A 40,733-nucleotide genomic window follows, 5' to 3' on the forward strand; every position below is an offset into this window, starting at 1 on the left:
TGATTTATTAAATTTAATGACTAATATTAATAGATTTTTAACCCTCCAAAACTGACAACCAAAAAACGTACAAGACCTTTTGTAAACAATTTCTCGGAGGTAAATACTGAACTGATTGAAGAAATGGAACTTGAGCTTGATAAGGGCGGCATAAGCGAAGTGCGTTCCTTGACAAGCGACATCAAGGCCAATCAGCAGAAAATCAGTCAGCATGGCAAACGCGCCGATTTCATTGTAAAGGGTATGCTGCAGCATAGCCGCGCCAGTAGCGGCGAAAAACAGCCAACTAATATAAATGTGTTAGCGGATGAATTTTTCAAGCTATCCTTCCACGGTTTAAGAGCAAAAGACAAATCCTTCAACGCAGAAATGGTAACGCATTTTGATCCTGATCTGCCCAAAGTGAACGTAGTGCAGCAGGACATTGGCCGTGTATTACTCAACCTGATCAATAACGCTTTTTATGCCGTCAACCAGAAAGCAAAAACAGCCGGGGTTGATTATAAGCCTACCGTAGAGTTGAGAACATCGCATAACAATGGTTTCATCGAAATCAAAGTAAAAGACAACGGCAACGGTATTCCTGAAAGCATAAAGGAGAAGATCATGCAGCCCTTCTTTACCACCAAGCCTACAGGCGAAGGGACGGGGTTGGGACTATCGTTAAGCTATGATATTGTAGTAAAAGGGCATGACGGTATCATTCAAGTTGATAGTACAGAGGGAAATGGCTCGGAATTTATTATTAACTTACCTCTCAAATCCTGAATTGCAATATCACGATGAAAAAAACAATCATCTTTCTTACACTGATCACATGTTTCACCGGGCTTCACGCCCAGGAACAACGTGTTAAAAAAGTAGAACAGGATTTAAAAACCCACAAACAACAGGATACACTGCGGGTCAATCGGTTGAACGAATTACAAAATTTAATCGTTTTGCCTCTTGACAAAGCAGATAGCATGGCCAATGAGGCATTGTTAATTTCGCGTAAGCTTAATTATAAAGAAGGCGAGGTTGAATCATTGATCGTACTATCAAGAGTAATATACCGGAAAAACGATCAGCGCCAGGCAAGATCTCTGCTAGACCAATCTATCGCTCTGGCAGAAAAACTGGATGACAAAGAACACCTCGCAAACGCCTACGCTACCATGAGCTCATTTAATAATCTGACAGGTGAAAGCAAACAAGCATTAGAGTACGACTTCAAATCGGAAGCGGCCGCACAAAAAACGCAGAATAAGGCATTGATTTCTCGTCGCCAGGCTGGGATTTCCGGTTTATATGCCACGTCAGTAGGCGATTATACCAAAGCAATGGAATGGGCGCTAAAAGCTGAAAAGAATGCGGAAGAGGCGAATGATCTTAATGCAATGGCAGGGTCGTGGTCAGCCATGGCCACCATCTTTACCAATATCGGCGATCAGCCAAACGCCATAGCTTACTATCAAAAAGCATTAGATGCCAATAAAAAATTAGGCAACCAGGCTTTGGAGTTTAATTTACTTAACAGGATCGGTGAAATGTATAGGCTTACAGACAAGTATCCTGAAGCTATAAAAGCCTATGAAGAGGGCCTTTCCAAAACGCAACTACCTTACAATATAGAATTGACCCAGAGTAATATGGCAGACGTATATGTACGACTAAATAACCTTCCGATGGCGTTTAAATATGCATTTATCTCGCTCAATTCTGCAAAGAAAATTAACGATACCGAAGGCGAAGAATGGATAGATGGCATATTAGCCAGGGCCTATCTAAAACTCAACAAACCCGATAGTGCCATCTATTACGCCACCAACGGGTATCAAAAAGCTATTCATACCGGCACCATCGAATTTAAACGTGATAACAGCGCAGCGTTGGCAAACGCCTACAATATTAAAAAGGACTATAATAATGCGTATAAGTATTATAGGCTCTTTATTAGTTATCGTGATAGCATGTCGAATGCCGAAGTGAGCAATCATACCAATCTACTTCAATATAACTACTCACTGGCCAAAAAACAGGCGCAGATTACCTCGCTTAACCAGGAGAAAAAAATGCAATATTATTTTCTCGCAGGCTCGGCAGGTATCCTGATACTTATTGGGGCTACCGGTATTGTATTATATCGCAGCAACCGGCAAAAGCAAAAAGCCAATACTTTATTAAGCAAGCAGAAACGCGAGATCGAGGAACAGCGCGATCAAACCAATAAAGTTTTGGCCGATTTGAAGCTAACCCAGAACCAGCTGATCCAATCAGAAAAAATGGCCTCGCTAGGTGAGTTAACAGCAGGTATCGCCCATGAAATACAAAACCCGCTCAATTTCATTAACAACTTCGCCGAAGTAAATAAGGAAATGATAGAAGAGCTGGAGGATGAATTAAAGAATGGCAATACGGATGCAGCTCTTGCTATTGCAAATGATATAAAAGCGAATGAAGAAAAGATAAACCATCATGGCAAACGGGCAGATGGTATTGTTAAAGGAATGTTGCAGCATAGCCGTGCCAGCAGTAATGTGAAAGAGCCTACTGATATTAATAAACTGGCTGATGAATATCTGCGCCTGGCTTATCATGGTTTGCGGGCAAAGGACAAATCATTCAATGCAGAGATGGTCACGAATTTTGACCCTAAGCTTCCTCAAGTTGAAGTGGTACCTCAGGATATCGGACGTGTTTTGCTGAATTTGATTACCAATGCTTTTTATGCAACGCAACAAAAGAAGAAAATAATTAATTCAGATTACAAACCTACGCTGACCGTTAGTACTGCTCTAAATGGTAAATCCATCCGAATAAAAGTAAAGGATAATGGCATCGGGATACCTGATAATATCAAAGACAAAATATTGCAGCCATTTTTCACCACCAAACCAACAGGCGAAGGCACTGGCCTGGGATTATCCTTAAGTTACGATACCATAGTAAAGGGCCACAATGGCAAAATAAATATTGAGAGCAAAGAAGGTGAAGGCTCAGAATTTATAATAGATTTGCCATTGGCATAATTTTCAACCAGCATTATTGATATAAGGAATGGATTTTTTTTATTTTCTGGCTGCTTTTCTGATCATAAGGCGAATAAACAAATCGCTTAAATTTTCTATCCTCTACCCCAAATGGAAAACCATGTTGTCAACCGCAACATGGATAATTATAGTAGGCTTTATAGCTTCTTTCGCCCTGGAAGATTATGCTAAGGATTTCATTGGAGCGGCGGTCTTGTTTGGATTGATTTATTACGCCAGTAAAGAACAGGACTTTACATCACAGCATTCTTATCTCCTGGCAAATATTCCGCTGGCGGCAATGGGACTCGTCAATTGTTTTTCTGAACTCTTTTTCGATGGATTTCATGAAAAATATAATGAATATTTTAGTTGGGCAACTCTTATAGCCTTTGCCTGGATATTCGGTAAATGGGCGACCTCTAAAAAGCAGGAAGAAGAACTACGCATCAGCGCCGAACGCCGCGCCGAGTTGGAAGTTCTGGTACAGGAACGCACGGTTGAACTTCAAAAACAGAAAGACGAACTGCAAGAAACCCTGCAAGAACTAAAAACCACTCAGGCACAGCTCATACAGTCTGAAAAGATGGCGTCGCTCGGTGAGCTGACCGCAGGTATAGCCCACGAGATTCAGAACCCACTGAACTTCGTCAACAATTTCTCGGAAGTAACTGCCGAACTAATTGAAGAAATGGAGCTGGAGTTGGACAAAGGAGACAAAGATGAAGCTATCGCTATTGCATCGGATATAAAACAAAATCTGCAAAAAATAATGCACCATGGCAAACGCGCCGATGGTATAGTAAAAGGTATGCTGCAGCACAGTCGCGCCAGCAGTAATGTAAAAGAGCCGACAGATATTAATAAACTGGCTGATGAATATTTGCGCCTGGCGTATCATGGGCTACGAGCAAAAGATAAATCATTCAATGCTGATCTGATCACCCATTTTGCGGAAGGACTTCCCGAGGTGAGTATGGTACCACAGGATATTGGCAGAGTATTGCTCAATCTGTTCAACAATGCCTTTTATGCCACCAAAGAAAAGCAAAAAACAGCCGGGACAGATTATAAACCAGCTGTTGAAATAACCACACACACAAAAGGGAAATCATTGGAAATAATTGTAAAGGATAATGGTACGGGTATTCCTGATGAGATAAAAGAGAAAATATTACAGCCATTTTTTACGACAAAACCGACAGGTGAAGGAACAGGCTTAGGTCTGTCGTTAAGCTATGATATAGTGGTAAAGGCTCACTCTGGTAAAATTGATGTAAAAAGTAAGGCCGGAGAGGGTTCTGAGTTCAGAATAAGCATACCTGTATAAGTTTATATAACTATATTTAGCCGTAATATGAAAATACTTGTCGTTGATGACGAAGCTGATGTTCAGCCGCTTTTTTTGCAAAGATTCCGCAGGGAAATACGTGAACATGAATTTGAATTCGACTTTGCCTTATCCGGAGAAGATGCACTTCATTATCTGCATGATAAACATAGCGAGGTAGTGCTTATTTTATCAGATATCAACATGCCGGGTATGAGCGGCCTTGAGCTCTTATCGCGCATCAGGCACGAGTATGACGCGCCACCCCCTATGGTGATGATGATAACTGCCTACGGCGATGAAGAAAACCATCGCCAGGCAATGGAGCGGGGCGCCAATGACTTTTTAACCAAACCGCTTGATTTTACCCTATTGAAAGAAAAACTTAAAACCTTGAGCGAATAATGGCCAAGATACTTGTTGTAGACGACGAGGCTGATCTGGAAGCACTGGTAAAGCAAAAGTTCAGGAGAAAGATACGTGAAAACGTATATGAATTTGTTTTTGCGCAAAATGGTGAAGAAGCTCTTCAAAAAGTCAGCGAACACCCCGATCTCGACATCGTTCTATCAGATATCAATATGCCGGTAATGGACGGTCTTACCCTGCTGAGCCGTTTGCCGGAAGCTAACCCTATAATAAAAGCCGTAGTTGTATCTGCCTATGGCGATATGCAAAATATTAGAACCGCAATGAACCGCGGGGCATTCGATTTTGTATGCAAGCCGGTTGATTTTGATGATCTGGACTTAACGATGGAAAAAACCATCAACTACGTAAAGCAGCTTCAGGACACCATGCAGGCTATTAAGGAGAATAATATCCTTAAGATGTATGTAGATGACAATGTACTGAATTTCATGTCGCACAAGGAGTTTGAAAGCAGCCTGCTCAAAAACGAGCTGATGGACGCGACGGTAATGTTCATTGATGTCTGCGGTTTTACGGCGATAACAGAACATGTGCCGGCGAATACCGTGGTGAATTTGTTAAATGGTTTGTTTGATAAAATTGTAAAAGAGGTTATTGCACAGGGTGGACATGTCGACAAATTTATGGGTGATGCCGTTATGGCCGTTTACCGTGGCGATTATAACCTTGACAGGGCCATTGATACTGCGCTTGCCATAAAAACCGAGCTGGCAAAAATGGACCCCATTGCCGCTGGCGAGAAGGAATTTAAACCCGATGTCTCGATCGGCATCAACTCGGGCGAAATGGTATCTGGCAATATTGGATCAGCATCGCTTAGAAGATTAGACTATACCGTTATAGGCGACTCTGTGAATGTGGCGCAACGACTCCAATCTGTAGCTAAAGCCGGTCAGGTTTTAATTACAGAACAGGTTTACCAAAAGATAAAGGAATCCTTTCACTGCCAGATCAATGGAGAGTTTACTCTTAAGAACAAAGAAAAACCTGTTATTACTTACTCGGTTATTGAATAAATACCCCCGAAATTACTCTAACGATATCCCTGCAAGGCCAACACTAATACGTATAGCATTACTAAACTATTGGCTGTTAGTCCCAGCACGTGAACGCGTATTTTCTCAAACGTCGCGGTCTTGTGCTTTGCAAAGTCGGCAGCAAAAAGGACAGCCCCTATCATCAACGTAAAAAACTCAATTGCAAATGGAATAGGCGGCGTATGGCTGTCTGTAAATCCACTTACTATACCCGACCAGATAGATAATACAAAAAATAAAATATAAAAAATTGAATAGATAATTTCTTTACAGGACATTCAGGAATAATATGTTGGTAGTGCAAAATAGAAAAATAGACTGTTAATTAAATAATCCGAGCAAAATTATTTAATTAACACTATTATTTATCCCACTATCAACAAGTTATTTTATTTCATATATATTATTACTGCGGTCTGTGTCCGGCAGTTGATTATCAGGATCCAAGACTATCTGTTTAATTTTAGAGGTCGAATTATACTTGAAGACCCACTTTGAGCCATGCTGCCAAATTTCTACAGGCAATTTAATGGTTTGCACTTTGCCATTCTCTTCGGTGATCTTTGCTATGACAGGTAAAGCCATCTCGCGCAGGTTCTCAATCGTGATAAAAGCTCCCGATGCCGAATCATTCTTTATATATCTCACATGGGTAACCGTCTGATCAATGTTCCATGTAGTATAAAACCATTCTTTCCAGAACCAGTTCAGGTCCTCTCCTGCTGCATTGTTCATCGTGCGAAAGAAATCATAAGGTTGCGGATGTTTGTAAGCCCAGCGATTGATGTATGTTTTAAAAGCATAATCGAAGCGATCGGGTTCCAACACTACATTTCGAAGGATATTTAATGCCAGAGCTGTTTTATAATAAAACATACCGCCATCATCATTGGCATCCGGTGCAATCATCAATGGATCATGTTCTTTTTGCATCCCTTTTGTTAATCCAAGTGCCGGACTTTTCTTTTCGGCATATTCACCGTTGTTAAAATTTGTCCAGACATACCCGTTGATAAAGGTATTAAAGCCCTCGTCCATCCAGCCATACCGCCGCTCATCACTCCCTACGATCATTGGGAACCAGTTATGCCCAATCTCGTGTGCTATATCCCTAAACAGGTCATCATTCACAATTTTGTGGCTACAAAATACGATGCCCGGATACTCCATTCCCAATGCCACGCCGGCTACTACAAAGGCATTGTGGTATGGATATTCATAGTAAGTATTTGAGTAAAACTCCATGCTGGATTTCAGGTATTCAACTGCACGGCTATAATGCTGACGACCTACACTTTCAACCGGATACACCGCCATTGCCATACCCTTTTTGCCTGATGGCAGATTTACACGCGCTGCATCCCACAAAAACGCTCTCGATGCTGCCCATGCCACATCGCGTGTATTATTCATTTTATAGTGCCAGGTTAATGTGCCGGATGATTTCCGGCCAGATGAATTCAACTCATCTTTACCAACAATGCTAACCGTACTATCGCTTTTCGCCGCTTTAGCAAGACGATTTATTTTGGTAGACGTCAACACCTGCTGTGGATTCTGCAAGTCCCCTGAGCCGGCAACGATCATATCGGCACAGGCTGTGATATAATAGTCGATGTCGCCATACTCGCAATAAAACTCACCATTCCCAAGATACGGCAAAGTGTTCCATCCGTTCAGATCATCAAATACACACATACGAGGGAACCATTGCGCCAATTGATAGATCATTCCGTTTTGGGTAGATAAACGTCCCATACGATCGGCGCCATGTTCAGGTATGGCAAAAGAGTAATCTATGTTGATGGTGATCTTATCGCCCTGTTGTTTAACTGCAAATGGCAACCGTATCTGCATCCGGGTATCGGCGAAATACGGCGTTATTGCATAAGTCTTCCCGGCATAAACAACAGATACCTTACCTATGTTATAACCACCCTTAAAACCGTTGGAGTCAAAACGGTCTCCAGCGGGCGTTACAGCAGTACCGCGCGAATCATTTCTGAATAAATTTTGATCCAACTGCAGCCACAAGTAATTCATTGTATCGGGACTATTATTGGTATAATTGATGCTTACATCGCCTTTCACCATCGTATCTTTTTCCAGCAACGTGGCATGAATAACATAATCGGCCCTGTTTTGCCAGTATTTAGGGCCAGGTGCGCCATTTCCACTGCGCATCTCGTTGCCGTTATTGGTAAAAAACTGTGGGTCGAAAACCTGCTTTTTATCATAAGTTGATTTTACCTGGGCGTACAAGCCAAACGGTGCAAAAAACACCAGGGCAATCCATATTTTGAGTTGCTTATTCATTAGTGATCTTGATTAAGATTATATGTTATTAATCGCCTTTATGCGGGCGCGATATTCATCAAGGATTTTCTCCGAAGGCTTTTTATGTTCTGCTTCTTTTATCAGAGCGGTCATATCGTTCTCCAAACTGCTGTCGACCATATCCGGATAAGGCGAGCCCACACCCAGGTTTTCAGGCCATAGCCGGGCTTCATCCACCTTCTTGATCGCCTTCTGCAACTGCCCGGCTTTCATCAGTTCTATGGCCAGCATTAGTTTGGTTTGTTCATATAATTTATGCCCGTCCTTTGCGCCTTCATATGGAAGTACCTGTAATTGATCGAGGGTCTTTTCAGCAGCCGAATACCGGTTGTTCAGCATAAGGCAACGTGCATACAGCATACCTGCTATATAATTGTCTTTGTGCGCATTGTAAAATGGTTCGATTGTCTTTAGAGCCGGTGCATTCTGCGTTTGTGCGATCAAAAACTCGGTCAGGTATTTGATATAACGCAAATCGTCAGGCGCAATTTTTGCAGCTTTTGTCAGATAATGCAATTGACTTTGCTTATCGCTCGAATCGCACAGGCGAGCGCGGACTACATAATACGGCGCAAAATCGGGTGCAACAGTTATCCTATTGATAACCTGTTGAGCTTTTGAACGATCTTTTGTTGTCTCGTATATCAAGGCCAGATAGTAATCAGGTTTCCAATCATTCGTATTCTTTGCAGCCCATTGCATCACCGTAATGCTTTGTGGCCTAAAAGGGAATACCAATAAGGCGTTACCGTTTTGTGCTTCAGCCAGACGCTGCTTCGCATCAGTATCATTCCGGTGCAGCCATGCCATCCAATACAATAGCTCATCATCCTTTTGAGGAGCGGTTTTTAAAATTGTCGCACTTTCATTGTCCAGATTCAGATCGTGGTACCAAACCGCCAGATCAAGATAGGTTTGCTGCGGCATTTCGTTGCGAATAAATCCCGTAAATGCAGCTTTGCTTTCAGTTGATTTATTAGCCAGGTATTCTTCGAAGCGAATGAAATGGTTCAATGGATCAATAGACAGAATTCTCTCTTTTGCTGCTATCGCTTGAGTTTTATTTTGCAATAATCGCGCTGCCAAATACTGCAATTGCAATGCCGTAATGTTCTCGCTGTTATAAACCAGGCTTTTCGAAGCATAGCTCAAAGCTTCATCAAACTTTTGCTGTCTGATCTTGATCTTGCTTAGCTCAGTCAAAGCTGCGGCACGATAATCATCAGTTAAGGTCGCTACTTCAAAACCGTCTTCGGCATCATACACTTTATCCAGTTTTAATGCTGATAAAGCATAATAGTAATTAGCCATACCATGATAAGTATCCAGGCTGATGGCTTTGCTGGCGTATTCAAATGCAGATTTATAATCCATCTTGCGGTATTGAAGCATCGCCATTTCGGCAAGTGCCGGGATCAGTGCAGGATCAAGCTTAAGGGCTTTGGCGATGCTGACCTCAGCATCCGCATAATAACGGGTATCAGCCTGGTATTTGCCTTTTATATAGAGCCCATAAGCCGAATCATAATCTAATTTTTCAAGTGGTTTTGTTGGCCGGCTTAATACTTTAACTGTGCTGTCTTTCGAGCTCCATTCGCAGCTGCCTAACATTATACTACCTATCTGCTGACCATTATTCAGATGAATAGTTTCCTCTAAATTCTGCAAGGGGTCTAAACTAACAGGCTTATTCAAAATTGATTTGCCTTCGCTATCTGTGACTTTCAGTGTGTCTTTGATGTACCTTATCGATGAAAAATAAACGGTAGCAGAGCGTTCTCCCCATTTGATATTCAGCACTCCACTCGTATCGGCCATAGCTACACCACTGGTTTTGCCATACGGATACCAATACTCAGTCCAGCTATCGGTTTGATAAGGCGAAAAGCTGAATTGCTTATAAGGCGTGTAAATACTTTCCTGCGCATTCTGGATATATAACCGGCCACTTTGCAATTCGGTATATTGCCCAACATTGTCATTCAGCAATTTGTCCCAGATGGCTCCGCTGCGGGCTTTTCCCCATATCCAAATCTTCTTGCCTACCTTATCCTCACGATTGGCATAATGGATCATTCCATAATTATCGTTCTGCCAAAATGCGCCCCAATATTTACTATAGGTTCCGGTAATGTGGTACGACTGGCTCCCTCCAAAATCGTTTTGCTTATAAAAAGAAATATCCCGGTTATGCTCTTTGTCATAAGGCCATTCATAAGACTTACCATCATGAAACAGGTGATTCGTTCCCGGCTCGATGTACTCCAGGTCGTCATCAGCTTTTAACGCAAGATTCATCCAGCTATAATATGGCTGATCGAGACTGGTTTGATTATGCCAGAAAACATGGGTAGTAAAATAAGCTTTATTTTTTGGCAACCTTATCTCCATGTTCCACCGGGTCTGTGTAAGCAAGTCGAGCAAGCTAATTATACAACTTACACTGCCATCGTCATTCTTTTTCGTGATGTAATCTACTGCATTTGATACGCCGGGCGTATGACCAATTATTCCAAAGTTGGCTTCAAGGCCTCCACTTGTCCATGGGCCGCGCATGGCGATATCGCGGAACTTGATCACATCATTTTGGTAAATAAATGGCCGGTTATTTTTCTTGTCGATGGCGGTCCATATTTTGCCACCGATCTTGGGCATCACCCACAGTTTGATGAAATCATTTTCCAGTTCAACCACTTTCCATTTTTGCTGAACTGGTTTGTTGGTAAAACCATCAAAACGATAATAAGGATAAACATTAGTAGGATTGGCAACCGGGTTAGGGTCTGAAAAAGGATAGGTTTTAAATTCCTTTTCAAATTCCTTTATAGTAGCATGGTTTTGCGCAATAGCTCGCGTTTGCAACTGCAGAAGCAGGTACAGGCATGCTCCTATCCAATAAAATCTTTTCATCGTCCGTGATATTTATCGTTCAGATCATTTTAAAATCAGCAACCAACCTTTGCCTTTTGAAACCGGTATTTCCTCATTCGGGCTAAATTGGCTACCCGCCTGGAAGTTGGTAATTTCAGGTGCCGCCAGTTTTGCCTTCGTTGGATCTATTCCCAAAGCCTTCCAGTCGATATTAAGCTTAAACTTCGTATCGTCCCCAGCCCAGCTTGCGATTGCGATCATCACTTTCTTATCTTTTACATAAGCAGTAGCCAGTACATCCTTATTATTGGTCTTGACTGGATTATGACTCACCCAGTAACCGATCATCCTGCTGCTTTTGATACCGAAATCATCCCATGCTTTCCATATCGGACGAGGGTCAGCATGGTCTGACCATGGCATACGGTTGGTCATACCATATACTATACCACGCCATGGGTTACCACCACCTTGCAGCATTTCGCCCATCAGACCATAAGGTATGCCTGATACTTCCACCAGGAAGAAATTAGGGTCATTTTTCTCATAGTCAAAATACTCACCAAACCAAAGACGGTTCAGGTATGGGAAGTGCTCTAAATACAGGTTCGCGCTGTTATTAAAGCCGTCGCTTTTGTTGTATTGATTAGCCGAGTGCAAATCGATGATCCCAGGATGACCATTTTGAGTCAGTACGCGTTTAACACGCTTCATGGTGGTGCGGTCAAATGCCACGTCATCCAGGTAAATCCCGTCGATGCCCACATTATTCACCAGCCAGTTCATTCCTTCAACGTAGTAATTATGCCAACGGTTTACGCCGCTGTTGATAATGGCTGCGTCTTTTTGTTCAGGCACATACCATGCGGCAATGTAATCGCCGCCCAAATGCTCCTGCAACCATGAATAACCACCACCTTTGCCCGGCGAGAATATCTCATGCCCAAGGCTCCGCATCGGTTGGATTTCATAGGCGCTGTTAGACAATTCACGTACTGTGTTATATATCTTCACCTTTAAACCAGTTTGATGCGCTGAATCGATATAGTTCTTCATCTTTTGCCACGCAATGAACGGATAGTTGATATATGGGTTAATAGCCGTTCCGTGGTGAATATTAATCACGGTAGCACCGGTCTGTTTGATGCTATCGATAGGGCTGTATTTATGATAAAAACGCATATCCCACTGCTGCTCAGTATTAATAGGATGGAACGGCGTGATCATCAAGGTGAAGTTATAGTACAGCACCTCTCCCTTTTTCATACTGCGCCCGCCGCTGTAATTAGTCACAGAGGCACCGCCTGCATTAGAGCTGATATTGATGCCACCTTTACCATCGTTGCCCCATGATGTAGGAAGTACCAACGGTTTTGAAAGATAGAAGTTGGTATTCAATGGACGAATATATTTATCATCCCTTAGCGAAAACTGCAAACCTGCATTCACATTGCCTATCCATGCGCCATCCTGGTTTTTGTGGGCCACATCCCAGTGCCATTCATAGTTGTCCGGGCGTTTTGATCCCTTTTCATTCAGACCCATCATATATTCCGATGCCTGTTTGCTGAAAGGAATTACCATTTGAATATCATTCAGATCGGCATTGTTCAATGCGGTTACTTTTATCTGGTAGTTGATAAAACCGTCAAACTCCACACGTGCCGATACACTCAGGCTTACGTCCTTATTGCTGCTGGTGCTTGTCCAGGTTACCGTTCCGGGCTCAGTTTGTTTTATTTTAAGCTGACCGGCTTTCCATTTCTCAATATTCCCGACCTTATCCTTTACATTGAACTGGAAAGGCTGGGCCAACACATGATTAGGTGTTGTGCCAATGCTGGTCATTTCCTCGGTAAAGTAGGTATTGATCTGGCTCGGGAAACCATTCTGACCCAAGGTCAGTTTTCGACCAAGCAGGCTAATGGTATTGCCCTCAACCTTTAGCGGCAGATAAGGTTTAATCACCACATTTTGCTGAGCCATTGTCGAATTCAGCCACGCAAGGCGGGTTTGCTTCCATGGCTCGCTGATACCTTTATCGTTTAATACCCTGTCTCCAATATTCAGGGTGATCTTTACCTCGCGGGATGGCAAGCCGGCAACTGTAATAGTTGCAGTACCGGTATATTTTCCGGATTTTATACCTGCCGGGATGTTAACCAGGCACCACATCGCCTGGATATGCCCTTGCTCTACGTCTACCGTTTTCTTAAAAGTCTTTCCTTCGGCAGTGATTCCATCGGTATTTAAACAACTCATTGCTGAGGCTGGTATTACACCGCCCTGCCCTTTCAGGTCGCTAAATGAGATTTTAATATCATTCAAATTTTTTGCAAAAGCATAAATGCCTAGCTGATAGCTGAAGTTCTCGCCACGTGCCGCCGTATCACTAAAGCTCGACTCGCTGGTTTTAACTACCCATCGTTGTGGCAGGCTGGTATCCATACTGATCGGATATATCCTGTTCTCAGGGAAGATCAAATATGGCTGTTGACTGGCATTACTGATCAGCTTTTCGGTTTCTGCTTTAGTGGCGATCACCTCCATCGGGTACAGATTATTCAGCGAGTTGTATGATTCGAAGTAATCGATTTTGGCTCCAGCTTTTACGCCATCTACCAACTTCAGCCATTCATCCGATGCAGTGCTGTTTCCTTTTCTATAGACCGCATTTGGATAGTTTAACGATTGTTTCAGATCATAAGGAAGAAAATAAATATAATAATTACCCATGCCAGAAACAGGTTCAAAGTCAACCGTTCCTTCTTCCGGACCTACATTTTTTGTTTTCACATTGGCAATCTGCTGCCCGGTTTTGGCATCAACCACGATGATCAGCTGATCGGGCTTAACCGTGCGGCAACGCCATGGCACCACCACTTCGGCCACTTTACCTTCACCGGTAACAGTAACTACTGCTCGTTGATTTCCCAGTTTATCCGGGTCCCAGGTTTTATTACCTGTTTTATAAGGAACAGTTTGAGCTTTTGATATACCTGCTGTCAACATGAGCAAACAGGTAGTTAGCAATACGTAAGTTTTGCGCATCATTATTCTTTTATAGATGAGTGGTTAGTCAACTGAATTTTTTCTTCGATTTTTATTAATTGATTGAGTAAGGTTAGCTGGTTATTTGCCCGATTCAGATTTTGCCCGGCGTAGGTAGTATGGTAATACACATCGCCATTCAGATAATCTGATAGGAAACGGATCGCCTGCATATAGATCATGAATTTGCCTGCATAAATAAAATGTTCTTTTTCAAACGAGGTCAGCTCGTTACTCATTTCTGAAAGGTACCCCTTGTAGATCGCATCAAAACACTGTTCATCTACCACTATTTTTGACAGATCAATTTCATCCTCGTTAGCCGGTGATAAATAAGTGCGCAGCATATCACCCACATCGCTGATAAAATAACCCGGCATTACTGTATCCAGGTCGATCAGGCATATGCCGTTCCAGTGGCTATCAAATAATACATTGTTGATCTTAGCATCGTGGTGAATCACCCTTACCGGGAATTTACCACTGTATTTTAATTCTTCATAGGTTGACAGAATATCTTTGTGCTTATTAACCTCGGAAATAGGCCATTTAGCCTGATCTAATTTGGCAGTGGACGCATTCAGGCATGCTTTCTCAAATTCTTTATAACGAAGGGCAAGGTCATGAAACGATGGTATCGTATCTCTCAATTCAGAGGCATTAAAGTCCCTAAGCAGAAAAGTAAATTTTCCGAACTGTTTTGCCGCCTCATAAGCTTGTTTATAGTCAGTCACCGAATTAATGCTTGTTGAATTATCTATAAAAGGGAATAACCTGAAAATTCCATCTTTATTAACCGCCAGCGACAATCCATTTAATGTCAGCAAAGGGGCCACAAAAAGATAATCGGGGTATCGGGTATTCAGATAAGATTGCAACTTCGACAAGTTTTCTGCAATTGCCTCAGGCTGCTTAAACACATCAGTATTTATCCGTTGCAGAATATAACTCTTGTTTCCGCTTATTTTCCACGTGCTATTGATCAGACCAGAACCATATTCTTCTATTTGGTAGTTAAGCACATTTATGCCGAACTGTTCAAGTATTTGATTGAGCATTATTGGGGTTTATTTCAATCAAACCTATATAAATGGATGCTAATAAAATTACGCAAACGTTTGATTGATTTTAAGCGATTCTTGCCTGGCTGTTAATTCATTGCTTACGGTTTTCAATCAGCTGCGATTCAATGATACTTTTATAGTAAGCGCTTTGTTCGTCGGGTGCGTTTTCTTTGCGGGCGAGCAGGTCGAGCAAAATTTCAGCAGCTTTTTGCCCCTGCAGATAAGGGAATTGTTCAACAGAAGCGATTGGTATATGCTCGATATAATTCACCAGGGGTAAATTAGAATAGCTTACAAACTCAATGTCCCTATTTATCTCAAGATTTAAGCTGCGCGAATGCTTTATGGCGAATAGTGCCACGTAATCATTAAAGGTGACGATCGCCGTAGGTTTTCTTTTATTGTTGAGCAGATCATTCAGAGCGGCAAGGGTTCCCTCTTCAGTCAGATCACAATTGACTACCAGCGACGGGTCGAATTTCAGCCTATTTTTCACCATGGCCTTGATATAACCTTCTTTGCGTTCGTTAGTGGCAAATAATGTTGCCGGTCCGTTGATCATACCTATTGCCCGATGCCCCCTTTTTAGCAAGTAATTGACAGCCTCAATGGTACCGGTTTCCATGTTGCAAGCTACATAGTGGATATTAGGAATAGCCGGGATTCGATCAAAAAACACGATAGGGATATCGTATTTTTTCATAAGCTCAAAGTGATCATACTTCGAAGTATTTTTCGCCACCGACACCAAAAGGCCATCAACCCTGTTGTTCTTCATCTTTTCGACCAGCTGCCGTTCCCGTTGCTCGTTATCATGCGATTGACCTAACAATACAGTGTAATTCTTATGGTAAGCGGTATCTTCGATCGCGCTGATTGCAACAGAGAAAAAAGTCTCCGTCAGCTCAGGCAGTATGACGCCGATGGTAAAAGTCTTGCCTTTTTGGAAGGATATTGCATTCTGATTGGGCTCGTAACTCATCTCACGTGCCAGCTTTTTGATCTTTTCGCGTGTGACCGCCCCAATACTGGGATGATCATGCAAGGCCCGGGACACTGTTGATATCGAAAGGTTCAACAAACGTGCGATCTCTTTTATGGTTACCGGCCTCGACATAGAAACAATCTACTTAATTAGTCTTCCAAGGTAACAATTTCGAATTGAATTCACACTCATACAACCAAAGAACCACTAGCATAAATGCACTGCAAACGTTTGCGCATAGTTACAAGAACGGATAACAGCCTGTTCCGCCGCTTAATGTATAATTTCATCTGTTATTTAAAAAGGATGAAAGATAAAATACTGGTTATTGGTGCTAACGGACAAATAGGCACTGCTCTTATCCCATTTTTGGAGGAAATTTATGGAGAAGGAAATGTAATCGCATCAGATATCAATAACCCGGTTAATTATACAGGAGTATTTGAGCACTTGGATGCAACAAAAGCCGACAACCTTTCGGCCGTGATCAAAAAACACGATATCACACAGATCTATCACCTGGCAGCCATTCTATCGGCCCGTGGTGAGGCTGATCCGGTTTGGGCATGGAACATCAATATGCAAACCTCGCTGAGTGTGTTGCAAGCAGCGCGTGAACATAAATTGAACAAACTATTTATCCCAAGCTCAATTGCAGTCTTTGGGCCGTCATCGGGTAAGGAGATGACGCAGCAGAATGCATGTCTTGAACCCTCGACCGTATATGGAGTAAGTAAAGTAGCGACGGAGAACTGGTGTTCTTACTATTATCACAAATACGGCATCGACGTGCGGTCGCTAAGATATCCGGGAGTGGTCAGTCACCAATCAATGCCGGGCGGCGGTACTACCGACTATGCAGTCGATATTTTCCACAAAGCCATCAATGGCGAGAAATACACCTGCTACCTTAAACCTGATACTGCTTTACCAATGATCTATATCGATGACGCCTTAAGGGCAACGATCAAGTTGATGGAAGCTCCGAAAAAGAAAATTACTGTAAGAACCTCCTACAACCTGGCGGGCTTAAGTTTTACACCGGATGGGTTATATCAAAATATAAAGAACATTACCTCATCATTTGAGATGGAGTACCAACCGGACTTCAGGCAGGCTATCGCCGATTCATGGCCGGGAAGCATTGATGACTCTATTGCGAGAAATGATTGGGAATGGCAACCGGAATTTGACCTGTCCAGGATGAGCCGCGATATGTTTTTTCATTTGGCAAAGCATAAAGCCTTCGCATCCCAGCCATAAAAACTCTATTAAAAAGGGAGCTATTTCTTATCGAAATGCTCCCTGCATTAACTAATCAACCAATCCCAATAAGGGTTCTTTAATACGTTTTAATAAGTCGGCTCAACGCCCCTTCCTTTCCAATAATCAGCGATAGGTTTATATGGGCCATATTTATGTTGTTGTTCTGTGAACGGATCTTTGAATGGTCCCCTGTCATAGTCTATTGCTTTTTCTTCAGGGTTAGGATATTGATACTCCTTCACAAAGGGCCGCTGATGTATCTTATCATCATTGATAAAAGCGGCCAAGTCAAGTGCCTGCGCCGAAGTAAGAAATGGTTTATCGTGTGTAGCCTTATCATACGGCATGTTCGAAACAAGCCATTGTGCCATTTTAACAATACGGTGCATGCTCGATCCGGGTTGATAAGCTTTCATTCCCCACAATGGCGGATATTTATAGGTGCTATTATCAAGCCTCATTTCACCCTGACCGGATGTGCCATGGCAACGGGCGCAATCATTGGCATATAATACAGCACCTGCAGTCGATGACGCAGCGGTATCAGGCAATTCGATCTCCACATTTTTGAGTCCTTTAGTGGCTTTGGTCACATTAGCGGAATCGCTGAGCCATTTCAGGTACGACATAATGCCAATCATCTCGCGGCAGTCTAAAGGCAGCGGTCTGCCCAAATGCGGATGCATAATACAGTTGTTGATCCTTTCAGCCAGCGATAACACCTTACCTTCGCGGGCACGGTACGATGGATAATGACGAAAAGCGGTCACCAGGTTTAATGAATAAGGCTTGGTGCCTGCATCCTGGTGACAGTTGGTACAGTTCATTTTATTGCCCAAATACTTACCATTTACGCCATTCGGCCCAATATAATATGCAGTGTGCAGCATCAACTCGCGGCCATATTTTATGGCGTCGCCGAATTTATCATGCGGTATTTTTGTGGTGTCCACAGCGACAACCGCTGAGTCTGCCTTTACTTCAGTCGACTGGGCATCGCTTTTACCCTCTCCCTTGCTTTCGCTGCACGATGAGTAAAGCTGCACCATACCCACAACGATCAATAGATAGATAATATACAGATAGCTTTTTTTCATTTTCCTCAATTTATTCTGTAAATATTATGGTTTCAAATAAGGGGCAAGTTCACTACTTCGTATAAACTCAGCCCTGTAGGTCGGCATAGCTGTTTCCATTGTCCACAGCAAATTACCTTTTCTATTAGTCAGCACCACCACATGTCGTTTTGAACAACAAACCAATACCGATGTATCATTGATAAGATAAGCGCTGCCCATCCGTCCATTAAATACTTCTTTCGGCAGTTTTATATGCATATCAATTTGTGAGGTCTGATTCTTCTCATCCAGTTTAATGGCAAATACACCGGATTGTCGTTTTTCGACGCCATTGTCAAAAAACATCAGGTTACCCTGCGAATTGATATACACCGCATGCGCCTGGGTAAAATCGCATTCAGCTGGTTTTGAAATTGTTCCACTTCTGCCGAATTTCCATATCAGTTTGCCGGTATGTGCGTCGATCTTCCATATCTGGCCATTGTTGTAGAATGACATGATATAGTTGCCATCTTTATCAAAATTCAGACTGTTGGCATGCATCCAGTCCCTCCTGGTTTTTACAATGTTTTTATCTTTCAATGGGTCGAGCACATCAAATACGCTCCATCGCCATAACTTCTTGCCTGTTTTATCCAGCACGATGATGCCATCGCCGCTTACTGTATCTTTTTTTCCGCCGCCTATCGAAGTTAAGTCCATTGTCTTTTTGTCGACATAGATTGTCACCAGTTGCCCTTTATCATTCTTGATGAGCTCATGATGAATGGTCAGATTTTTAAAATCGTTTTGACCTTGTTTCAAGTGCAATACTGTATCGCCCAGCATATTGAGCTCCAGTATCTCGTGTCCATAACTTGTTGGCTCATCATTACTACCCAATAAGGAGAGTATCGTGTGATCTTTTGTAAAATGGATCACCTTAAAACCCAGGCCATCTACCATGTGGTACCAGCGGATAGTTCCTCTTTTATCGACGAAGTATGCTATGCCCGGCGCATACCTTTTATTGATAAGCATCAGACCGTCTGAGAAAGTTGAAGGTATTTTGACTGATTTAGCACTGTCTGCCTTAAACTGTTCCTGCAGGAACATTGGCAAAGGATTGGTTTTAAAGGTATAAGTTTTGCTGACTGTCTTTATCCCATTTTTCTCGGTTACGATATGATAGGTATAATCAGTTTGCGCAATTACATTACAAAGGATCAATGAGTGCTTTTCGGCATTACGTGAAACAGTCGACAAGAACTTTCCAGTGTCTTTTCCGCTTGCTCTCCAATATTCTGCGTACACATCAGCTGGCTGGGTAGTTATCACATTGATCTGAATTTTCAACTCATTATTGTTATGCACCCCCACCCTTATTTCCTCGATATTCACCCTGCCATCAGAGCAACCCGCAAGGATTGCAGTTATAGCTATTAAGGTTATGCATTGAGTTAAAAACTTTGTCATTATTCAGATCATTAAATCCCCTGCTTAAAAAATTCATCAGGATAAAGAAACCTTTACCCTGATAATGAAATTTAATTTGGGTTGTTTATTCTTGTCTTCCAGAATTATTCAAATTAGGATTGATAGTAACCTGGTTTAAAGGATACGGGAAGTACTGGTCACGCGGCAGTTGTACGTGTGCGGTTTGGCCTGTCCTGGTCAGATAAGCGTTTACCACCACATCATATTTGCCCATTCTCATCAGGTCGGCCCTGCGTTTTCCTTCATAGAAGAATTCCCATCCGCGTTCCTGTAAAATTGCATCACGCAATGTCGCCTGGCTATAGTTTGCTATATTTAACTGTGGAGCGTGTGAGCGCGCTTTCACTTGGTTGATCAATGATATGCTTTCAGCGTTCGGCCCGTTCAGCTCATTCAGTGCTTCTGCGCGACTCATCAACACATCAGCATAACGCAAAATATCAACGCTGTGCCCATCATAGTAAGTTTGCGGACCATTAGGATCAGCATATTTCTGGGTCGCAATATCTGGCATATAAAATTCGCCTGCCGGAGGGGTTGCACCAGGCGTTGGCGCTTCCATATGTACCAGGCCATCCGTACCTGTATATACCGGAAAGAATTCTTTCTTCCTGTCGTCCGCGTCATCAAATGAATGGTAAAAATCCCATGTTACAGCGTAATATTGCCACCTGTTCTGGATTATCGGGTGAGCCAAAGGCCCGAAGTGATTTAGCAATTCTGTACCATTCACGTTGGCATCGCTAAGCACCGAGAATATATTCTCTGAACACCATTTATTTTCTTCAGCAAATAAGCCCTGGTAAGACGGATAAAGCTGATAAATATTCAGATCCATTACCTGCTTGGCCATATCAGCTGATTTTTGCCACTGGTGCTGACGCAGGTATAGCCTCATTAACAAGGTCATTGCGGCTCCCTTCGTAGCACGTCCGGGATCATTTGTACTATAAATGGCGTTATTGGCATAACTTACCGGCAATACACTAATTGAATTGTTCAGATCATTGATCATGAAACTTTCAATATCTGCAACAGAGGTTAATGGTGCATTGGAGGTATAAGCAGGATTAGCAACGTCTTTCTCAGTCACCAAAACAACAGGCCCCCACAAATCGGTCAAATCACTATAGGCCACCGCACGCAAGAATTTTAATTCAGCAAGAAACTGGCTCTTTTGCGCATCGGTAATGCTTTTCATTGCCGAAATATTATAGATCGCATTGTTAGCGTCCGCTATCAATTTGTAGATCTGGCGCCAATCTTCGGCAATCAAACCATTAGCAGAATTCCACTGTGCCGATGAAAGATTTCCAGGGTCGCCTCCATAGCTGCAATGGCCAAGATCGGTTGTCAGGTCGGTAAGGGCAAAATGCCTTACCGTCCAATAGTCAAAGTTATCTCCCACTGATGGGCCTTTCAAACGGCCATATACTGCATTAACTGCCGCAATAGCATCCGATTCGGTTAAAAATGCATTGGTACTGGTAAGGCTGCTATATACCTTCGGATCCAGGTTTTTATTACAGCTTACCTGCATAACTGCCGAAGCCGCCAATAACAGAATTATATATTTTTTCATTTTTTTCTAGTTTATATTAATCCACAAAGAATAATCCAATTAATTACTGAAGCGACAGCCTTATACCTAAAGCAAATGTCCTGAATGCTGGGAAGGAGTTAAAATCTAATCCTCCTCCAGTATTTATTGCTGTTGCGGTTGTTGTATGCGCGTTCACTTCAGGGTCGGTACCTTTGTATGAGGTAAAGGTCAGCAGGTTTTGTGCCGTTCCATAAATTCTCAATCCCTGTATGTGCTTAATATGTGTGAACAAGGATTTTGGCATATTATAACCCAATGAAAGCGATTTTAACCGGAGATAAGATGCATCCTCGACAAATCTTGAGTTCACATAGTTATTGCTGTAAGTACCCATGAAATAACCTTCACGCGGTATTGAAGTATTTTCGTTTACACCCAAGACAAACCGGTTCAAAGCGTCGGTTGAAGTTGTAGATTCCAACACCAGGCGGTTCATATCAAACAAGTGATAACCGAATGCCCCCTGGAAGAATATGTTCAAGTCAAAACCTTTATAGCGAAAATCGTTACCAAAGCCCAGGATATAGCGGGGGGTACTATTGCCTAAATAAGTCCTGTCAGCGGGCGTTATCTTACCATCGCCATTCAGGTCAGCAAATTTTGGATCCCCAGGCTTTGAGCTAGGCTGCGGAGCGTATGTTTCGCCAGTTTTTATCACGCCGGCATATACATAACCGTACAGCTCACCCAATTCCTGCCCCGGAACCAATTTAGTAAATTGTTGCCCTGAAACCACACCACTAGGATTAGCTGTAGTTGCATCAACCTCAGCAACCCCTTTGGCCAATGTCAGGTCTTTTTGTTTATTGTATGCGATATTGAAGGTTGTATTCCATGAGAAATCAGTCGACTTAATATTCGCCGTATTAATACTCAATTCAATACCCTTGTTCTCAATCGAACCACCGTTTGCCCAAACACTACTAAATCCGTAATATTGACCGATTGGAATTTGCATCAATAGGTCGCTGGTCTTTTTGCGGTAAAGATCAAGGGTGGCGGTAATTCTATCATTCAGGAATCCCATATCCAAGCCAAAGTCCAACTGTGCAGTACTTTCCCATTTTAAATTAGGATTATATAATGTTGCGGGTTCAATTCCAGGCAATAATGTGCCATCAGGATTTAGGACAACGTTCCAGTTGGTAAATGCAGCCAAATACTGATAATTATTATTATTGGTGACAGGCAGTCTGTCGTTACCGGTAACTCCGTAGCTCACACGCACCTTTAAACTGGAAAATGTATTCAGATTTCTGATAAAGCTTTCATCACCCAAACGATATGCTAGTGCACCTGAAGGGAAATAACCGTAACGATTATTAGACCCAAATTGAGCCGAGCCATCCCTTCTTAATGTGAACGTTGCTAAAAGTTTGTCCTTATAGGCGTAATTTACCCGTCCAAAATAGTCGATCAATGTATTCTGAAATTTGCTGCTGGTATAGCCATTTGATATTGAACCAGCGGCTAAATTATGATACGAAAATTCGTCGGTAGAGAAGTTCTTACTGCTTGCATATAATGATTCGGTCACGTCTTTTTGGTTCGATGTACCCAAAAGCAGGTTAAAGTCGTGCTGGTCATTAATCTTAAATTTGTAAGTGAAATAATTTTCTACCAACCACCTGAAGGCATTTTTATTCTGTATTGACGCAATGCCGTGGTTGGCTGCTCCTGCCGGAATGGTACTTGGTGTGTACTTTCCTTCGTTTGATTCACTGTATTCAGAACCAGCATTTAAATGGTAAGTAAGGTTTTTGATGATCTGATAATCGACAGTTACGTTGCCATTAAATAATTTACCCTCTAAATTATCAGTTGGCTCCAATAAATTGGCCAAGGCATTTTGCACACCACTATTGCCCGGAGGAATATAAAAATGGAATGAACCGTCTGGATTGTAAATGGGTGCAGAAGGAGGCGCTGTCAATAAACCATATAAGGGAGCAGTAATATCGCCCGAATAGCTTTGTTGATTTGAGCTGGAACTAGCCCCGTAGAAATTTGCGCTTATGGTAAGATCGTCCCCGACTTTTTTCTCAGTACCGATCCTGGCTGTATATTTTTGCAAATTGGTATTTTTTAACACCCCCAGCTGATTCAGGTAATTCCCTGACACGTATAATTTGGAGGTTTCATTGCCACTGCTGATGCTTAAGCTCCTGTTGTTGACATCTGCATTCTGCATAGCTGCATTAAGCCAGTTGGTATTGGCTATTTGCGTGCCCGAAGGAAACGGAGGAGTCTTTCCATCTTCAGTGAAAGTAGCGTTTTGTATGGCTGCATATTGAGGTCCGGTTAACAACGATGGCTTATAGGTTAAATATTGCCTGCCATTTGATACATCGGCGTCAATGTTTGCTTTACCCAGTTTTCCTTTTTTAGTTGTGATCAACACAACGCCGTTGCCGCCACGCGAACCGTAGATAGCGGTTGCCGATGCATCTTTCAACACCTCAATATCCTCGATATCATTTGGGTTTATTACGTTACCATTGTCAGAGATAAATCCGTCGACTACATATAATGGTGCATTGCTGGTATTGATAGAGTTACCACCACGGATGGTGATATTAATACCGCCGCCGGGAGCAAAGCTTGATTGCTGTACCTGTACACCAGCCGCTTTACCCTGGATAGCCTGCCCAATATTTGAGGTAGTGCCACCCAGGTTCAGGTCGTCCGCTTTTACAGAGCTTACTGAACCGGTTAAGTCGCTTTTCTTTACGGCTCCATAACCTACAACTACCACTTCCTGCATCGAGCGGGCATCTTCCTGTAATTGTATCGTTAAAAAAGTATTGTCGGATACAGTAACTTCTTTAGGGATAAATCCGACAAAGCTTATTACCAGCACCGAGCCTGGTTGAGCATCGATTGAAAACTGACCAGTAGCATCTGCTGCCGTTCCTTTTGGTGTTCCCTTTACTTTTACTATAGCACCCGGCAATGGCTGTCCTTTGCTGTCTGTCACCTTTCCTTTTACCAAGGCGATTAAGTTTTCGTGCCCTGCGCCAGTCTTTTCGGAAGCGAATGCCGTCGGCAAGGCATTCAGATTCAAAGCCCCGATCAGGCACAATGTTGTACCAATATTTCGAGGGCTCTTTAAATGTTGAAGTATATTTAGATTCATATCTAGTGATGTTTAGTTGGTGTGGTTTATTTGACATTGAATATTCAGGTAAATGGCCTGTTTTCCTAAACAATCAGGGCGGTTGCTGGGTGCTTTTCATAAACTTTAACTTTAAACAGTTAATAATTGAGTGTTAATTCTTGGTTATCAATAGCGGAAGGTAGAAAGGCTATGAGATAGTTAAAGAATATTACTTAACGCAAACGTTTGTGTTACAAAGGTTTCCAATTAACGGTTTTGGCAGGGAAACATCCTCTGATTTAGTGCTATAGCATTTGCTAAGCACTCTAATCATTTGTCGGTTGAGGTTTTGATCAGTGCGGGGTTAAGGCACCCCCAATTTGCTAGCAAAAAGAGAGAAATTTTGTTGGAAGAATATCACTACAAACGTTTGCGTAGAATTACAGTCAGGATCATAGCAGCAATTTAACAAAGGCTGACCCTGTACATTTTTCTTAGCAAAACTGCAATATTTTATATTCTGTAGACGTTACCTGATTTCCCAAACATCATACTAAAAATGAGCGCTTTACGCAACTCACAATAGTTATTAACAAGTATGAATATCACATTTATTAATTGATATTTAATACACTTATCCAATAATATCTAACTCATTCGTTTACCATTAAAAGGGCCTGCCTTTAAAAGCAAATAAGCTTCATAATTTGCTTAATATTAACAATTTAACTATTCAAACAATTCATCACCATTATCAATTATATTGTGTCGCACGTTGCTATTTTTTCTCAAAATTTCCCACGCTTATATTAAATTTATTTATTACTCTGTCAATTAAGTTTAAATAATATTTATACCGATCTGATAATGTGTAAATTATGCAACTATATGTTTAGACCTATAATTAATATCATTCTCCACAGCTTTCCACAAAACATTCCCCACTTCGAGAAACACACTTAACCAGCTGTTTATCAACTAAATATTTGCGATACCAGAACTAAATTATTCGGCAATAATTTGAAGTAATGCTATAAAAAAAGGCTTATTGAGCAACCCAAAAAATATTTACGCTGGTATGGAGATTGACCTATATGCGTGCGTAATTTATTGAGGCACAGACAAGTGAGTGTCAAATATACACTTTATGTGTTACCCCGCTTAGTATAACTGCGCAAATAATATTTGAATAGGTATTTTCTGCATATAATCCTAACCTAATTTTTACAGAACATGGTCATAAAATATTTACTTGCAACACTGTCTGCATTAGCTCAAAGATTCACATCGTCAGAGATCAATATCAACAACGAGGGAAATGCGTTAGCCTTTAATAAAGGCGGCATCAATTATCTAAATGTTTCTACTTCATTCGGCAGGTTCCGGCGTAGGAGAAGGAAGATAATAGATCTTTTGCCGAAGTCGATTATTATGGCGATGGTGTTGATCGTCTTATCATCAGCTAAGTTAATGGCAGCAACCATTACTGTCGTAGGCAATCCGGTTACGTTAACAGCAACGACAATTACTTATGGGTCTCCTGTTGCCACATCAACAATTCAATTCACCTTAAGTGGTTCGGCATTAACAGGCAACATAGTAATAGCTGCTCCACCTGCAGGATTTGAAATGAGCCTCAACAGTGCTACTGGGCCTTTTGTCACAACATCGATCAATCTTGTACCTTCGGGAGGATCCGTTGCTTCAACTACAATTTATTTAAGGTTAACGTCTACGGCAACAGCGGGAACACATTCAGGTACCATTTCTATTACTAGTCCAACAGCAACCACAAGAACTATAACCATTAATAACAGCACAGTTAATAAACTTACCATAACTGAATCAGGAGCTAGTGTCAGCAATAAAACATATGATGCCACTACAACGGCAACCGTTTCAGGCGGCACGCTTTCAGGTGTGATCAACGGAGATGTAGTTAGCATCAACACAACCGGAACATTTGCCAGTGCCAATGTTGCCAATAACATTGCGGTTACCGTTACATTAACAGGAGCTAATGCAGGCAATTATACACTAACAAACCCCGGCATAACTGCTAACATTACAGGTGCGCCGTTAACCATTACAGCAACAGGACCATCAAAATCTTATGGTACTGCATTAACTGCCGGAAATTACTCGACCAACTTTACCGCAACCGGAATGGTGGGCACGCAAACCGTTACCAATGTTACCTTAACGCCTGATGCGGCGGGCTTATCCAGTTCAACGCCTCAGGGTTCAACTTACGTTGTGACACCATCGGGAGGCACTGGAGGAAATGGATTCCTTGCCAGCAACTACAATATCACTTATCTTAACTTTAGTGGCACTGTAACAGGCGCCATATTAACCATTACGGCAACAAGTTTTACCCAGACCTACGGCTCTGTCGATCTTTCGGTAATAACATTTACTTATAGCGGATGGATTGGCTCAGATAGCCCCTCCAGTATGATTGTGGTACCCTCTATTAGTACCACAGCTCTATCCAGTTCAGGTGCGGGCTCTTATCCTATTACTGTAAGCGGCGGTCAGGCACCAGCCTATTATACAATTAATTATGTACAAGGTACTTTTACCATAAGCAAAGCTAGCTTAACTATTGTGTCCACAGGTCCTCCAAAAGTTGCCGGCTCCGCCGTAACTTCACCGCAGACATCTTCAGCGTATTTTACTGCGAGCGGATTGGTTGGCAGTGAGAGCATATCAACTGTTACGCTCACCATCTCACCATCCACATCTCAGACAGCAGGACAAACTTATACAGTTACGCCATCTTCGCCTACAGGCTCTAATGGATTCGATGTAAACAACTATAACATCACTTACACTGCTTATAGTGGTCAGTGCGGACAAAACTATACGTGGACTGGGGCAACCAATACCACCTGGTCGACGACTACTAACTGGTCTCCAAATGGCACACCTGGCACAAATGACAACGTTTTTATCCCGGCTACAACAACAAAACCTACCGTTACGGCCAGTACCAATGTAAATACGATAACTTTTACAGGGAGCAACACCCTTACAATTAATACAGGTATCAACATACTCTTTTATAATGGTTTTACGGTAAATTCCGGGGTAACAGCTACTATTAACATGGTTTCCACCAGTTCTCAGCTTCAGGTTGGCAACAACACAAGCCATGCTATAATGGATAACCTGGGCACACTCACTGTAAATGGGGGAACGGTATTTATTAACTGGGGGCTGAACTACATATATAATGAAACCAATGCCGTGATGACATTTCACGGTGGGAATACTCTTAATATAGGCGGCACCTCAGGGCAGCTTGCTTTCCAGAACAATGGGTTCTTCTTTGCCGGAACATCGAACTCAGCCTGTACCTTAAATATTGTCAACTCGCAATCGGTTATTAATGGAGCGCAAGGCAATTTTTACCTTGGTTCAACATCCAGTATCAATTTCAATGATGCGGCTGCTCACGACTCCCATTTTACCAATACTGCGGGTGGTAACTTCACAATACAGTCTGACCAATTTGGTACCGGGTCCATCGGCAAAATACCAAATAACCCAGGCACCCATCAAAATTCATTTGACGGCCTCTTTACGGTTGAACGGTATGTAAGCGGTGTCAGAGGGTATCGTTTATTTGCTTCGCCTGTATATGCTGCCACATCCGGTTCAAATAAGGTTTACAGCCTTAATTACACGCAGAATTCGGCATATATAAGCGGCACCAACTCAGCCGGAGGATTTGACAAAGTCAGCAATGGACCTACTATCTATCTTTGGCGTGAAGATGTTCCCGCTAGTAGAGCAACTTTTAGCAGCGGCAATTTCCGAAGCATAAATGACCTCACCTCCGGAAACAGTTCAACACCTACCTATACCTTTGATCTTACTTCGGGTTCATATTCTTTACCTGTCAGCAACGCATTCTTATTCTATTACAGGGGTGACAGGAATAGTGCTACATATACCAAAGCACAGCAATTCACGGTGGGTGCACCTGCAGAACCAACAACTTTTTCGACAACAGGCTATCTTACACAACAACAAGTAGTGTTTAGGGATTGGTATACGTCAAGCTCAAGTAACCTTGGCTGTACAAACCCAGATACTTTGGTCCGGGGCTTTAATCTTGCTGCCAATCCTTATGCATGCAGTATTGATTGGAATACCCAGCAAAGCTCATCAACTACTACGGGTATCTATGCGCTGAACCTTGCGACTTACATATATGAGTTTAACCCAAGGACCAATAACTACGATACATACTATAGTAATGGTACTTATACCAACAATGGCACCCGGACAATCATGAGCGGTCAGGGATTCTTTGTCGTCGCCTTAAATTCATCCGCACAATTGATCTTTAACGAAAGCGCAAAGTCAACTACACTCCAAAATACGGGTTTTAACCTCCTTATGGGTAAACCCGCCGATGAGCTTGCAAAAACACAATCGCTACGCATCGAATTGATGAAAGACACGATCAATAAGGATAACATATTTATAGCTTTTAATCCTAATGCCAAAACTGCGCTTGACATTGCAGAAGACGCACCCTACAAGCCAGGGACCGGCAAAGTAAACCTGGCAAGTATGTCAAGCGATAATCATGCGCTGTCTGTAAATATACTTCCATTCAATAAGCAAGGCCAAACTATTCCATTAAGAGTGGGGGCAACAGCATCCGGAGACTATCAATTGAACTTACTTGAAGTGAATGCAATTCCTAAATTGTTCGACATATTGCTTGTTGACAAATTTAAAAATGACACAACAGACATGCGCCAGAACAGCTCCTACAGCTTTGCGCTGGATAGAACCGACACCAATACCTATGGTTCAAAGCGGTTTGCTATCATAATGCGGCAAAATCCGGTATACGCATATCAACTACTTAACTTTAATGCACAAAAGGTTCCAAGCGCCAGGGAAGTACAAGTGGTATGGGATACAAAATACGAAGAGAATTATACCAATTTCACGGTTGAACGAAGCGTAGACGGGGGTAACACATTCACTGTATTAGGAGGCGTGCCGTCAACGGGCGCCGGGAATTATGGTTTCCTTGATAAAAACCCTGTTGCTGGTATGAACTTGTATCGGTTAAGACAAGAAGATATCAATAGTAAAATTTCTTATTCGCCAATAATTCCAATAGGATATGCCGTTGGTGCTAACAACTTCGCTCAAAATGGCATTAACATTTATCCTAATCCGGCAGCGGGCAGGATCAACCTGGCAATTGCCACACCGATTGCATCGGCAGCACCAAGTTCATATAGTATTCTGATCACTAACAGCTCAGGTAATATGCTGAAGAAAGTAACATCAAATCAACCTTACTGGCAAGGTGATGCCACAGGGTGGATGCCCGGGACATACATGGTTAAAGTGTATGACGCTAAAACGCAATCACTAATTGGAACAACAAAGTTTATTAAACTATAACTGATTATATAAGACCCAAAATAGCCTGAGCCGGCACCATTCTGACGGGCAAGGATCCATAGCTTAAACAGGCTATGGATTCCTGCACGATCAGATATTATTTTTTATTATTTTCAATAATAAATTATATTAATTTTATTTAATATTACTCCAATCCCACCTACTGACGGTAACACATAACCAGCCTTAAGATCGTACACCATTAGCTTTCCCAATGCTATTTAGTAGAATTCCATTTTAATTCCAGAATTAAAGCCAAAACAGTTATTGTCAATGCAATAATCTGATTATAAATAATTTATAATAAATTAATTTATCCGTCGATTTCCTTTAATTTATCTAATAAGCCATTTTTCACAATTGCTTTAATCATCCCTTTAATCCTATCAACCTTAAAGCAATATCAGTTTAACGTGGTCTTTTTTCCCAATTATTCCCCAACAATTAAGCTATAGCAATATATATTATACTATAAATCTATTCATATAAAATATATAAATAGCTGATAATTAGATTTATATAATTACAAACGCTGAGAAAAATAAAGCATATAAAATATTCCACACTTTTATTAACAAATTAACTTACTGATTATCAATTAACTAAAATTGATATTTTTTATTAATCAATATGCATGCAAATTAAACCATAGAGATAAAAATACACTAAAAGGCAACTTTATTCGATTTGGCATAGGTGGTATGGATATTGAAGTACGTGCCTGCATAATTTGCTAAGCGCGAGCAACATAAAGCGCTTAGCAACTAAAAAACCTTTAATCACGATATTATGGCTGCTAAACTTTTACTCCGTAATCTTCTGACCGCAATTAAAACCTTCATTTTACCTGGACAGGTAAAAGCAGGCAATTCTGTTGATTATACTGAAATGGCATTTGAGCAATGCAGTAGTTATTTTATAGCTGATGCCCGGCGTCCGGGCCAGTTACCGCGGTCGGAGAAAAAGTTCAATCTTTTTTCAGCTAAAACTTTTGTGATGACAATGGTACTGGCTGTTGCTGGTTTGGGTTTTACGAATAAGGCGCAAGCACAGGCTCCAACAACTCAAGCGAGCAATTTGACATTTGCTAATATCACGGCCAGTACAGTATCGCTCAACAGTTGGACTAACGGCAATGGAATTCATAGAGAGGTATTTATGGCACCAGTTTCTACAGGCTCACCATCCCCTGTAAACAACACTGTGTACAACGCCAATACAGCTTTCGGATCGGGTAGCCAAATAGGTTCTTCGGGCTGGTTTTGCGTTTATAAAGAAAGTACTACAACAGGCCCCCCTACTACGGTCACAAATTTAACTCCTAATACAACTTACCGTGTAATGGTAGTTGAGTTTAATAGCAATTCCACTCCGAGCTATTTAACTACGACCGTTGCGACTAACCCTGCAAATTTCACGACGCTTGCGGCTTCAATTAGCTATGCAGGTACGCCTTTTTCTTTTTTTCAGAACACTGCAATAACTACAGCAAGTCCAACTGTTTCGGGGCCTCCTAATAGTTATAGTATTAGCCCTGCCCTGCCAACAGGTTTGAATTTCAGCACAAGCACCGGACAAATAACAGGTACGCCAACAGTTGCATCTGCCGCTTCTAGTTACACTGTAACAGCTACCTATCCTGGTAGTGTTACTGCTCAGACTACGATCAATGTGACGGTATCGGGCATCAGTTATGCTGGTACTCCTTTTACCTTTTATAAAGGGAATGCGATAACAACCTTATCACCAACGATAACCGGGAATACACCTGCCAGCTACGCTGTGAGTCCGGCTCTTCCAACAGGTTTAACTTTAAATACCAGTAACGGCCAAATTACGGGTACACCGACAGTTGCAGCCGCTGCTGCTAATTACACTATAACAGCAAGCTACTCAGGGGGAGGGACCTCTACAGCCACTGTCAATATCACATCATCCGGTGTCAACTATGCTGGCTCTCCTTTTACTTATATCGCGGGTACAGCAATAAGCACTGCAAGTCCAACGGCAACAGGTGCCACACCTACCAGTTACGGTGTCAGCCCTGCGCTTCCTACAGGCCTGAACTTCAATACGGCTAACGGGCAAATAACAGGCACTCCATCTGTGACTTCAGTAAGCTCTGCTTATACTGTGACCGCAAATTATAGTGGTGGTCAGACCACAACGGCAACCATTAACGTAACCGTTAATGCCCCAACCATCAGTTATGCGGGTTCTCCTTTTACCTATAATGCCGGCACAGCTATAACAACAGCGTCGCCAACCGTGACCGGATCGGTAACGAGTTATGGCATAAACCCCACTCTTCCGGCAGGTTTATCGTTCAATACAGCCAACGGCCAGATAACCGGCACACCGACTGGAGCTTCGCCAACCACATCCTATACAGTAACGGCCAACTACAACGCAGGGGTAACAGCTCAGACGACTATAAGCGTAACAGTAAACGCCCCAACGATAAGTTACACGGGAACGCCGTTCTCGTTTTTCCGGAATACGGCGATAGCTAGTCAAACTCCCGTAAAGACGAACGGAACGCCATCGAGCTATGCCATAAGTCCAACATTACCAACCGGGCTGGCATTCAACACCGGGACGGGTGTGATATCAGGTACACCGACAGTTGCATCGGCCGCAACGGATTATACCATCACCGCTACATATAGTGCAGGTGTAACGGCTCAGACCACTATTAATGTTACAGTTTCTGGTATTAGCTATACCGGATCGCCGTTCTCTTTCTTTAATGGCACTGCAATAACTACGCTGTTGCCCAATGTGACCGGCGTTGCCCCAAATAGTTATGCTATTAATCCTTCAACATTACCTGCAGGATTATCGTTCAGTACATCAACCGGGCAGATTTCAGGCACCCCAACTGCAAACTCAGCAGCCACCACCTACACTATTACAGCAAGTTATACCGGCGGAAGTGTGTCAACAACGATCAATATCACGGTATCCGGCATCAGCTACGCTGGCTCCCCATATACATTCAATGCAGGCACAACCATCACTACTGCTTCTCCAACAATAGTTGGCCAAACGCCAACCAGTTACAGTATCTCACCATCGTTTTCGAGTACCGGTCTTAGCTTCAACACCGCTAACGGCCAGATATCGGGAACACCAACAACAGGAAGCTCGGCTACCATTTACGCAGTTACGGCAAACTATTCTGGCGGGCAAACAACAACCTTCAACATAACCGTCACAGTAAACACGCCGACGATAAGTTACACCGGAACGCCGTTCTCGTTTTTCCGGAATACGGCGATAGCTAGTCAAACCCCGGTAAAGACAAACGGCACACCTACAAGCTATGGCATTAGTCCAACATTGACAACAGGGCTCTCGTTTAACACGGGCACCGGTGTGATATCGGGGACACCGACAGTTGCATCGGCTGCAGCGGATTATACCATCACTGCTAACTATGCCGGAGGTGTAACCGCGCAAACCACTGCTAATATTACCGTATCGGGTATTAGCTATACGGGTTCGCCATTTGTTTTCTATAATGGCACTGCAATAACTACGCTATCGCCCAATGTGACCGGCGTTACCCCGAATAGTTATGCTATTAATCCTTCAACATTACCTGCAGGATTATCATTCAGCACATCAACCGGGCAGATTTCAGGCACCCCAACTGCAAATTCGGCAGCCACCACCTACACTATTACAGCAAGTTATACTGGCGGAAGTGTGTCAACAACGATCAATATCACGGTATCGGGTATCAACTATGCCGGCACACCATATTCATTATATACAGGTTCTGCAATTGCAACAATAAGCCCAACAATAACCGGCGATACACCAAATGGGTATAGTATAAACCCGGCTCTTCCGGACGGAGTGTTATTTGATACTGCTAACGGACAGATAACAGGAAACCCTACTACAGTGACCCCTGCTGCTGATTACGTTGTCACAGCAAACTATGCAAGTGGTGCAAGTACTTCAACAACGATCAACATTGCCGTTTTAAGTAACAATTCGATCAGTTACACCGGTTCACCTTTTAGTTTCCTCCAGGGCAATGCAATCACAAGCCTGTCCCCAACTGTAACCAATCCTCCTTTGAGTTATAGCATCAGCCCGGCTCTTTCAGCAGGTTTGACGTTAAACACTTCTACGGGTGTGATATCAGGTACACCGACAGCAACGAATGCAGGCACAGACTACACCATTACTGCAAATTATTCGGGTGGAGTAACTGCACAAACTACGATAAACATAACGGTGGTTGCACCAACATTAAGTTACACCGGTTCGCCTTATACCTATACAGTAAATATAGCAACCACAGACTTAACACCAACCTATACAGGTACTGTTTCAAGCTTTACAATAAGCCCTGCATTACCAAATGGGCTATCTATTGATCCTTCAACCGGCGTAATATCAGGAACACCACTAGCGCCTATAGCTGCAACTGATTTTACTATAACTGCACATTATGGAAGCGGGGTGGTCATTACTACTACTATTAACATAACTGTATTGCCAAATATCAGTTATACTGGTTCGCCTTATACTTTCTACAATGGCACAGCTATAACACAGCTGACACCAAATATATTAGGAGACACCCCAACAGGGTATTCAATTAGCCCTGCACTGCCAACTGGTTTATCCATTGATCCTGGCACAGGTGTGATATCAGGAACACCAACCGTAAATTCAGTAGCTGCGAATTACACAGTTACCGCAACCTATAGTGGAGGGGTGACATTTTCGACAACTATTAATATAACGGTAACAGGTATCAGTTATGCCGGTTCGCCATTTACCTTTTTCCAGGGCACAGCGATTACAGCTGCGAATCCAACATTAGTAGGTTCCACCCCTACCAGCTACAGCATAAACCCTGCACTGCCAACAGGCTTATCATTTAATACTGCTAATGGTCAGATAACAGGCAATCCGTCTATCATATCAGCAAACACAGCTTATACAGTAACAGCAAATTATAGCGGTGGTCAAACCACTACCACCACTATAAACGTAACGGTATCAGGTATCAGCTATGCCGGCACTCCTTTTACCTTTTATAATGGTTCGGCGATCACCGCGATATCGCCAACTGTAACAGGCAGCACGCCTACGAGCTATACCAGCACTACATTACCAACAGGCTTATCCATTAATAGCTCTACAGGTGCAATTTCGGGTACCCCTACAGCAGTAAGCGCAGCCAACAACTACACCATTACTGCGCACTATTCAGGCGGTCAGGCTACTACATTTGTCATCAATATTAATGTATCCGGTATCAGTTATGCCGGAACTCCATTTACTTATTTTAATGGTGTGGCGATAACCGCAGCGAATCCAACGGTGACGGGCGCTACTCCTGCTAGTTATTCAGGTGCGCTTCCAACGGGTTTGACATTGAATACTGTTAGCGGACAAATAACAGGTACGCCAACCGTTACTGCCGCAGCAACACCATATACCATCACTGCAAATTATGCAGGTGGTCAAACCTCTTCTATTACCTTTAATATTACGGTATCAGGTATCAGCTATGCTGGTACACCTTTTACATTTTTTAATGGTGTAGCAATAAGCACACAAAGTCCGACAGTAACAGGCACGACCCCTACAAGCTATGCAATAAGCCCAACACTGCCTTCGGGTTTAGCATTCAGTACAACTAACGGTCAGATAACAGGCACACCAACTGCCTTATCATCCGCTGCTAATTATACTGTAACAGCAACCTATACAGGCGGTATAACTACCCAAACTATTATCAACGTAGCGGTTGTGGGTGCTCCTACAATTAGCTATACTGGTTCACCTTATACGTTCCTTACTGGCGTTACGATATCAACAATAACACCTACTATAACCAATACACCATTAATCGGTGGGCAAACCAGCAACTTCACCACTAGTACACTTAGTACGCCCTTTGGTGTAGCAGTAGACGCAAGCGGCAACGTTTATGTATCCAACACAGGAAATAATACGATTGTTAAGTACTCGTCTGCTGGCGGCACCGGAACTACATTTGCCAGCGGCGGTGGTCTTAATACGCCTAACGGCCTGGCATTTGATGCTGCTGGTAACCTTTATATAGCAAACAAGGGCAGCAACAATGTGCTGAAGGTGGGTTCCGCAGGTGGAACGCCAACCACATTTGCAACAGGTGGTGGCCTTAATGGACCTACTGCCGTAGCAATTGATGCTTCCGGCAATGTGTATATAGCCAATACAGGGGCTACAAATATTCTGAAAGTAACTTCAGCAGGTGGAACACCAACTACTTTCGCATCAGGCGGTGGACTTAATAATCCTACCGGTTTAGCACTTGACGCTTCAGGCAATTTGTATATTGCTAACCAGGGTGGCACCAATATCCTGAAGGTAACTTCAGCAGGCGGCACACCTACTGTATTTACAAGTGGAGTAGCCGCGCCACCAACAAGTATAACTGCCGATAATTCTGGAAACTTATATGCAAGTACAAGCACAGGTGGTAACCGCAGAATACAAAAAATAGTTATCTCGACAGCTACTGTTACCACATTGGCCGGCTCATCTACCGGCAACGTAAACGGTACCGGTGCAGTCGCCCAATTCGGGAACACGATGACCAGTTTGGTTGCCGATGTCTCAGGCAACATATATGTTGTTGATCAAAGCAACACTGCTATCAGAAAAGTAATTGCCCAGGGAGCTGCCATCAGCCCTGCCTTACCTGCAGGCTTAAGCTTTAACCCGGTAACTGGGGCTATAAGCGGCACACCTACTGCGGCTTCACCATCTACTGCATATACAGTAACTGCAGCGAACCCTGTGGGTGCTGCTACCACTACTATCAACATAACGGTTACTGCACCATCTATCAGCTATGCAGGTTCGCCTTTTACTTATTATAATGGCTCGCCAATTACATCATTAACGCCAACGGTAACAGGTAGCCCGACAGGCTATTCAGTAAGCCCGGCACTACCTGCAGGGTTAACCCTAAATACAGGCACGGGCGTTATATCCGGTACTCCGACAGCTACAGCTACAGCAGCTAATTATACTGTTACTGCAACTTATTCCGGAGGGGCAACGGCTCAGGCAACTATAAACATTCAGGTGCTCGCACCTACAATCAGTTATGCAGGTTCACCGTTCAACTTTACTATTAACACGGCTATTACTGCTGCGAATGCAACAGCCTCCGGAAGTCCTTTGAGTTATTCAGGATCCTTGCCAGCTGGATTATCGCTTAATACTTCAACCGGGCAAATAACCGGCACGCCGACTACTTTATCTTCGGCCACACTTTATACCATTACTGCTAATTATGCAGGAGGTGTAATTGCAACAGTGGATATATCTATTGCGGTTAACAATCCGACATTAACCATAACTGCGAACAATCAAACTATGAGTTATGGGGCATCCGTGCCAACACTGACCGTAAGTTACAGTGGTTTTGTAAATGGTGACACCCAGGCAAGTTTAACGACTTTGCCAACAGTAACTACTACAGGTACCTCCGCTTCCAACCCGGGCGCTTATCCGATCACAGCAAGTGGAGCAGTGGCTCCTTCATATTACAATGTAGTTTATGTACCAGGTACTCTAACGATAACACCTGCAACATTAACAGTTACCGGATTAGTAGCTGGTAATAAGGTGTATGATCAGACTACAAATGAACCTAATTTTACAGGCGGCACATTGGCTGGCGTAGCTTCTGCCGACCTGGGAAATGTAACACTTGTTCCAAGCGGAACATTTGCAAGCGCCTCAGCGGGTACGGGCATAGCCGTTACTTCAACAAGCACATTAAGCGGATCAGCTGCAGGCAACTATACATTAACACAGCCAACCGGCTTGTCAGCTAATATTACACAGAAACCGTTGTCAGTCTCCTCATCATCGGTAAGTGTGAATGCTAAAACATACAATCAATCAACCGCAGCTACTACAACCGGAACGTTGGGTAGCACGCTGACTGGCGTGATATCAGGAGACGTTGTGGCATTAAACGGCAGAACAAACCCAACAGGTGTATTCTCCGATGCAAATGCCGGCATTAATAAAACCGTTACCTTAACTTCGCCTACCCTTTCCGGGCCTCAGGCGAGCAATTATTCGTTAACAATTACCTTATTGGGCACCATCAACCCCGCTACTGCATTTATTAATCCGGCAGCAGGAGTTAGCAAGGTTTACGATGGGACAGCAACGGCTACAATTACCGGTACGCTTAATGGTAAAATATCAGGAGATGATTTAACCCTTAATCTATCAGCTATTTTCACTGCCGGTGCGTCAGTAGGCAATGGAAAAGCCATAACATCCACAAGTACATTGAGCGGTACATCTGCAGGTAATTATACGTTGCAACAACCAACCGGGCTAACAGCTAATATTACACCTGCACCTTTAACAATAACCGCTAACAATCAAACTAAATCATACGGAACTGCATTCACTTTTGCAGGCACAGAATTTACTCACTCAACATTGTATGCTTCGGACGCAATTACGAGCGTTTCGTTTACAAGCGCAGGAGCAGCAGCAAATGCAAGTGTTGCAGGAAGTCCTTACACCATTGTGCCTAGTGGAGCAGTGGGAAGTGGCTTATCAAACTACACCATATCATATGTAAACGGATCACTAAGCGTTACGGCAAAACCGTTGACGATTACAGCTAATGTGGTTAAGACATATGGTACTGCATTAACAAGTGGTCCGGGATCAACTGCATTTATTTCATCTGGTCTTGCAAATAGTGAAACTATTGGAAGTGTAACCATGACTTACAGCCAGGGCACAGCAGCAAATGCGCCTGTCTCCGGATCACCATATATAAACGCAGCAACTCCTTCGGCTGCGACAGGTGGTACTTTTACCACAAGCAACTATACCATCACCTATAAAACGGCAGATGTAGTAGTTAACCCTGCATTACTAACTGTAACAGCAACCGGGCCTCCGAAGGTATATGGCACAGCTTTAACTACAGGTACAAGCTCCAATTACTTTACAAATAGCAGCACAGTAAATAGTGAAAATATTACCAGTGTTACACTCACTCCGGATGCTGCAGGATTATCTGCAACTACATCGGCCAATGCACCTTATACCGTTACTCCTTCACTGGCAACCGGCACTAACGGTTTCCTCGAAGCCAATTATTCTGTAACCTATGTTCCATTTAATGGGACCGTTACTAAAGATACGGTAACAATAACCGCGAACAACGCCTCTAAAATATATAGTGCATCTCAATCATTCAATGGTACCGAGTTTACGGTAACCGGGCTGGATAATGGTGATACTGTAACCTCTGTTACGTTGACCAGTGATGGCACAGCCCCTACGGCTTCTGCGGGTAACTATCCTATTGTCGCATCAAATGCTCAAGGCTCTGGTCTGTCTAATTATATCATTCAGTATGTAAATGGCACAGATACGGTCAAACAAGCGAATTTGACTGTTACAGCGAATAATGCTTCCAAGACTTATGGCAATACCCCTTCTTTTGCCGGTACTGAGTTTACGACTTCTGGCCTGCAGAACTCTGACGCAGTTACCAGTGTATCTTTAACTAGTTTGGGTAGTGTTGCCACCGCACCTGTGGGTGGTTATGACATTGTTCCTTCCGCTGCTGTGGGCTCTGGCCTGTCTAACTACCATATCAGCTATGTGAATGGTACGCTGACTGTAGATTCTGCTACTCTGACTATTACGGCTAACAGCAATCATAAAACTTATGGTTCTTCTCAGTCTTTCGCAGGCACCGAATTTACAACCTCTGGTTTGCAAAACTCGGATGCGGTCAATTCAGTAACCCTGGCCAGTGATGGCGCTGCTGCTTCAGCTGCGGTTGGCAGCTATGCTACTGTACCTTCGGCTGCTGCTGGCTCTGGTTTGTCTAACTACCATATCAGCTATGTGAATGGTACACTGACCGTGGATTCTGCTACTTTGACGATTACTGCTAACAGCAATCATAAGACTTATGGTTCTTCTCAGTCTTTCGCAGGCACCGAGTTTACCACTTCAGGTCTACTCAACTCAGATGCGGTCAATTCCGTAACCCTGGCCAGTGATGGCGCTGCTGCTTCAGCTTCGGTTGGCAGCTATGCTACTGTACCTTCGGCTGCAGTGGGTTCTGGTTTGTCTAATTACCATATCAGCTATGTGAATGGTACGCTGACTGTTGACTCTGCTACTTTGACGATTACTGCTAACAGCAATCATAAAACTTATGGTTCTCCTCAGTCTTTTGCAGGCACCGAGTTTACTACCTCGGGTCTGCTGAACTCGGATGCGGTCAATTCTGTAACCCTGGCTAGTGATGGCGCTGCTGCTTCAGCTGCGGTTGGCAGCTATGCTACTGTACCTTCGGCTGCAGTTGGCTCTGGTTTGTCTAACTACCATATCAGCTATGTGAATGGTACGCTGACCGTGGATTCTGCTACTCTGACGATTACTGCTAACAGCAATCATAAGACTTATGGTTCTGCTCAGTCTTTTGCAGGTAGCGAGTTTACCACCTCTGGTTTGCTGAACTCGGATGCGGTCAATTCTGTAACCCTGGCCAGTGATGGCGCTGCTGCTTCAGCTTCGGTTGGCAGCTATGCTACTGTACCTTCGGCTGCGGTTGGCTCTGGTTTGTC

General features: G+C 43.0%; 18 protein-coding genes. 8 read left to right on the forward strand and 10 right to left on the reverse strand.

All coding sequences use genetic code 11. From position 1 onward, the window contains the following. The first annotated feature begins 123 nt into the window (after positions 1-123). Genes Q3A68_RS22535 through Q3A68_RS22555 form a run of 5 tightly spaced genes read left to right on the forward strand, consistent with a single transcriptional unit; the run spans position 124 to position 5,789 of the window. The gene (locus Q3A68_RS22535; RefSeq protein ID WP_302903408.1) at positions 124-768 is read left to right on the forward strand and encodes a sensor histidine kinase; all 645 of its coding nucleotides are present in this window, start codon (positions 124-126) and stop codon (positions 766-768) included. Positions 769-782: 14 nt separating this feature from the next. Beyond that, complete coding sequence (locus Q3A68_RS22540; RefSeq protein WP_302903409.1) at positions 783-3,011, forward strand: tetratricopeptide repeat-containing sensor histidine kinase; 2,229 nt, start codon at positions 783-785, stop codon at positions 3,009-3,011. 28 nt (positions 3,012-3,039) lie between these two features. Continuing rightward, positions 3,040-4,341, forward strand: coding sequence for a sensor histidine kinase (locus tag Q3A68_RS22545; RefSeq protein ID WP_302903410.1), 1,302 nt, complete (start codon positions 3,040-3,042; stop codon positions 4,339-4,341). 27 nt (positions 4,342-4,368) lie between these two features. After that, positions 4,369-4,746 carry a response regulator gene (locus Q3A68_RS22550; RefSeq protein WP_302903411.1) on the forward strand — a complete coding sequence of 126 codons (378 nt, stop codon included), beginning with the start codon at positions 4,369-4,371 and terminating at the stop codon, positions 4,744-4,746. After that, positions 4,746-5,789, forward strand: a complete 1,044-nt coding sequence (locus Q3A68_RS22555; RefSeq protein WP_302903412.1) for an adenylate/guanylate cyclase domain-containing protein — start codon at positions 4,746-4,748, stop codon at positions 5,787-5,789. Before Q3A68_RS22550 ends, Q3A68_RS22555 begins: the two co-directional genes overlap by 1 nt. 17 nt (positions 5,790-5,806) lie before the next feature. On the opposite strand, the gene Q3A68_RS22560 is transcribed toward Q3A68_RS22555, so the two are convergent. From Q3A68_RS22560 to Q3A68_RS22585, 6 genes are all read right to left on the reverse strand, one after another. After that, complete coding sequence (locus Q3A68_RS22560; protein WP_302903413.1) at positions 5,807-6,088, reverse strand: hypothetical protein; 282 nt, start codon at positions 6,086-6,088, stop codon at positions 5,807-5,809. A gap of 106 nt (positions 6,089-6,194) precedes the next feature. After that, a complete protein-coding gene (locus tag Q3A68_RS22565) occupies positions 6,195-8,126 on the reverse strand; it encodes a M1 family metallopeptidase (protein WP_302903414.1) in 1,932 nt (643 codons plus the stop codon). Positions 8,127-8,144: 18 nt separating this feature from the next. After that, complete coding sequence (locus Q3A68_RS22570; protein WP_302903415.1) at positions 8,145-11,057, reverse strand: DUF5107 domain-containing protein; 2,913 nt, start codon at positions 11,055-11,057, stop codon at positions 8,145-8,147. 24 nt (positions 11,058-11,081) lie between these two features. Beyond that, on the reverse strand, positions 11,082-14,072 hold the full coding sequence (locus Q3A68_RS22575; protein ID WP_302903416.1) for a glycoside hydrolase domain-containing protein: 2,991 nt from the start codon (positions 14,070-14,072) through the stop codon (positions 11,082-11,084). Then, entirely contained in the window at positions 14,072-15,127 is a 1,056-nt protein-coding gene (locus Q3A68_RS22580; protein ID WP_302903417.1) for a phosphotransferase enzyme family protein, read from the reverse strand. The genes Q3A68_RS22575 and Q3A68_RS22580 overlap by 1 nt, the downstream gene beginning before the upstream one ends. A gap of 97 nt (positions 15,128-15,224) precedes the next feature. Next, a complete protein-coding gene (locus Q3A68_RS22585; RefSeq protein WP_302903418.1) occupies positions 15,225-16,250 on the reverse strand; it encodes a LacI family DNA-binding transcriptional regulator in 1,026 nt (341 codons plus the stop codon). A 174-nt stretch (positions 16,251-16,424) separates the two neighbouring features. Between Q3A68_RS22585 and Q3A68_RS22590 the strand changes: the two genes are divergently transcribed. Then, positions 16,425-17,381 (forward strand): NAD-dependent epimerase/dehydratase family protein, encoded by a 957-nt coding sequence (locus tag Q3A68_RS22590; RefSeq protein ID WP_302903419.1) that lies wholly within the window; start codon positions 16,425-16,427, stop codon positions 17,379-17,381. Between the two features lie 89 nt (positions 17,382-17,470). On the opposite strand, the gene Q3A68_RS22595 is transcribed toward Q3A68_RS22590, so the two are convergent. From Q3A68_RS22595 to Q3A68_RS22610, 4 genes are all read right to left on the reverse strand, one after another. Continuing rightward, positions 17,471-18,481, reverse strand: coding sequence for a c-type cytochrome (locus Q3A68_RS22595; RefSeq protein WP_302903420.1), 1,011 nt, complete (start codon positions 18,479-18,481; stop codon positions 17,471-17,473). Between the two features lie 24 nt (positions 18,482-18,505). Further along, positions 18,506-19,918: an aryl-sulfate sulfotransferase gene (locus tag Q3A68_RS22600; protein ID WP_302903421.1), complete on the reverse strand. Its 1,413-nt coding sequence runs from the start codon at positions 19,916-19,918 to the stop codon at positions 18,506-18,508. Between the two features lie 85 nt (positions 19,919-20,003). After that, complete coding sequence (locus tag Q3A68_RS22605; protein ID WP_302903422.1) at positions 20,004-21,521, reverse strand: RagB/SusD family nutrient uptake outer membrane protein; 1,518 nt, start codon at positions 21,519-21,521, stop codon at positions 20,004-20,006. Positions 21,522-21,564: 43 nt separating this feature from the next. Continuing rightward, on the reverse strand, positions 21,565-24,678 hold the full coding sequence (locus tag Q3A68_RS22610) for a SusC/RagA family TonB-linked outer membrane protein (RefSeq protein WP_302903423.1): 3,114 nt from the start codon (positions 24,676-24,678) through the stop codon (positions 21,565-21,567). A 1,194-nt stretch (positions 24,679-25,872) separates the two neighbouring features. Here Q3A68_RS22610 and Q3A68_RS22615 point away from each other — a divergent pair. Then, entirely contained in the window at positions 25,873-30,081 is a 4,209-nt protein-coding gene (locus Q3A68_RS22615) for a DUF8693 domain-containing protein (RefSeq protein ID WP_302903424.1), read from the forward strand. 789 nt (positions 30,082-30,870) lie between these two features. Further along, positions 30,871-40,733: putative Ig domain-containing protein (locus Q3A68_RS22620; protein ID WP_302903425.1), on the forward strand; the 9,863-nt coding region annotated here is incomplete at its 3' end.

It is taken from the genome of Mucilaginibacter tolerans, from assembly GCF_030519375.1.
GTDB lineage: Bacteria > Bacteroidota > Bacteroidia > Sphingobacteriales > Sphingobacteriaceae > Mucilaginibacter.

Excerpts from the sequence above, each read along its gene's own strand:
- Q3A68_RS22535 (WP_302903408.1), top strand. The coding sequence starts at position 124 with ATGGAACTTGAGCTTGATAAGGGCGGCATAAGCGAAGTGCGTTCCTTG.
- Q3A68_RS22600 (WP_302903421.1), bottom strand. The coding sequence starts at position 19,918 with ATGACAAAGTTTTTAACTCAATGCATAACCTTAATAGCTATAACTGCA.
- Q3A68_RS22560 (WP_302903413.1), bottom strand. The coding sequence starts at position 6,088 with ATGTCCTGTAAAGAAATTATCTATTCAATTTTTTATATTTTATTTTTT.
- Q3A68_RS22585 (WP_302903418.1), bottom strand. The coding sequence starts at position 16,250 with ATGTCGAGGCCGGTAACCATAAAAGAGATCGCACGTTTGTTGAACCTT.
- Q3A68_RS22565 (WP_302903414.1), bottom strand. The coding sequence starts at position 8,126 with ATGAATAAGCAACTCAAAATATGGATTGCCCTGGTGTTTTTTGCACCG.
- Q3A68_RS22570 (WP_302903415.1), bottom strand. The coding sequence starts at position 11,057 with ATGAAAAGATTTTATTGGATAGGAGCATGCCTGTACCTGCTTCTGCAG.
- Q3A68_RS22575 (WP_302903416.1), bottom strand. The coding sequence starts at position 14,072 with ATGATGCGCAAAACTTACGTATTGCTAACTACCTGTTTGCTCATGTTG.
- Q3A68_RS22580 (WP_302903417.1), bottom strand. The coding sequence starts at position 15,127 with ATGCTCAATCAAATACTTGAACAGTTCGGCATAAATGTGCTTAACTAC.
- Q3A68_RS22590 (WP_302903419.1), top strand. The coding sequence starts at position 16,425 with ATGAAAGATAAAATACTGGTTATTGGTGCTAACGGACAAATAGGCACT.
- Q3A68_RS22595 (WP_302903420.1), bottom strand. The coding sequence starts at position 18,481 with ATGAAAAAAAGCTATCTGTATATTATCTATCTATTGATCGTTGTGGGT.
- Q3A68_RS22540 (WP_302903409.1), top strand. The coding sequence starts at position 783 with ATGAAAAAAACAATCATCTTTCTTACACTGATCACATGTTTCACCGGG.
- Q3A68_RS22605 (WP_302903422.1), bottom strand. The coding sequence starts at position 21,521 with ATGAAAAAATATATAATTCTGTTATTGGCGGCTTCGGCAGTTATGCAG.
- Q3A68_RS22615 (WP_302903424.1), top strand. The coding sequence starts at position 25,873 with ATGGTCATAAAATATTTACTTGCAACACTGTCTGCATTAGCTCAAAGA.
- Q3A68_RS22610 (WP_302903423.1), bottom strand. The coding sequence starts at position 24,678 with ATGAATCTAAATATACTTCAACATTTAAAGAGCCCTCGAAATATTGGT.
- Q3A68_RS22555 (WP_302903412.1), top strand. The coding sequence starts at position 4,746 with ATGGCCAAGATACTTGTTGTAGACGACGAGGCTGATCTGGAAGCACTG.
- Q3A68_RS22545 (WP_302903410.1), top strand. The coding sequence starts at position 3,040 with ATGGATTTTTTTTATTTTCTGGCTGCTTTTCTGATCATAAGGCGAATA.
- Q3A68_RS22550 (WP_302903411.1), top strand. The coding sequence starts at position 4,369 with ATGAAAATACTTGTCGTTGATGACGAAGCTGATGTTCAGCCGCTTTTT.